This is a genomic window from Rhodococcus sp. H29-C3 (assembly GCF_030063405.1).
GTDB lineage: Bacteria > Actinomycetota > Actinomycetes > Mycobacteriales > Mycobacteriaceae > Rhodococcoides.
Genome location: NZ_JASITC010000002.1, coordinates 214,213 through 271,883 on the forward strand (window position 1 = coordinate 214,213; position 57,671 = coordinate 271,883).

Annotated in this window: 54 protein-coding genes and 3 pseudogenes (1 of these 57 running past the window's edge); 31 read left to right on the forward strand and 26 right to left on the reverse strand. The window is 60.9% G+C overall.

The window, feature by feature from the left end; translation table 11 throughout:
• Positions 1-36 precede the first annotated feature (36 nt).
• The gene (locus QMK32_RS05050; RefSeq protein WP_283473411.1) at positions 37-1,230 is read right to left on the reverse strand and encodes an MFS transporter; all 1,194 of its coding nucleotides are present in this window, start codon (positions 1,228-1,230) and stop codon (positions 37-39) included.
• Positions 1,231-1,304: 74 nt separating this feature from the next.
• Between QMK32_RS05050 and QMK32_RS05055 the strand changes: the two genes are divergently transcribed.
• The 4 genes and pseudogenes from QMK32_RS05055 to QMK32_RS05070 all read left to right on the forward strand — a co-directional run bounded on the left by QMK32_RS05055 (position 1,305) and on the right by QMK32_RS05070 (position 4,994).
• Positions 1,305-2,186: a LysR family transcriptional regulator gene (locus tag QMK32_RS05055; RefSeq protein ID WP_283473412.1), complete on the forward strand. Its 882-nt coding sequence runs from the start codon at positions 1,305-1,307 to the stop codon at positions 2,184-2,186.
• 39 nt (positions 2,187-2,225) lie between these two features.
• Complete coding sequence (locus QMK32_RS05060; protein ID WP_283473414.1) at positions 2,226-2,582, forward strand: DUF488 domain-containing protein; 357 nt, start codon at positions 2,226-2,228, stop codon at positions 2,580-2,582.
• Positions 2,583-2,746: 164 nt separating this feature from the next.
• Positions 2,747-3,115 carry an ArsR/SmtB family transcription factor gene (locus QMK32_RS05065; protein ID WP_283473416.1) on the forward strand — a complete coding sequence of 123 codons (369 nt, stop codon included), beginning with the start codon at positions 2,747-2,749 and terminating at the stop codon, positions 3,113-3,115.
• Between the two features lie 128 nt (positions 3,116-3,243).
• Positions 3,244-4,994: pseudogene (locus QMK32_RS05070) on the forward strand (SulP family inorganic anion transporter).
• Between the two features lie 177 nt (positions 4,995-5,171).
• On the opposite strand, the gene QMK32_RS05075 reads toward QMK32_RS05070, so the two are convergent.
• The 3 genes from QMK32_RS05075 to QMK32_RS05085 all read right to left on the reverse strand — a co-directional run bounded on the left by QMK32_RS05075 (position 5,172) and on the right by QMK32_RS05085 (position 8,592).
• Complete coding sequence (locus QMK32_RS05075) at positions 5,172-6,014, reverse strand: universal stress protein (RefSeq protein WP_283473418.1); 843 nt, start codon at positions 6,012-6,014, stop codon at positions 5,172-5,174.
• Positions 6,015-6,221: 207 nt separating this feature from the next.
• A complete protein-coding gene (locus QMK32_RS05080) occupies positions 6,222-7,928 on the reverse strand; it encodes a sensor histidine kinase (RefSeq protein ID WP_283473419.1) in 1,707 nt (568 codons plus the stop codon).
• Positions 7,921-8,592, reverse strand: coding sequence for a response regulator transcription factor (locus QMK32_RS05085; RefSeq protein ID WP_283473420.1), 672 nt, complete (start codon positions 8,590-8,592; stop codon positions 7,921-7,923). Before QMK32_RS05085 ends, QMK32_RS05080 begins: the two co-directional genes overlap by 8 nt.
• Before the next feature lie 194 nt (positions 8,593-8,786).
• Between QMK32_RS05085 and QMK32_RS05090 the strand changes: the two genes are divergently transcribed.
• Complete coding sequence (locus tag QMK32_RS05090; RefSeq protein WP_283473421.1) at positions 8,787-9,725, forward strand: universal stress protein; 939 nt, start codon at positions 8,787-8,789, stop codon at positions 9,723-9,725.
• A gap of 84 nt (positions 9,726-9,809) precedes the next feature.
• Here QMK32_RS05090 and QMK32_RS05095 read toward each other — a convergent pair whose 3' ends face one another.
• The 3 genes from QMK32_RS05095 to QMK32_RS05105 form a co-directional block, all read right to left on the reverse strand.
• Positions 9,810-11,468 (reverse strand): GMC oxidoreductase, encoded by a 1,659-nt coding sequence (locus QMK32_RS05095; protein ID WP_502943529.1) that lies wholly within the window; start codon positions 11,466-11,468, stop codon positions 9,810-9,812.
• A 445-nt stretch (positions 11,469-11,913) separates the two neighbouring features.
• Complete coding sequence (locus tag QMK32_RS05100) at positions 11,914-12,924, reverse strand: GGDEF domain-containing protein (RefSeq protein ID WP_283473422.1); 1,011 nt, start codon at positions 12,922-12,924, stop codon at positions 11,914-11,916.
• Positions 12,925-13,194: 270 nt separating this feature from the next.
• Complete coding sequence (locus tag QMK32_RS05105; protein ID WP_179142132.1) at positions 13,195-13,338, reverse strand: winged helix DNA-binding protein; 144 nt, start codon at positions 13,336-13,338, stop codon at positions 13,195-13,197.
• A gap of 5 nt (positions 13,339-13,343) precedes the next feature.
• Between QMK32_RS05105 and QMK32_RS05110 the strand changes: the two are divergent.
• The 8 genes and pseudogenes from QMK32_RS05110 to QMK32_RS05145 all read left to right on the forward strand — a co-directional run.
• Positions 13,344-13,591 (forward strand): annotated as a pseudogene (locus QMK32_RS05110) (hypothetical protein); the annotation flags it as partial.
• 202 nt (positions 13,592-13,793) lie between these two features.
• Complete coding sequence (locus QMK32_RS05115; RefSeq protein ID WP_283473983.1) at positions 13,794-15,083, forward strand: glycoside hydrolase family 1 protein; 1,290 nt, start codon at positions 13,794-13,796, stop codon at positions 15,081-15,083.
• Between the two features lie 321 nt (positions 15,084-15,404).
• Positions 15,405-18,203: an aconitate hydratase gene (locus QMK32_RS05120; RefSeq protein ID WP_283473424.1), complete on the forward strand. Its 2,799-nt coding sequence runs from the start codon at positions 15,405-15,407 to the stop codon at positions 18,201-18,203.
• On the forward strand, positions 18,200-18,922 hold the full coding sequence (locus QMK32_RS05125; protein ID WP_283473425.1) for a succinate dehydrogenase cytochrome b subunit: 723 nt from the start codon (positions 18,200-18,202) through the stop codon (positions 18,920-18,922). Before QMK32_RS05120 ends, QMK32_RS05125 begins: the two co-directional genes overlap by 4 nt.
• Positions 18,907-20,862, forward strand: a complete 1,956-nt coding sequence (locus QMK32_RS05130; RefSeq protein WP_283473426.1) for a fumarate reductase/succinate dehydrogenase flavoprotein subunit — start codon at positions 18,907-18,909, stop codon at positions 20,860-20,862. The genes QMK32_RS05125 and QMK32_RS05130 overlap by 16 nt, the downstream gene beginning before the upstream one ends.
• The gene (locus tag QMK32_RS05135; protein WP_283473428.1) at positions 20,859-21,611 is read left to right on the forward strand and encodes a succinate dehydrogenase/fumarate reductase iron-sulfur subunit; all 753 of its coding nucleotides are present in this window, start codon (positions 20,859-20,861) and stop codon (positions 21,609-21,611) included. The genes QMK32_RS05130 and QMK32_RS05135 overlap by 4 nt, the downstream gene beginning before the upstream one ends.
• Before the next feature lie 57 nt (positions 21,612-21,668).
• Positions 21,669-22,370, forward strand: a complete 702-nt coding sequence (gene ric / locus QMK32_RS05140) for an iron-sulfur cluster repair di-iron protein (RefSeq protein WP_283473429.1) — start codon at positions 21,669-21,671, stop codon at positions 22,368-22,370.
• Positions 22,371-22,376: 6 nt separating this feature from the next.
• Positions 22,377-22,964 (forward strand): class I SAM-dependent methyltransferase, encoded by a 588-nt coding sequence (locus tag QMK32_RS05145; protein WP_283473430.1) that lies wholly within the window; start codon positions 22,377-22,379, stop codon positions 22,962-22,964.
• A 128-nt stretch (positions 22,965-23,092) separates the two neighbouring features.
• On the opposite strand, the gene QMK32_RS05150 is transcribed toward QMK32_RS05145, so the two are convergent.
• Together QMK32_RS05150 and QMK32_RS05155 are read right to left on the reverse strand one after the other, a co-directional pair.
• Positions 23,093-23,992, reverse strand: coding sequence for a universal stress protein (locus QMK32_RS05150; protein WP_283473431.1), 900 nt, complete (start codon positions 23,990-23,992; stop codon positions 23,093-23,095).
• A 25-nt stretch (positions 23,993-24,017) separates the two neighbouring features.
• Positions 24,018-24,863 (reverse strand): universal stress protein, encoded by an 846-nt coding sequence (locus QMK32_RS05155; protein ID WP_283473432.1) that lies wholly within the window; start codon positions 24,861-24,863, stop codon positions 24,018-24,020.
• Between the two features lie 414 nt (positions 24,864-25,277).
• On the opposite strand from QMK32_RS05155, the gene QMK32_RS05160 reads away from it, so the two are divergent.
• The 9 genes from QMK32_RS05160 to QMK32_RS05200 all read left to right on the forward strand — a co-directional run bounded on the left by QMK32_RS05160 (position 25,278) and on the right by QMK32_RS05200 (position 31,501).
• On the forward strand, positions 25,278-25,799 hold the full coding sequence (locus QMK32_RS05160) for a flavodoxin domain-containing protein (RefSeq protein ID WP_283473434.1): 522 nt from the start codon (positions 25,278-25,280) through the stop codon (positions 25,797-25,799).
• 58 nt (positions 25,800-25,857) lie between these two features.
• The gene (locus tag QMK32_RS05165; protein WP_283473436.1) at positions 25,858-26,022 is read left to right on the forward strand and encodes a DUF1003 domain-containing protein; all 165 of its coding nucleotides are present in this window, start codon (positions 25,858-25,860) and stop codon (positions 26,020-26,022) included.
• Between the two features lie 326 nt (positions 26,023-26,348).
• Entirely contained in the window at positions 26,349-26,546 is a 198-nt protein-coding gene (locus QMK32_RS05170; protein WP_283473437.1) for a hypothetical protein, read from the forward strand.
• Positions 26,543-27,445 (forward strand): universal stress protein, encoded by a 903-nt coding sequence (locus QMK32_RS05175; protein WP_283473439.1) that lies wholly within the window; start codon positions 26,543-26,545, stop codon positions 27,443-27,445. The genes QMK32_RS05170 and QMK32_RS05175 overlap by 4 nt, the downstream gene beginning before the upstream one ends.
• The gene (locus tag QMK32_RS05180; protein ID WP_283473440.1) at positions 27,446-28,447 is read left to right on the forward strand and encodes a zinc-binding alcohol dehydrogenase family protein; all 1,002 of its coding nucleotides are present in this window, start codon (positions 27,446-27,448) and stop codon (positions 28,445-28,447) included.
• 138 nt (positions 28,448-28,585) lie between these two features.
• On the forward strand, positions 28,586-28,798 hold the full coding sequence (locus QMK32_RS05185) for a hypothetical protein (RefSeq protein ID WP_283473441.1): 213 nt from the start codon (positions 28,586-28,588) through the stop codon (positions 28,796-28,798).
• A 58-nt stretch (positions 28,799-28,856) separates the two neighbouring features.
• Positions 28,857-30,635, forward strand: a complete 1,779-nt coding sequence (locus QMK32_RS05190) for a SulP family inorganic anion transporter (protein WP_283473442.1) — start codon at positions 28,857-28,859, stop codon at positions 30,633-30,635.
• On the forward strand, positions 30,592-31,062 hold the full coding sequence (locus tag QMK32_RS05195) for a universal stress protein (RefSeq protein WP_283473444.1): 471 nt from the start codon (positions 30,592-30,594) through the stop codon (positions 31,060-31,062). The genes QMK32_RS05190 and QMK32_RS05195 overlap by 44 nt, the downstream gene beginning before the upstream one ends.
• Before the next feature lie 40 nt (positions 31,063-31,102).
• Positions 31,103-31,501, forward strand: coding sequence for a VOC family protein (locus tag QMK32_RS05200; protein ID WP_283473446.1), 399 nt, complete (start codon positions 31,103-31,105; stop codon positions 31,499-31,501).
• 61 nt (positions 31,502-31,562) lie between these two features.
• On the opposite strand, the gene QMK32_RS05205 is transcribed toward QMK32_RS05200, so the two are convergent.
• The 7 genes from QMK32_RS05205 to QMK32_RS05235 form a co-directional block, all read right to left on the reverse strand.
• The gene (locus QMK32_RS05205) at positions 31,563-32,162 is read right to left on the reverse strand and encodes a hypothetical protein (RefSeq protein WP_283473448.1); all 600 of its coding nucleotides are present in this window, start codon (positions 32,160-32,162) and stop codon (positions 31,563-31,565) included.
• Positions 32,163-32,338: 176 nt separating this feature from the next.
• Complete coding sequence (locus QMK32_RS05210; protein ID WP_283473449.1) at positions 32,339-33,127, reverse strand: GAF and ANTAR domain-containing protein; 789 nt, start codon at positions 33,125-33,127, stop codon at positions 32,339-32,341.
• Between the two features lie 161 nt (positions 33,128-33,288).
• A complete protein-coding gene (locus QMK32_RS05215) occupies positions 33,289-34,299 on the reverse strand; it encodes a zinc-dependent alcohol dehydrogenase (RefSeq protein ID WP_283473451.1) in 1,011 nt (336 codons plus the stop codon).
• Positions 34,300-34,578: 279 nt separating this feature from the next.
• The gene (locus tag QMK32_RS05220) at positions 34,579-35,925 is read right to left on the reverse strand and encodes an MFS transporter (protein ID WP_283473453.1); all 1,347 of its coding nucleotides are present in this window, start codon (positions 35,923-35,925) and stop codon (positions 34,579-34,581) included.
• A 105-nt stretch (positions 35,926-36,030) separates the two neighbouring features.
• Entirely contained in the window at positions 36,031-36,312 is a 282-nt protein-coding gene (locus QMK32_RS05225; RefSeq protein ID WP_283473456.1) for an MGMT family protein, read from the reverse strand.
• Positions 36,309-36,869 carry a DUF488 domain-containing protein gene (locus tag QMK32_RS05230; protein WP_283473458.1) on the reverse strand — a complete coding sequence of 187 codons (561 nt, stop codon included), beginning with the start codon at positions 36,867-36,869 and terminating at the stop codon, positions 36,309-36,311. Before QMK32_RS05230 ends, QMK32_RS05225 begins: the two co-directional genes overlap by 4 nt.
• 245 nt (positions 36,870-37,114) lie before the next feature.
• Positions 37,115-37,951, reverse strand: coding sequence for an SDR family NAD(P)-dependent oxidoreductase (locus QMK32_RS05235; protein WP_283473460.1), 837 nt, complete (start codon positions 37,949-37,951; stop codon positions 37,115-37,117).
• 177 nt (positions 37,952-38,128) lie between these two features.
• Between QMK32_RS05235 and QMK32_RS05240 the strand changes: the two genes are divergently transcribed.
• The 5 genes from QMK32_RS05240 to QMK32_RS05260 all read left to right on the forward strand — a co-directional run bounded on the left by QMK32_RS05240 (position 38,129) and on the right by QMK32_RS05260 (position 42,891).
• Complete coding sequence (locus QMK32_RS05240; RefSeq protein WP_283473462.1) at positions 38,129-38,716, forward strand: DUF6611 family protein; 588 nt, start codon at positions 38,129-38,131, stop codon at positions 38,714-38,716.
• 48 nt (positions 38,717-38,764) lie between these two features.
• A complete protein-coding gene (locus QMK32_RS05245; protein ID WP_283473464.1) occupies positions 38,765-39,364 on the forward strand; it encodes a TetR/AcrR family transcriptional regulator in 600 nt (199 codons plus the stop codon).
• A gap of 64 nt (positions 39,365-39,428) precedes the next feature.
• A complete protein-coding gene (locus QMK32_RS05250) occupies positions 39,429-40,952 on the forward strand; it encodes an acetyl-CoA acetyltransferase (RefSeq protein WP_283473466.1) in 1,524 nt (507 codons plus the stop codon).
• Positions 40,949-41,740: an enoyl-CoA hydratase-related protein gene (locus QMK32_RS05255; RefSeq protein WP_269301727.1), complete on the forward strand. Its 792-nt coding sequence runs from the start codon at positions 40,949-40,951 to the stop codon at positions 41,738-41,740. Before QMK32_RS05250 ends, QMK32_RS05255 begins: the two co-directional genes overlap by 4 nt.
• Positions 41,737-42,891, forward strand: coding sequence for an acyl-CoA dehydrogenase family protein (locus tag QMK32_RS05260; RefSeq protein WP_269301728.1), 1,155 nt, complete (start codon positions 41,737-41,739; stop codon positions 42,889-42,891). Before QMK32_RS05255 ends, QMK32_RS05260 begins: the two co-directional genes overlap by 4 nt.
• An 8-nt stretch (positions 42,892-42,899) precedes the next feature.
• Here QMK32_RS05260 and QMK32_RS05265 read toward each other — a convergent pair whose 3' ends face one another.
• The 5 genes from QMK32_RS05265 to QMK32_RS05285 form a co-directional block, all read right to left on the reverse strand.
• Positions 42,900-43,886 carry an alpha/beta fold hydrolase gene (locus QMK32_RS05265; protein WP_283473468.1) on the reverse strand — a complete coding sequence of 329 codons (987 nt, stop codon included), beginning with the start codon at positions 43,884-43,886 and terminating at the stop codon, positions 42,900-42,902.
• Positions 43,887-43,916: 30 nt separating this feature from the next.
• Positions 43,917-45,059: an acyl-CoA dehydrogenase family protein gene (locus QMK32_RS05270; protein WP_269301730.1), complete on the reverse strand. Its 1,143-nt coding sequence runs from the start codon at positions 45,057-45,059 to the stop codon at positions 43,917-43,919.
• 188 nt (positions 45,060-45,247) lie between these two features.
• A complete protein-coding gene (locus QMK32_RS05275) occupies positions 45,248-46,606 on the reverse strand; it encodes a cytochrome P450 (RefSeq protein ID WP_283473469.1) in 1,359 nt (452 codons plus the stop codon).
• A gap of 220 nt (positions 46,607-46,826) precedes the next feature.
• Entirely contained in the window at positions 46,827-47,483 is a 657-nt protein-coding gene (locus QMK32_RS05280; protein WP_269301732.1) for an SDR family NAD(P)-dependent oxidoreductase, read from the reverse strand.
• Positions 47,484-47,630: 147 nt separating this feature from the next.
• A complete protein-coding gene (locus QMK32_RS05285; protein WP_269301733.1) occupies positions 47,631-48,875 on the reverse strand; it encodes a PucR family transcriptional regulator in 1,245 nt (414 codons plus the stop codon).
• Positions 48,876-49,007: 132 nt separating this feature from the next.
• Here QMK32_RS05285 and QMK32_RS05290 point away from each other — a divergent pair, with 132 nt between their 5' ends.
• From QMK32_RS05290 to QMK32_RS05305, 4 genes are all read left to right on the forward strand, one after another.
• Entirely contained in the window at positions 49,008-50,561 is a 1,554-nt protein-coding gene (locus tag QMK32_RS05290; RefSeq protein ID WP_283473472.1) for an aldehyde dehydrogenase family protein, read from the forward strand.
• A gap of 20 nt (positions 50,562-50,581) precedes the next feature.
• Positions 50,582-51,409, forward strand: coding sequence for an SDR family oxidoreductase (locus QMK32_RS05295; protein ID WP_283473474.1), 828 nt, complete (start codon positions 50,582-50,584; stop codon positions 51,407-51,409).
• 46 nt (positions 51,410-51,455) lie between these two features.
• Positions 51,456-52,874, forward strand: coding sequence for an FAD-dependent oxidoreductase (locus QMK32_RS05300; RefSeq protein ID WP_283473476.1), 1,419 nt, complete (start codon positions 51,456-51,458; stop codon positions 52,872-52,874).
• 129 nt (positions 52,875-53,003) lie between these two features.
• Positions 53,004-54,791: an AMP-dependent synthetase/ligase gene (locus QMK32_RS05305; protein WP_283473478.1), complete on the forward strand. Its 1,788-nt coding sequence runs from the start codon at positions 53,004-53,006 to the stop codon at positions 54,789-54,791.
• A gap of 96 nt (positions 54,792-54,887) precedes the next feature.
• Here QMK32_RS05305 and QMK32_RS05310 read toward each other — a convergent pair whose 3' ends face one another.
• The 5 genes and pseudogenes from QMK32_RS05310 to QMK32_RS05330 all read right to left on the reverse strand — a co-directional run.
• Positions 54,888-55,184, reverse strand: a complete 297-nt coding sequence (locus tag QMK32_RS05310; RefSeq protein WP_269306855.1) for a lipopolysaccharide assembly protein LapA domain-containing protein — start codon at positions 55,182-55,184, stop codon at positions 54,888-54,890.
• 112 nt (positions 55,185-55,296) lie between these two features.
• On the reverse strand, positions 55,297-55,671 hold the full coding sequence (locus QMK32_RS05315) for a hypothetical protein (RefSeq protein ID WP_283473482.1): 375 nt from the start codon (positions 55,669-55,671) through the stop codon (positions 55,297-55,299).
• A gap of 48 nt (positions 55,672-55,719) precedes the next feature.
• A pseudogene (locus QMK32_RS05320) lies at positions 55,720-55,928 on the reverse strand (hypervirulence associated TUDOR domain-containing protein).
• A gap of 245 nt (positions 55,929-56,173) precedes the next feature.
• Positions 56,174-56,569 carry an Hsp20/alpha crystallin family protein gene (locus QMK32_RS05325; protein WP_283473484.1) on the reverse strand — a complete coding sequence of 132 codons (396 nt, stop codon included), beginning with the start codon at positions 56,567-56,569 and terminating at the stop codon, positions 56,174-56,176.
• 65 nt (positions 56,570-56,634) lie between these two features.
• Positions 56,635-57,671: the 3' portion of a Mur ligase family protein gene (locus QMK32_RS05330; RefSeq protein WP_283473487.1), read on the reverse strand. It continues 487 nt past the right edge of the window; 1,037 of the gene's 1,524 nt are visible here — the last part of the coding sequence; the start codon falls outside the window, past its right edge; the stop codon is at positions 56,635-56,637.

Here is a 57,671-nt window from a genome sequence, read left to right on the forward strand (position 1 = left end):
GTTTACATGATCGGGCCACGACGCATATGCAGACCATCACGAGCATCGGTTTCGATGCTTATGCTGCTCGACGAGCCACAGCGTGAAGCCGATGGCCGGGAAGCTCGCGCCGAGCACGCACACGCCCGGCCAGCCGAACTGCGTATAGGCAAGAACCGACAGCGCGCTTCCGATAGAGCCCGCCATGAAGTAGGTGGTCATATATGCGGTGTTGAGTCTGCTGCGTGCATCGGGCCGAAGAGGATAGAAGAGACTCTGATTACTGATGTGCGTGCCCTGAATGCCGAGATCGAGCAAGGCCACGCCCGCTGCCAGCAGGAACACGTTGTGTTCTCCGATTGCCAACAGCACGAAGCTGAGCGCCGTGAGCGCCACGAACCAACCCGTCTGGCGTTGCGCATATCCGCGATCGGCCAGCGTTCCTGCGAGTCGTGCAGCTAGTGCACCGGCCACCCCGACGAGGGTGAAAAGTCCGATCTGAGCATCGGACCATCCGTACCCCGGTCCGGACAGTAGAAATCCAATGGACGTCCAGAACACCCCGAACGATGCGTACGTGAGCGTTCCGTATACGATACGCCACCGGAGCACCGGTTCTTCGCGGATGAGCTCGACGACAGAAACCAACAGCGCTCGATAGGACGAGACCGCACTCGGCGGCACGACGGGCAGCGTTCGAACCAGCAGTGCGGCGACAACCATCAACATCGCTGCGACCACGAAGACCGCTCTCCAGCCCGCGACATGCGCGATCAGTCCGGCGACTACGCGTGAGAGCAGAATCCCTAGCAACAGACCGGTCATCACGTTGCCGATGACTCGGCCCCGTTCTTCTTCGGCCGCGAGAGAGGCAGCGAACGGCACCAGAACTTGACCGACGACCGATCCGACCCCCGCTGCCATCGCAGCGCACGCCAACACCTGCCACGACGGGGCTACTGCCATCAGCACGAGGGATGCGCACGTCACTGCGAGCATCCAGGTCATCAGCTTCCTGCGCTGGATCAGATCGCCGAGCGGTACGAGAAACGCCAGACCGATCGCGTACCCCACCTGGCTTGCTGTCACCACCAGCCCTACTCGCGTCGTCGAGGCGTCGAGGCCGTCGGCGATAGCGCCCACCAACGGCTGGGCGTAGTAGCTATTGGCAACCACCAACCCGGAGATCACCGCCATGATGCCGACGAGCCGCCCGTTAATCCGCGTCGTCGTGGGTAATTCAGAGTGCATGCGCCCATGTTCGACAACACCCGACATTCTGTCCAACATGTTATTCCGCACTCATTCATTGATAGACTCGCTCAATGGAGTTGCGACAGCTCGAACACTTCACCGCCGTAGCAGCCGAAGGCCATTTCACCCGAGCGGCGTCCCAGCTGCACATTTCGCAATCCGCGCTGAGTTCGTCGATCCGGGCACTGGAGAAGGAGGTCGGCACCGCGCTCTTCGAACGCACCACCCGCCGAGTGCTTCTCACCGCATCCGGGTCGGTACTACTTCGCTATGCGCGCAGAATCACCGGTGACGTCGCCGATGCACGCGATGCCCTGCGTCAGATCTCCAACGGCGAAACCGGCACTGTCGCAATCGGAACCGTCCAAACATTCACCGCGATCGACTTGCCCGCCGCACTGGGCCGATTTCACTACGCCCACTCGGGTGTAGCAGTTACCCTGCGCGAAGGAACCACCGCCGAGTTGCTCGATGCACTCGTCGGGGGGAAGCTGGATCTGGCCTTCGTCGCATTGGATGCACAGCCCCTGGAGGTCGGGATTTTCGCGCTGGCGACCTACACCGAGTCGCTGACTCTCGTCGTCGCCGAAGAACATCCTCTGGCACAACGGAAGTCAGTTTCTCTCGCCGAGCTCGCCGACTATCCCTTCATCGACTTCGAGGCCGGCCGCGGCTTACAGACCGTCGTCGACGCACTGTTCGACAATGCAGGCGTCGACCGTGACATCACATTCCGTATCAGCGACATGGAACGATTGCTGGGGTTGGTGCGTCATAGTCTCGGTGTCGCGATAATTCCGGAGCCCCTCGCACTACGAAACAACGGGCTATCGACAGTAGCAATTGATGTCCGTCCCTCTCCTACAAGAGAATTAACATTGACATGCCGCACCGAGGAGCCCACCAACTCGGCTGCACGCTCATTCGTTCGACAACTGAATTATCCGCAGTGAGTACTTGCCGGATGTGCTCGGTGCTGTCACGATCGACGCATGGGACCCATCGACCTGCAGCGTGCCTACGATGCTCGCGGAAAGGCCGCAGACACGACGACTTTTCTGGTCGACAGACTCTGGCCTCGCGGTATCGCGAAGACCGATCTCGACTACGACTCCTGGATCAAGGACGTAGCGCCCAGTTCCGAACTGAGGTCGTGGTTCGGGCACGATCCCGAGCGCTTCGCCGAGTTCCGAACCCGATATTTCGCCGAATTGAACTCCAATAAGGCAGCCCTCGAACCAATTATTGCCGCTGCGCGCAAAGGTCGGGTCGTTCTTCTCTACGCAGCCAAGGACCGCGAGCACAACCAGGCAGTGGTATTGCGGGAATGGATCACTCACCAGTCCTGACCGACACTTGCTCGGTGCAGGGTTCGAAGTAGGTGCGTGCCCACTAGTTGCTAAGATTCGCAATTGCCGCGATTCGGGGCGTTACTACGCTCGACTCGCAGCGACAACCGAGTCCCCATCGATCGATGCGCGCCGGCAGTCCTACTCGAATGACAGGAGCCCTGATGGTTGTGAACTCGCGCGAGCCCTTGTATCGGATGAAGGCTGACTTCTTCAAGACCCTCGGGCATCCTGCCCGTATCCGAATCTTGGAACTACTGAGTGAGCGCGAGCATGCAGTCTCGGAAATGCTTCCCGAAGTTGGCATCGAGCCGGCGAACTTATCTCAGCAACTCTCGATTTTGCGCCGGGCTGGTTTGGTTGTCGCCCGTCGAGAAGGGCTGTCCGTGTCCTACGCCCTGACATCTCCTCGCGTCGCCGATTTGCTGACCACTGCGCGGAGCATTCTGACGGGCATGGTCGCCTGCCAGGCGGAGATGCTGGTCGAGGACGTCCCAGAACCGTCCGTGGCGACGGCCGAAAGCGGCAACTGACTAGCGACAAGCACTCCGCCGCCGTGATTTCAGTGTCGAACCTCACGGGTCCTCTTACTTCATTACTTGCTAATCTTAGCAAGTAATGAAGTAAGAGTTCATCTCCCTCTCGCGGCACCGAGGACCCTATGACCGAGTCGCCCACACCGAAGCACGCTCCCGCAACCACCCTCCATCGAGCCGGACAGTCGATCCGTGAACTATTGCCACGCTGGAGCGAATGGAGCACTTCGCTGCGGGCACCCGGTGCGGACCTGCTGGCCGGCCTGATCGTGGCCTTGGTGGCACTTCCCTTGGCATTGGGATTTGGAATTTCGACCGGCTCGGGGCCGCTGCGGGCCTGACCAGCGCAGTCATCGCAGGTGCGGTTGCCGCGGTGTTCGGCGGTTCACGCTTTCAGGTGTCCGGCCCCACCGGCGCCATGACCGTAGTCCTGGTCCCGATCGTCCACGAGTTCGGCGGATCCGGAGTACTTGCAGTCGGTCTGATCGCCGGAATCGTGCTGTTGACCCTCTCATTCGCCGGAATCGGGCGGGCTGTGCGATTCATGCCCGCTCCCGTCATCGAAGGATTCACCGCCGGAATCGCTGTGGTGATCGCGCTCCAACAGGTTCCCGCAGCTCTCGGCATCGCCGACGCGCAGGGCGACAAGGTATGGCGTAGTGCTGCCGACGCAGTGGTCAAGTTCGTGCATCATCCGTCGATTCTCACGCCGGTAACGGCACTTGCAGTGGCCTTCGTGATACTCGTCGGCGGACGTTCCTTGCCCAAGGTTCCCATCTCACTCGTAGCGGTCGCCATCGTGACGCTTGCCGCGAAACTGTTGCATCTCGATATAGCACGCATCGGTGAGATTCCATCTGGAATCTCAGCTCCGACACTGAACTTCCTGCACCTCGAAGACCTCGCCTCCTTGTTGGCACCTGCACTCGCTGTCGCTGTGTTGGCCGCGCTCGAATCGCTACTGTCGGCAACCGCGGCAGACTCGATGGGAGTAGGCACCCGACATAATCCCGACAGGGAGTTGTTCGGACAGGGCCTGTCGAACATCGTCGCACCGCTGTTCGGAGGGGTGCCAGCCACCGGTTCCATCGCCCGCACCGCAGTCAACGTTCGATCCGGTGCTCGCAGTCGACTCGCCGCGCTGACCCACGCAGTCATTCTCGCCGCAATCGTCTACCTCGCATCGACGCTGGTCGCCGAAATACCCCTGGCTGCACTTGCCGGAGTCCTGCTCGCCACGACGGTACGCATGGTCGAGACGGCCTCGATCATTGCCATCGCCCGCGCTACCCGCGCAGATACCGCAGTCATGGGAGCAACATTTCTGGTGACGGTCGCACTCGACCTGGTCACCGCAGTCGCAGTCGGCGTCGCATTCGCTGCAATCCTGGCACTGCGCGCGATCACCAAGTCGGCCAGGATCGAACAAGTCCCCCTCGACGACGAGGAACACCAGAGCGAAGAACACGAACTGCTGCGTGAGCACATCGCCGCCTACCGCATCGACGGTGCATTGTTTTTCGCTGCAGCACACCGGTTCCTGCTCGAGCTCGCCGAAGTCTCCGACGTCCACGTGGTCATCTTGCGTATGTCCCGTGTCACCGCCATCGATGCCACCGGTGCCATCGTGCTCAAAGATGCCATCGACAAGCTCGAACGCCGTCACATCACCGTATTGATCTCGGGTCTGAAGCCGGAACACTCACGACCGCTCCATGCACTGGGAGTCTTCACCACCTCGGACAGCGAACGTAGGCACTTCTTCGAAAACACGCCTCAGGCAATCGAACACGCCCGCACACTGCTCGAACAACGGCCTCCTGGTCGCCCTACCGCCAAAGACGAAACCCAGTCGGTGAACACCACTTCGACATAATCATTCCTCGACTCGGATTCGACGCGATATCCCGGTGGAAACGGCTTTGCGAGGCAACGAGATCTGTTGCTCGGGTTACACCTTGTACCGCCATCATCAACGCCACTGCGCGATACACCGCATCGAGCTGATCCGCCAACGGAGAGATCAACAGCTCACGTGGCCCGCCGCTGGTAATCATGCGTGCGGCACCACGAGCACCGGGCATTTCGCTCGGCGAAGGACAGCGGTAAGCGTACTGCCGCAGGAGCGTCCACGCTCATGGCCGACAACAAGCAACGCAGCGGTGTCGGACAGCGCGACCAGTTCCGATCCCGAGCCGGCCTCGGCGTAGACGGTCGAGCAACGCACCGTGGGGTAATCGTCGCGGAACGACTCCAGCCGGGCATTCATAGGTGTTTCGGGAGCCGCGTTGGCATTCACTCCCCCGACGACATGCGCGACAACCTCCGAGATCGAGCGAGTATGGATAGCCAGGACATCGGCCTTCCTACTCGACGCTTCGCGAAATGCTTCTGTAACAACGACGTCGGACTCGATAACCTCCGCATCTCCCAGCGCGACCACCACCGCACCGTCGGAACCAGTACTGGACTCTCGCACGATCAATACCGGACACACCGACGATTCCACGAGTGTGAAAACCGTGGACCGCAGGACTCGTGCAGCCAAGGCATGCCCTTGGCTTATGCCGAGCACGAGCAGACACGCAGATTTCGCCTCGGCAAGAATCGCTGATTCCGGTTGACCATGCAGCACTACAGTTTCCACCAGCACACTGCTGTCGATCTCCGCCGCAGCGTGCACTGCCTCACGGAGTACCGTGCGACCGTAGTCGCCATCCACATCAGGAGCGCCGTACACGGTCTCGGGCTGGGGGTGAGGGCTGATCACATGCACCAACCGCAATGAGGAGTGCCGTTCTTGCGCCTCCGGTACTGCCAGTCGCACGGCGTCGAGCGCCGCCCTCGATCCATCGACTCCGACGACGATGGGTCCACCCGGATACGAACTGTTCATCAGTTTCCTCTCGATGTTCACCACCGCCGCCGCGCCACCCGCGAAGTGCAGCGAACAAGCAGCGCCTCCACGCGAGAACGCTACGAGTGCTTTCCTGGTCGACGCAGTGGCCAGAGGTCACCAGCGTTCGGGACGTAAGTAGGCGACTTCGTCGCACGTGCGCGAAAAGACGTCGGAAAAGGTGTATTTCCGTGCGCATGGGAGCCGTCACGGCAATGGCGCGGCCCAGACAATGTAGGCGCCGACGCCGGATGCGGGCGTGCCCACCGTCATCTCGCCGCCGCGTTCGAGCGCTCGCGCGCTCAGGTTCGCCAAACCGCTTGTAGTGGCGTTGTCGGACATTCCGACGCCGTTGTCCGACACCTCGATTCGAAGGTCGTCCCCGACCCAGATGGTCACGGTAACCGTGTCGGCCTCTGCGTGCTGGACCACGTTGCTGACTGCCTCCCTGATGACTGCAATAGCGTGATCAGCGAGCGAGTTTTCGATAACCGACAATGGTCCGGACATTCGAACGATCGCACGGATGGGTACGTGTTCGGTGAGTTCGAGGACCGCGTCGTCGATGCGTTGGCGCAGGCGAGTGGCAGAATGCGACGAACTTTGCAGATCGAAAATCGTCGAGCGAATGTCCTGCACAGTGTCTTGCAAGTCGTCGATTGTTCTCGTCAGCCGTTGGCGAATATCGTCCGACTCGGTTCGTTGCAGTGTGCTCTGCAACGACAAACCGACAGCGAATATTCGCTGGATCACGTGGTCGTGCAAGTCACGGGCGATACGATCACGGTCGGACAGGACATCAAGTTCGTGGACCCGACGAGCGTTGTCGGCCATCTGCATCGCCAGCGCAGCCTGGTCCGCAAAACTCGCGACCAGCTCGAGTTCGGCATCGCTGAACGAACCGGCACCTTCCTTCCGCAACACCACCAGCACGCCGCTGACACCGCCGGTGACACGCAACGGAGAGATCAGAGCGGGACCGAATTCCTGGTCCATCTCGATAGACTCGTCGTCGAAGTCTTCCTTCCGAAATGCCGCACGGCGCCTGAACGCGGCGCCCGAACTCGACCCTTCGATGGGGATGGTGGAGCCCAATAGCTTTTCAGCGCAATGGCCTTCGCTCACCGAGACGACAAGCTGGGCAACGAGGGCTGGGTCTGCGTCGACGCCCTCCGGGACGGCGATGAAAGCCAGGTCGGCGGTGAGGAGGTGCAACGCCTTTCGCGACACCATTTGCAACACGTCACCGATTTCGGCACCGGCCAACAGTTCGGTACCGATATCTCTCGTCGCTTCCATCCATGCTTGACGGGTGCGTGATTCCTCGTACAAGCGTGAATTTTCGATAGCAATACCTGCTGCCGACGCGAGCGCCTGTGTAACGACCTCGTCGTCATCGGTGAACGGTGTTCCATCTTTCTTTTCCGTCAAATACAGGTTGCCGTAGATTTCGCTACGAATTCGAATCGGCACTCCGAGAAAGGTTTTCATCAACGGATGGTTCGGCGGGAATCCCACCGAATCCGGATGAGACGTCAAGTCTTCCAGGCGTAGGACTTCGGGCTGATCGATCAGCAGTCCCAACACTCCACCTCCGGTGGGGAGCGGTCCGATACGGGTGCGCGTGTCGTCGTCCATCCCGAAGTTGATGAATGCGCTCAGTTCGTGACCTTCCCCGCGCACGCCAAGGGCACCATAGCGAGCATCGACGAGTTTGACGGCCGATTCAACGATCGACCGCAGAGTCACCTCGAGGTCGAGATCGGAGGTGATGACCAGCATGGCCTCTAGCAGACCGTCTGCCTGTGCTCTGGCGTCGGCGATACGACCGATGCGGTTCTGGACTTCGAGCAGAAGTTCACCGAGCCGGAGTTGCGGCAACGACGATCCGCTGTCACCGTGGCGATCATCCATCCCGGGCTCCTGGGTGGCCCTTCGACTCCGCATGCGTATCGGCAAGTTTCGAGGCATACACGGCGGCTTGGGTGCGTCGCTCCATCCCGAGCTTCGCGAGAAGTCTCGAAACGTAGTTCTTCACTGTCTTTTCCGCCAGAAACATTCTGGTCGCAATCTGCCTGTTGGTCAGACCTCCACCGAGGAGGTCGAGCAAGGTGCGTTCCTGCCCGGTGAGATGGTCTATCGGTCCTGGCGCCGCGGTACCCGCTCGCAGCTTGTCCATCAGCACGGCCGCGGCTCGATTGTCGAGCAACGATTTCCCCGAGCCGACGTCCTTGATCGCGCGGGTCAACTCCATTCCGGTGATGTCCTTGACGACGTATCCACTCGCGCCGGCAAGGATGGCGTCGAGCATCGCCTGATCCTCGGTGAAAGAAGTCAGCATCATGGTTTTCAAGTCTGGCAACCGATCGAGAAGTTCGCGGCACAACTCGATGCCGTTGCCGTCGGGAAGCCGCACGTCGAGGACAGCGACATCGGGCTTCAATGCCGGGATGCGGGCGAGGGCTTGGGCGCAACTGCCGGCCTCACCGATGACTTCGAGATCGGGATCGGAATCGATGAGGTCGATCAATCCGCGCCGCACTATCTCGTGATCATCGACCAGAAACACTGTGACCACGCCAACGCTCCCTTACCCGCGTCCCCAATGGGCGCCTCGAGTCCAACCATACCTACCTACGCCGCATCCAAACCGACCATCGGTCACCGAAATCGGCGACGAAAGTCCCTCACATCGGTGTAGTTGTCCTGCCGTGCCACTTGCTGAGTTCAGGGTCTGATGGAGGTCCGGCACCACGATGAAGGAGACTCGCGATGGGTTTACTCCCGACCGTCGTCGGAGTCGACGGGTCATCCGCGTCACTGGACGCAGTTCGATGGGCAGTGCTCGATGCCGAACTACACAATTCCGGTCTCATAGTGGTGTCTTCGGTCCCCTGGCCGAGCGGATTGACCGGCATCCGGATCTTGCCCGAACCCGCGACTGCGCAATGGAGGGGCGAGACGAGACGAATTCTGGACGAGGCGCTCACGGCGGCCGAGCGAGCCATGACTGGTGCGCGAACGATCGGCGTCGACGCATGCCTATCGGATCGACCTGCGGTGAGCACGCTACTGGAGTTGTCTGCAACGTCCAGGATGATCGTCATCGGCACCAGCGGTCTCGGGGGAACCGATCGCCGAACGCTCGGGTCGATCAGTTACGCGCTCAGCACCCACGCCCACTGTCCTGTCACCGTCGTGCGCGCCTGGCCCGACGATGATCGGGTGCAGGCTGCGGACGCCGTAGTCGTCGGGGTCGACGGAACGATGGCGAGCGATGCTGCAGTGGCGCTGGCGTTCGAGGAGGCTGCTGTGCGAAGAGCCCCACTCACCGCAGTCCACGCGTGGTCCGATGCGGATTTATCGATAGGAATTCCGGTTCACGGGCTCGAGTGGCCGCTGAACAAGGCCCCTACCGAGGATGCTTTGACGCGGATTCTGGACGAATACTCGCACCAATACCCGTCGGTGTCCGTCCGACGTGTGGTGGTCAGGGACCGACCAGTGCATGCCCTTCTCGATCATGCGCAGGGGGCGCAACTATTGGTGGTAGGCAGCCATGGTCGCGGCGGATTCAGCGGAATGATGCTCGGTTCGGCGAGCCGATCAGTGCTCGGACGCGCTAACTGTCCTGTTGTGATCGTTCCATCGTCCGGTCGATTCATAGCAAGAGAGGACTCACAGGTCGCCTCCGCTCCATCGAGTCGGTAAAAAAGCTGAATCCTTGAATAGACGAACACGCGGCGAACACGCCAGGACAGAAAGATGCCCTGGTGCGCTCGCCGCGTATGTTGGTTAGTTCATATCGTTTGCGATGATGTTCTCGATGTTCCGTTCCGCCAGTGCAGTAATGGTGACGAACGGATTGACGCCGACATTGCCGGGAACCAGGGAACCGTCCATGACATAGAGCCCCGAATACTCAGGGAGCCGACCGTAGTTGTCGGTTGCCTTGCCCAGGACACAGCCACCGAGCGGGTGATACGTCAGCTGATCGCCCCACGTCTGCACGGGTCCGAAGAGATCGGTCCGGTAGATGGTGCCTTCCTTTCGGTTGATCTTGTCGAACAACTTTTTCGTCATATCGATCGACGGTTGATTCTGGGAGCGTTGCCAATCGAGCCCGACCTTGCCGGTTGCCGAGTTGTATTGAAACTGTGCGCGTTCGGGGTTCTTGGCAATCGCGAGGTACAGACTCACCCACAGTTCGGCGCCGGCGGGGAACGGTGCGATCTCGGCGAACACCGGTGCGGTGGTATCGGCCCAGTTGTCGATACCGAGAACCGGTATCGAGGATTGCTTGGCCCCTGTTCCGTCCCAGATGTGGTTGGCACGGCCCACCATCACGTTGCCGTTGTGGCCCCATTCCTGACCGACAGCTCCAGGCAAATTCGCCAGTTGCCCTTGCGCTTTCATTGCCACCAGAATCTTGCTCGTTCCGACACTGCCCGCTGCGAAGAAGACCTTGTCCGCTGTCACGGTCTTGGTGCCGATGACATTGCCCTGCTCGTCGATCTGGTTCATCACCACCTGATACCCACCGCCCGTGGTGGCCGGTTTCACCTCGGTGACGACGTGCAGCGTGGTGATGGTGAGTTTGCCGGTCGCTGAGGCTTGGGCGAGGTAAGTCTTGTCGAGGGACTTCTTGCCGGCGTTGTTTCCATAGATGACTTCCGATGCCAATGCCGATTTGGTCATCTGACCGGCGGCTTCCTGTTTCATGTATTCAAAGTCGTACACATTGGGACCGAATGTTGTTGTGTAACCGGATCTCTGCGCGGTTTTGCGTCCTGTTCTGGCAAATTTGTAATACTCGGTCGATTCGAACCACGCTGGGTCGACGTTGTTCACCCCCAGCGCGGCGTTTGCCTTGGGGAAGTAGGTCGAGTACATCGCATTGGAGTCGACGTTCGGCAGAATTTCCTCGAAGTAGTTGCGCTTCGGCGTCACAGCCATTCCGCCGTTGACGAGCGATCCACCACCGACTCCGCGACCCTGGTAGACCTTGATTCCACCGAAGTCTTCTATATCGAGAACGCCGACGTATTTACTGATGTTCTTGTCGACCGAACCACCGGAGAAGTGCGAAACCGGTTGCATTGTGCGAGTTCGGAGCCAGGTCGACCGACCGTCCGGTGACAGCATCGGGCAGAAGATCTTTCCGTCGGATCCCGGCGTGGTCCAGGCCTTGCCCATCTCGACCATGTGCGTATCGATCCCGGCTTGCGTCAATCGGAGCGCGGCTACGGCGCCACCATAACCACTCCCGATGACGAGCGCGGCAACCCGATCGCCGTCACCCAAAGCCCGGCGCGGTGCCGCCGCGGCAGTTGTCCACGAAGACGAGAGGGCCGCTGCACCGATAGCCAATCCTGTTGCGGCAAGAAAGTTTCTGCGCGAGAACCCTGAAGTGGCACCCGAAGATCTATCTTTGGATCCAACGCGAATATTCAAGTAAATCCCTCTCGTTCGGTAACCCCCTCGCAGAGATATACCGTCCGAGAGATGACCACGTGGGCAGTACCGGCCAGTAATGTAACGTGGACGTAAAGTTTCCACAAAAATAGCCGGTGAACGCGAGGATCACCGGCTATTTTAGGATCCCGATCACGTTGAAGCGACACCACATTGGTCAAAGTCTCAATCTTTTCGACCGTTCGCCTGCCCATCAGATTGGTCGCCTTCACTTGAGCAGCGGCGGGCTGGTCGAAGCTCGCGCGGATCTGACTTCAGGTCGAATCCGCAGAACAGGACAAACAATTACCTGCCCGTTCAGTGACGTACCGGCGTTGGATCCGAGAACGAGTGCAACTCGAGCGCTGTCGTGTAAATGAAAATTCAAGGCCTCAGAATATCTTCCGGATACTTTGCATTTCCTAGAAATAGCATTAGCCGTTGCTCAGTCGAGCGCAGTGCCGTCTGCCGGAATCGCCCTACCATCGGGGGTGTGCGCGCCGCCGTCGAAGCAGTGGAGGTTGTCGCCGCCCGCACGTTTGGCCGCATACATCGCGATATCGGCCCTGGTGTAGACGCTGTCGAACGCGGCGCCGAGAGTAGCCGCATCGGCATGCGCAACCCCGATGCTCACTGTCACTCCCACTCCCGACTCCGGGCTGAAGTGGCCCTGTAGTGCGTAGGCCTTCTCGATGGCCTCCACCGGATCGAGGTGAGTGACAACCGCAAATTCCTCCCCCCCGGTTCGAGCAGTGACAGCAGGAGCATCGAACGCCGCATGAATGGCATTCGCAGCGGCACGCAACACGAGGTCGCCGTGGGCATGGCCGTGCCGATCGTTGACGGCTTTGAAAGCATCGAGATCGATCACCATCACCGTCACCACTCCTACCCGATCACCGAGCTCGGCGATCGCGGCGGCGAGCCCTCGGCGGTTGCGCAACCCGGTCAAAGGATCGAAGAACGCCTGCGATGCATCACGGCGCAGGACAAGCATCAGGACATAGGACAGCACGGGAGCGGAGAACAACACCAAGATCAACAAAACCAGATACGCGCAGGCGAGCACCACATCAGCACCAGGCTCGATCACCGCACGCACGAACAAGACACCGACAATCACTCCAGCCCACAGCTGGTGAACGACGATCATCCTCGGACTGTGGAAAGCCGCGATATAACCACCGTTCACAGCGAAACCCACAGCGCACGGCAACGCAACGAACGGGTCGGCGAGCACCAGCAACCCTGCCGCGGTGAACAGTTCCAGATAGACAACGAACAGACGTGAAAAGTTTTCCGTCGGCCACGGCCCGCGGACCCACACGAGACCGATCACAGATCCGACGCCGGCAAGACCGAACGCAAGATACTGCCCGAGACCACCGGGCACCCCTACCGGGGTGAAGGTCGCCAAGACAGCCAACACCGCGGACAGCCAGCACCAGGTACCCAAAGCGATCCGAACAGGACTCGGCAGCGCAGTGGATCGCTGGTAGGGCGCGGTCCATACGGTGTCAGCGGAGCAAGAACACCATCGAGCGAGCAGAAACATACTCGGGCGGGGCCCTTCCGTGCGAGATGTCGCGTCACTACAGCCCGATGTGATGTACGGGCCGACCCCACGTCCGTAGCGACGTATCCAGTGTGACAGAAAACGAACTGTCCGGTTCGGCAATGCAATCGAAACCGATCTCGCAACGACCGCTTACTACTTCGATTCCGTTCACTGTGTGAATAAAATAGTGGAGAGTCTTATGAGTTCGCCTCGCTCCTTCTCGTTCAGCACCGAGAATGTGTCCTCCTCGACTCGGTCGAGGACACGGTCGCTTTCGGCGAGTAGTCCGCGTCCAGCGTCGGTGATCGTCACGATCTGGCGCCGATCTGTCGCAAGTCGATGTCAATGGCGGCGCCATCGCGCTCGGACATCCCCTCGGCGCGACCCGCGCACGCCTGATGACCACTCTTCTGCACGAATTGGAACGGACCGGCGGGTGCGCTTCGGGCTCCAGACCATGCGCAAGGTCGGCGGCCAAGTCAACGTGACAATCATCGAACGACTGCAAATTGGGCGATACGACGTCCAGACAAACGGTGAACTCTCAGCGTCACAGTCGAACTGAACTGCGATCCTGAGAAACCGGTCGGCAATGGAGATGCAGAACTATTCTGATTGGGTATTCGAATACACCGCATTGTGGACGGTATGACCAATCGGTCTGGCCGGATTCGAATGCCAACCAAAACGGTCCCACTCCACTGACCGCGTACTACTCTGCGCCCATGCGTATTTCGATACGGCTTTTCACCGCAACAGCACTGATCATGGCTTGGTTGTTGGTACCCGGCGCCTGGCTATCGACCACGCTTGCACCGTCCGCCACCGCCACACCCCCGCCATTGTCGGTCGGTGAGGACTTTCTGTGGGGCGTGTCCACCGCCGGCTTCCAGGCCGAGGGGTCCTCCCCGGACAGCAACTGGTCTCGATATTCAGCTTCCGAAAATGCCGACGACAAGGTCGGCACCTCAGTCGACTTCCGTCATCGCTATCCGGAGGACATCGAGAACGCGTCGAAACTTGGTGTCTCCGTGTTCCGTTTCAGTGTCGAATGGGCGCGCGTGCAGCCTGTCTCCGGAACCTGGGACGAAGAAGAACTCGCGTACTACGACGACGTCATAGCGCAGACCCGTGCACATGGAATGCGTCCGATGATTACTCTCGACCACTGGGTGTACCCCGGTTGGGTGGCCGATCAGGACGGTTGGACCAACCCCAAAACAGTCGATGACTGGTTGGCCAACGCTTCACATGTGATCGACAGGTATGCCGGCAACGACGCTCAGTGGATCACCATCAACGAACCGACCGCGTACATCATCAAAGAACTCACCTTCGGCGGCATCACGCTCGCCCAGGCACCGCAGATGATGGACCGCCTCGTCCAGGTGCACCGGGCGGCGTTCGACATGATCCACACCAAAGATCCTGGCGCACCGGTCAGCAGCAATCTCTCTTTCATCCCTACGGTCGCTGGACTTTTCGACTCCACCTTCGTCGACCGCGTCCGCGACAAAATGGACTTTCTCGGCCTCGATTACTACTACGGGCTCTCCGTTGACAACATCACCGCCGCCTACGCCCTCTTCGACCAGCTGTACAAGATCAGAACGCAGCCCGAAGGCATCTACCACGCACTGATGTACTACAAGGACAAGTTCCCCGACCTGCCGATCTACATCGTCGAAAACGGCATGCCTACCGATAATGCTCAGCCGCAGACGGATGGCTACACCCGATCCGACCATCTCAGCGATCACATCTACTGGCTCGAACGAGCCCGCCAAGACGGTGCCAACGTGATCGGCTACAACTACTGGTCCATTACCGACAACTACGAATGGGGTTCTTACCGTCCACGTTTCGGCCTGTACACCGTTGATGTAAAGACCGACCCGTCACTGGCCCGTCAGCCCACCGACGCAGTGGAGACCTACCGTCGGATCATCACCGACAAGGGTGTCCCCGCGAACTACACCCCGGTCCGGCGACCAGGTTTCTGTTCGCTGGTGACCTTTCCGCAAAGTTGCCTCGAGCCGCCTTCTGTTCCCCGCTGAGCTATCTGAAGCCGAACAACACGAAGGCAGCGAAAGCGTTGATCTGGCAACTTACGGGTCGGTTGGTAATTGGCCGATTACGGGCTTCCGCTTCCGCTGCCGACCCCGGCATCGACTGCGGGACACTGGCCCGAGTTCGAAACATTGTGACGGTTGCGTCAGTTCCCAGTACGAGCCGAGGTTCTATGCGTAGGTTTGGGCTGTATACAGCATCAGCCGTCATAGCAGTCCGGGGTCAGTCCGATGACGGCTGAAGCCTTTTGCGCGGCTCGAGAGCTGGGGCGATCTGCAGCGGACTGATCCTTCGCGTGAGGGAGCGTCATGACAAGCAATAGTTTCGGTGCCCGCGGCCAGCTGAGCGTGGATGACAAAACCTACGCGATCCACCGGATCGACCAGATCGACGGGGCCGGGCGCCTGCCCTACAGCCTCAAGATCCTCCTGGAGAATCTCCTGCGGAACGAGGATGGACGTCTGGTCACCGCCGAACACATCACGGCCCTTGCCGGATGGGACGCCGGTTCCGACACCAATTCGGAGATTCAGTACACCCCCGCGCGGGTGCTCATGCAGGATTTCACCGGGGTGCCGTGCGTGGTGGACCTGGTAGCCATGCGCGACGCGATGACCGAACTCGGCGGCGATCCACGAAAGATCAACCCACAGATACCTGCTGAACTCGTGATCGACCACTCGGTGATCGCCGACGTGTTTGCGCGCCCGGATGCCTTCGGAGTGAACGCCGAACTGGAATTCGAACGCAACCAGGAGCGGTACCAGCTGCTTCGCTGGGGACAACAGGCGCTCGATGACTTCCTCGTGGTCCCCCCTGACACGGGCATCTGCCACCAGGTGAACCTCGAATACTTGGCTCGGGTGGTTTTCACCCGTGAGGGACCTCGCGGACTCCAGGCGTATCCAGATACGCTGGTCGGCACGGATTCCCATACCCCCATGGTCAACGGTCTCGGTGTCCTCGGCTGGGGCGTCGGAGGGATCGAAGCCGAGGCAGCCATGCTGGGCCAGCCCATGAGCATGCTGATCCCCCAGGTGGTCGGACTCAAACTCACCGGCGACCTCCCCGAGGGCACCACCGCCACCGACCTGGTGCTCACCGTTGCCGAACTATTACGGAAAATCCGCGTGGTGGGGAAGTTCGTCGACTTCTTCGGCCCCGGCGTCGGCAACGTCCCCTTGGCTACTCGGGCCACCCTGGGCAACATGAGCCCGGAGTACGGCTCGACTGCATCCATCTTCCCGATCGACGACGAAACTCTGAACTACCTGCGACTGACCGGCCGTGAGGAACACCAGATTCAGCTGGTCGAGGCTTATGCCCGCGAGCAAGGCCTGTGGCACGATCCCGATCACGTACCCGAATACAGCCAGATAGTGGAACTAGATCTGTCGACGGTCACCCCGTCGATCGCGGGCCCGAAAAGGCCACAGGACCGTATCCCCTTGGCCGTGGCATCCCAGGTCATTCACCGCCTACTGGCCGGTCTGTCGCAAGACGACGCCGTCGCCGGCGGGCTCGACTCCGCCGGGGAAGAATCGTTTCCCGCCAGCGACCCGGTGGCCATCAGCACTCGTATCCCCCGCGACGACCCGCCGCGAATCCACGACCACGACGACGATCCCGATCTCGACGATTGGCCGTCGAACCCCGCCGAGTTGATCGTCGGCGGACAACAGGCCAGCATCGACAACGGCGCCGTGGTCATCGCCGCCATCACCTCCTGCACCAACACCTCCAATCCATCGGTGATGATCGGGGCGGCACTGTTGGCGAAGAAGGCCGTCGAACGCGGTCTCTCGAGCAAGCCGTGGGTGAAGACCACCTTGGCTCCCGGGTCCCGCGTCGTCACCGACTACTACGAACGTTCCGGACTGACTCCGTATTTGGAGAAACTAGGTTTCAATCTGGTCGGCTACGGCTGCACCACCTGCATCGGCAACTCGGGGCCACTGATCCCAGAAGTCAGCAGTGCGGTCGCGCACAACAACCTCACGGTGGCTTCGGTCCTATCAGGCAACCGTAACTTCGAGGGCCGCATCCATGCCGAGGTCCAGATGAACTTCCTGGCCTCACCGCCCTTGGTCATTGCCTATGCACTCGCCGGAACCATGCATACCGACATGCTCAACGACCCGCTCGGACACGACCCCCAGGGGCAGCCGGTCTTCCTGCGCGACATTTGGCCGACCACCGCCGAAATCAAGGAAGTGGTCGACGCGAACCTCGAAGCGTCGATGTTCACCAAGGGGTATGCCGACGTTTACCACGGCGACGAAAACTGGCGCGGCATGTCCATTCCCGACGGGGATCAGTTCGCGTGGAAATCAGAATCCACCTACATTCAGCGTCCGCCCTACTTCGACGACATGCCGGTTCGTCCGGCACCGCTGACGGACATTTCGGGAGCCCGTGTACTCGCCTACCTCGGGGATTCGGTGACGACCGACCACATCTCCCCGGCCGGAGCCATCAGGGCGGATTCCCCTGCGGGCCAATATCTTCAAGGGCTAGGCGTCGCCCCCGCCGACTTCAATTCCTACGGTTCGCGCCGCGGCAACCACCACGTCATGATCCGCGGGACCTTCGCCAATATCCGGCTACGCAACCAACTCGTCCCTGGGGTCGAAGGCGGAGTCACCCGGCACCTGCCCGACGGGACACGCCAAACTATTTTCGACGCGGCTTCCGCCTACGCCGCCGAAGGAGTACCGCTGATTGTGCTGGCGGGATCCGATTACGGCTCAGGTTCCTCCCGCGACTGGGCCGCGAAGGGGACCACGCTGCTAGGCGTCAAGGCTGTCCTGGCCGTCTCCTACGAGCGGATTCACCGATCCAACCTCATCGGTATGGGCGTGCTGCCGCTCCAGTTCCTCGACGGAGAAAGCGCAGAATCTCATGGGCTGACCGGCGAGGAAAGCTATTCGATTGTTGGCATCGCGGGGGCTGATCCGCTCCCTCGGGAGGTCACCGTCAGCGTCGACGACGGCGAACACAGCCGAAAAATTTCCGCGCTGGTTCGCATCGATACACCCGCAGAGGAGGCCTACTTCATCCACGGCGGCATCCTGCCTTACGTTCTGCGTCAGCTGCTTTCGTCATGATCGCGCACGGCCTGGAACAGGGACGCGCCCGGACACTGCGCTCCTCCGTCGTCCTGCATGCGGTCATGGCCGTCGGCGGGCTGATCATGGTGCTCTTTTTGATTGCCCATATGTACGGCAACCTGAAGGTTTTCGCCGGCCAAGAGGCCTTCGACGGCTATTCGGCGTATCTGCGCACGATCCTCGAACCCCTGCTGCCTTACTCGGGAGCCCTATGGATCCTCCGCGTGATCCTGCTGATCAGCGTCGGTTCGCATATCTACGCTGCGTTCGTACTGTGGCACCGATCCCGTAAGGCCACGGCCGGGGGCGGCGGTTGGAGATACGAGACCACGCAGAACAGGCGGGGTGTGCAACGCACGTATTCGTCGTTCACCATGCGGTGGGGCGGGGTGACGATCGCGCTATTCATCATCTACCACCTGTTGCATCTGACGGCGAACTACATCCACCCCGGCGGGGCGTCCGCCAGCCCCTACGAGCGCATGATCAATGGCTTTTCGATCTGGTGGGTGGTGCTCTCCTATGCCATCGCCCTCATCGCGCTGGGTTTTCATCTCAGGCACGGCATCTGGAGCGCTTTTGCCTCGTTGGGCGCCAACACCAGCGTCACCAGGCGTCGCCACCTCAATCAGCTGGCGTATCTGATCAGCACGGTGATCATCGGCGGATTCCTGGTGCCGCCGTTCAGTATTTTATTCGGATGGGTGGGACCGTGAACGAGTACTTTGTCGAAGGCGACGCGCTGCATGACACCAAGGCCCCGGACGGTCCGCTCAGGGAACGCTGGGATAAACGCCGCTTCGAAGCCAAACTGGTCAGCCCATCCAACCGGCGCAAACTTTCCGTACTGATTATCGGGACAGGGTTGGCCGGAGGATCCGCCGCGGCAACCCTCGGCGAGGCCGGCTACAACGTCAAGGTCTTCTGCTATCAGGACAGCGCCCGTCGGGCCCACAGCATCGCCGCCCAAGGCGGAATCAACGCCGCAAAGGACTACCGCAACGACGGCGACAGCATCCAACGACTGTTCTACGACACCGTCAAGGGCGGGGACTACCGCTCACGCGAATCCAACGTTTACAGGCTCGCGCAGGTCAGTGCAGCGATCATCGACCAGGCCGTGGCCCAGGGCGTCCCGTTTGCCCGGGATTACGGCGGGTTGCTGGACACCCGGTCTTTCTGGGGCGTGCAGGTATCCCGGACGTTCTATGCGCGCGGACAAACCGGCCAACAACTGCTGCTGGGCGCCTACCAGGCGCTGGAGCGCCAAATCGGTGCGGGCACCGTAGAACTCAACACCCGGCACGAGATGCTGGACCTTATCGTCATCGACGGCAAGGCCCGCGGCGTGGTGGTGCGCGACATGGTCACCGGAGAGTTCGAGACGCATCTCGCGGACGCCGTCGTGCTGGCCAGCGGCGGCTACGGCAATGTCTACTATCTCTCCACCAATGCAATGGGCTGCAACGTGACCGCCAGTTGGCGCGCCCACCGCAGGGGAGCCTATTTCGCGAACCCCTGCTACACGCAGATCCATCCCACCTGCATCCCGGTCAGCGGCGAACACCAGTCCAAGCTCACCCTGATGAGCGAATCCCTGCGCAACGACGGCCGGATCTGGGTGCCGGACGCGGCCGGGGACGACCGAGCGCCGGCGGACATTCCCGAGTCGGAACGGGATTACTACCTGGAGCGCGCCTACCCGGCGTTCGGCAACCTCGTGCCTCGCGACGTGGCATCCCGAGCCGCCAAGAATCAATGCGACCAAGGGCGGGGTGTGGGGCCGAACGGGCTCGGGGTCTACCTCGACTTCGCGGACGCCATCGGGCGCCTGGGCAAGGCCGCCATCGAAGAAAAGTACGGGAACCTCTTCGATATGTACGCGAAGATCACCGACGAGGACCCGTACGAGGTGCCGATGCGCATCTATCCGGCTATCCATTACACGATGGGCGGGTTATGGGTGGACTACGACCTGCAGAGCTCGATCCCCGGCCTCTTCGTTATCGGAGAGGCAAACTTCTCTGACCACGGCGCCAACCGGCTGGGCGCCAGCGCCCTGATGCAGGGCCTCGCCGACGGCTATTTCGTCCTACCCGGCACCATCAACGATTACCTCGCCCGCAACCCGCTACCCGAAGACGTGGATGCCTCGCACCCCTCCGTCGTCGAAGCCGTCCGAGCGGTGCGCGACCGTACGGCGAGGTTGCTGGCTGTCAACGGACACCGCTCGGTCGATTCTTTTCATCGCGAACTCGGCGGCATCGTGTGGGAATACTGCGGGATGGAACGCAATGCCGAAGGACTCACCCGCGCCATCGGGGAGATCCGCACACTGCACGATTCCTTCTGGTCCGATGTAAAGGTCACGGGAGTCAACGAGGAGCTGAACCAGGCTCTGGAGCGCGCGGGCCGAGTCGCGGATTTCTTCGAACTCGCCGAACTGATGTGCATCGACGCACTGCACCGCGAGGAATCCTGCGGGGCGCATTTCCGCACCGAAAGCCAAACGGACGAAGGAGAAGCGCTCCGACGGGATGAGGAGTTCTCCTACGTCGCCGCGTGGGAATTCGGCGGGGACGATGCTCCTCCGGTGCTACATCGCGAGCACCTCGAATTCGAAAACATCAAGGTCCAGCAGAGGAGCTACACATGAACATCACGCTGCGCGTGTGGCGCCAAAAGAATCGCGACGATGCCGGCGGCATGGTGGCGTACAAGGTGGCCGACATCTCCGCCGACATGTCGTTCCTCGAGATGCTCGACGTCCTGAACGAAGATCTCACGCGGGACGGCGGCGAACCGGTTGCCTTCGATCACGACTGCCGGGAGGGCATCTGCGGCACGTGCTCGCTGGTGATCAACGGACTCGCCCACGGCCCCGAGGCGCTGACGACCACCTGCCAGCTCTACATGCGCCACTTCGACGACGGCCAGGTGATCGACGTCGAGCCCTGGCGCTCGACGTCTTTCCCCATCCTCCGGGATCTCATCGTGGACCGTAGTGCGCTGGACCGCATCATCGAAGCGGGCGGCTATATCAGCGCCCCGACGGGTTCCGCACCCGATGCGAACGCGACGTCGGTATCGCGGAAGGACGCCGAGCGCGCCTTCGACGCTGCAGCCTGCATCGGTTGCGGGGCCTGCGTGGCCGCCTGTCCCAACGGTTCGGCCTCACTGTTCCTCGGTGCCAAGTTGACCCACCTCGGCTCGTTGCCCCAGGGACAGCCTGAGCGGGACAGCCGCGCGCTGGCGATGGTGCGCCAGCACGACGCCGAGGGCTTCGGCGGGTGCACGCAGATCGGCGAGTGCACTGCAGTGTGCCCGGCAGGCATCCCGTTGGACATGATTTCCCAACTCAATCACGATGTCCTAGCCGGGATCTCCCACAACAAGCACCGATAAGAGCGCACCACTCACTTTCGCAGCCCACGTTGTCCGGGACGGGTTAGGGTAAGTCGCATGGCTATTGAGGCGTCGAATACGTTGGCTGACCTGGTTGTCGAGGACAGTCGCCGCGCGCGGGTTTTGGAGGGATTCGGCCTCGACTACTGCTGCGATGGCCACCGATCCCTCTCCGATGCAACAGTCGAGGCCGGACTCGACTTGGAGAAAGTGCGGAAGGCCCTCGACCTTCCTGAGGCCGGCGCCCAGAAGACGCCGATGTCGCGGGAGTCGGCTGATCTCGCCCACGACATCGTCGACACCCACCACGCGTACATGTGGGAGGAGATGCCGCGGTTGCAGGCGTTAGTAGAAAAGGTGCATCGGGTCCACGGCGACCGGCACCCCGAGTTGGCCCGGGTGAACGAGCTTTACCTCCAAGCGGTTACCGAGCTCGATCCACACATGACCAGGGAAGAGCGCTCTGTTTTTCCCGCGATAGCCCGAATGGAAAAGACAGGGATCCCCGGCGTCTCCGGGGCACTCGCAGCCGACATCGAGACACTGGTGCAGGAGCACATGGTGGTCGGCGACCTGTTCAAGGAAATCAACGCCGTGACCGGGGCCTACGCAATGCCGGAAGACGGCTGCGGCTCGTACCGGGCGATGCTTGACGGGCTCCAGGAGATGGAGCTCGATCTGCACGAGCACATTCACAAGGAGAACTACATCCTCTTCCCGAATGCGCTCGAATTCGAGCGAACCGTCACCGGAAATTGATTCGTCATGTCGACGGATGAAGTCAGGGACGCGTATGACGCGAACGCAGAAGACGTGTTGGAAATGCTTGGTTCGGAGGTATCCACTGCAGACCCGGACCGGGCCGTCATCGAGCCGTGGGCCGACACGGTCAGAGGCCGGATTCTGGACGTGGGTTCCGGCACCGGTCGCTGGACTGGCCACCTGGCGGGTCTCGGCCACGATATCGACGGGCTCGAGCCCGTCGAGCGACTTGTACATATCGCCCGAACAGCCCATCCCGCAGTCACGTTCCAGCTCGGTGCAATTGACGACCTCGCCGGCTCGGATGACCGGTGGGCGGGCATCCTTGCCTGGTACTCGCTGATCCATCTGGGGCCCGACCACCTGCCGAACGCACTCGCAACCCTGCGCTCGGTGCTCGAAGACGACGGCACGATGCTCATGTCGTTCTTCTCGGGCCTGCGCCTCGAACCGTTCGAACACCCGGTGACAACCGCATATCGATGGCCGTTGTCGGATATGACCCGCGCCCTGAACCAAGCAGGGTTCGTGGTGACAAGCGAACGCTGGGACGGGCCGGCACCCCACGCAAGCATGCTGGTACGCGCTTAGTTTCGGTCGTCGATGGCAGTGGCTCCGCCTCACCGCTGCCGGAGAGGAAAGTCAGGATCTGGTCCGTGTTCGGGTGAACCTCGTTCCCGATCTCCCCGCCTGTAATTCCCCGGCTCGATCCGATCGCCTCATTCGTGCTTCGGTTCCCGCGCGATGATCAACGGGCATTCGACGCGGTGCGACAGCGACCGGCTGGTCGATCCCAACAACAGGCCACTGAAACCGCCTCTTCCTCTGGATCCGACGACGACGGTCTGCGCACTTTTGGAGAGTTCGAAAATTTTGCTCACGGCACTGCCACGCTCCACTACTCGATCTACCTGCACGTCCGGGAATTGCTCCTGCCATCCTGCGAGACTTTCCGACATGACGACCCGTCCCGCTGCATCCTGTGCGGAGGACAGTGCCTCTTTGTCGCTGTCCGAGTGAATTTTCCACAACGCGACGTCCTCGGCCCAGGTGTGCACGGCGACCAGGCTGGTGCCACGAAGTGATGCCTCTTCGAAGGCAACACCCACAGCCCTACTACTGGCACTCGATCCGTCGACACCGAGGACAACGGGTCCTTCGCGCTCTCCGGATGACGGAATTCCGCTGATGATGGCGACGGGGCATTCCGCTCGCTCGGACACAGCAGCACTGACCGAGCCGAGCAATTCTGCGAAATACTCACCGTTTCCCCGCGTACCTACCACTATCATTCGCGCCGAAGCAGATCGCTCGAGCAGAGTCGGAATCGCCGCGCCTACAACAACTTCGATCACTATCGACAAAGCGTCGGCATCATTGGCTGCGGCCTTGGCGATGGCCGACGCCGACTCCAGATCCTTGTTCACTTCCAGTCTCATCGGTGGACCGAGCTGAGGTGGCATAGCAGCGAAAGTCGTGTAGACGTCGGTGATCTGATATGTAGAAACCAGGGTCAACGATGCGCCACGCAGTTCTGCCGCGCGCGTTGCCCAACGGACGGCATCGAACGAAGCATTCGAGCCGTCGACACCTACGACAATGGGGCCGTTCTTATCCATACTTACTCCTCTATCAACGATCGATCTACGGAACTACGAGTACCGGACATTGCGCTCTGTGGATCAGACTCTGGCTGACGGAACCGAGAATTGCCGATGACAAGCGCCCTCGTCCGCGACTACCGACCGCGATGAGCTGGGCAGCTGCGGACATCGTGCCGAGCTCGCGTGCCACCGAAGCGCCTACTGCTCGAACCTCCACCGCCACACTCGGATACTCGCTCGTGTACGGATCTACGATGTCGTGCAACCACTTTCGTTCGGCGTCTCGTTGGTGCGGCCGATCCACCGAAGTCCCGTAGTCGAGCTCGTCTGCATCCTCGACAGCCCCCACGTGCACTGCGACGAGGTCGGCGCCGAAGGTGCGTGCCAGATCGAAAGCTGCTGCCAATGCACGTCGGGACGGCTGCGACCCATCGATCCCTACCACGATCGGTCGAGTCGGGTCCGCGCTCTCTTCGCGACTTTTACGCCACACCAACACTGGGCACACTGCCGCGTTGACCAGTTCGATGATGGAATGTCCGAAAATCAGGTCACGGAGTGGGCCTGTTCGACTGCCGCCGAGGATCAGCAATCTGGAGTTGGCCGAAACGGTCTCGATCAGGTCGGTCGCAGCACCACCGGTGATGGAACACTCGACCTCGATTTCCGCGTCGAGGTCGCGGACGATCAGAGCCGCATCGTCGAGAATTTTCTTTCCTACCCGACGCAGTTCCGATTCGAGCCGATCACCTGCGATGAGCACTGCCGCGTCGAACCACTTGCTCACGTCAGGAAGTGCATGAACGAGTCGGATCGAAATATGCACGTGCTGAGCAAGTCTCACTGCCCATTCGACGGCGCTACGATCGTCGTCCGACCCATCCACGCATACAACGATGCTGCCATCGTGGGCAGACGGTAATTCTTCGGTCTTCAAGGCTCTCCGTTTGTCGAATCCAGTGCTATCGACGAGTCTCGACCGTTTCTTCTGGCAAGAACAGAGGACAAGGTCCTTACTGCACTGGGTACCTCGTCACCCACCGTTGCTCGTGGGCTACAGACGACGAGCCTCATGGCCCGATTTCCGCTGCACCAGAGCACAATATCCCTTCGCGAGGCGCGTTCGGCCTTCTGCCGATCAGGTGTGTGTTACGCGGGTTGCCGTCGACGAACTACTCATCGTTCGAGGACCGAAGTCCCTATTCGCGGCAACGACATACGTTCACAGTGATGCCTATGTACATGAGACTCTAGACGCAACAGCGTCGAAGTCCAGGTCTCGAGGAGAAGGAACACCGTGATGCGCGTCCTGATTGCAACTTCGAGCCGGCACGGTTCGACACGTGAAATCGGACAGTGGCTTTCGTCCTCGCTGACCGATGCCCTACAGAATTCCGGTGTTTCGGCGACCGTGGAGGTTCGCGACGCAGCTGACGTGGACAGCATCGCCGAATATGATGCGGTGATCATCGGCAGCGCCGTATACATGGGCCGTTGGTTGCGAGGTGCTCGATCTCTCGTCGCGCGCCAACAGCCCGAATTCGAAACACGCCCGGTGTGGTTGTTCTCCAGCGGACCCATCGGCGCCGCCGGTAAGCCCTCGGCACCATCAGCCATGGACAAGGCATCGTGGGCGGTCGAGCACCGCGTCTTCGGAGGAAAGTTCGACCTGTCGACGCTTTCCTGGTTCGAGAGACTCGTAGTGCGGCTCATTCGAGCCGATGAGGGAGACGACCGATCACGCGAAGAGATCGATGGGTGGGCGCGCTCGATCGGCGCGACACTGGCCGAGTCGGAGCCGACGGTTCCGACACACCCTTGACAACACGGCTGCTTCGACGGGCAAGCAGGTACTCAGTGGAATTCGAGGTGGTTGTGGGATGAACCCATGGAGAAGGCATCCGGGTGTGCGTACGGGCGCCGAATTGACTACTGGTGAGCGAACTGCCGACTACGTTCGGAACGGCATGGGCTCGTGGCCATTCGTCTTTGTTTTCCTTGCCACGATGGCCGTATGGGCCGCGTACAACGGCAGCGGCGGGTAGTGAAGTCGCCGTGCACACGTTGGCGAACACCGCAAGGCTGCAGGACTTGATCGAAGCCAACACCGCACTGACCGGGACCGTTGCGCAATTGGCCTCGGAGATGCATGAACACATCTGTCGCCCGCGCCCGGTGCAGGGAAGTGCTCGACGTCGGACCGAAGCCGCCCCACAGAATCTGCCTGGAACCGATACATCACCACCGTAGAGGCCGGATCGACGGACCAACGTCACTTGTACCGGGGACGTTGGTTGGCATCGCACCGAGGCCTCGGGTACTACGTTCGAAGTAGACGGTCGAAGCCGCCGATAAGAGACCCGGAGACATCATGGTTGTACTCGATACACCAAGCCCGATAGTCACGGCCGTCGTGAATACCACCTATGCACGGTTCGAATCGACCGCACGAATTCGGGCACATTTGATTCCGCTCACCATTTACCGCGCCGGTGCGCTACTCGAAACCAAGAATGCCGAGCACGGGATCTGCGACATCTCGGTAAGCACAGGCGCGAGAATCTGGTGAACGCGGCGCACAAGCCCCCCTCGACGACGGTCTGGACGAACACGGTGTTGACCGAAATCGTCGTCGGCGTCGATGGGTCGGAATCCTCCCGAGGCGCACTGGTGTGGGCGGCCGGGTTGGCACACGACGTCAAGGCAAGAATTCGGATCGTTCACGCACTGCCACAGCGAGAATCGGCGAACAGGGTGACGCGAGAACTGCGCGCATCCAAACCACGACTCCTCGGCAAACGCCTTCTCCGGTCATCCCGCAACGAAGTCGATCGTATCGATCCCGACATCGCAGTCGACACAGTCCTGACCGACGATCCCATCGCATCGTTCCTGGGCGCGCTGTCGCACACCGCAGATTTGATCGTGATCGGAGGAAATCCTTCGAGTCCTGTTCGAGATGTCGTCTTCGGCCACCATGCAACTCGCATAGTCACCGACTCCCAATGCCCGGTCGTCGTGTGGCGGCCGCACGCCGTCGCCCCCGCTGTGACCTCCCAACCAGTCGTCGTCGGTGTCGACAACTCCGACTCTTCGCACGGCGCAATCCTCGGCGCATTCTGGTTCGCCGACACCTTGCAGGCTCCGCTCATGGCCGTCCACATGGTTTCATCAGGGGGCCATAGACCTGCGACAACGGTGGATGCAGACGCACAGGGACCGAAAGAGGGATCTCTTGCTTGGCTGGGGTCTCGTGTGACCGCGACCTCCGAGCGTCATCCCTCGGTCGAGCTTCACCTGCATTGTCTCGAGGCATCGGCAGACCACGAGTTACGCAGGGCGTCCGAAACAGCGCGTCTCGTCGTCGTCGGGAGCCGAGGACTCGGTCCATTGGTGGGCCCGATCCGCGGCTCGGTCGGACAATCGCTCGTACACAGCTCGCACTGTCCGATTCTGGTGGTGCGCTGAGTGAAGGCCTGGAGAGTCGCCGAACAGGGCAGTGTCGACGGCAGTCCCCTGCAGTTGGTCGATGAGCACATGCCTCGACCGACGTCCGGAGAGTTACTGATCTCTGTCCAAGCGTGCGGCGTGTGCCGGACCGACCTCCACGTCGTCGAAGGCGACCTTCCAATTCATCGGCCGCACGTAGTGCCCGGCCACGAAATCGTAGGCACGGTAACAGAAGTCGGAGACAACACCGAGACCGGCTTCAGCGTGGGTGACATCGTCGGAATTCCATGGCTGCGTCACACCTGTGGAAACTGTCGATTTTGTGTGAGTGGTCGCGAAAACCTGTGCAAGGCATCGCTGTACACCGGATGGGATCACAACGGCGGGTTCGCAGAGCACGCAGTGGTGCCGGCCGACTACACCTTGGCACTACCGACCGGGTACAGCACCGTAGAACTGGCACCGTTGCTGTGTGCGGGGATCATCGGATACAGCGCCCTGCGTAGAGCCGAACTCCCGCCGTCAGGGAAGCTCGGTCTGTACGGTTTCGGCGCGAGCGCACACATAGTCGCTCAGCTGGCGCAGGCCGACGGCGCTACCGTGCACGTCATGACTCGGGACCTCGGTGCCCGACAGCTCGCACTGAGGATGGGGCTCGCGTCGGCACAGGACACCTTCGATTCACCACCGGAGAAGCTCGACGCCGCCATTGTTTTCGCGCCTATCGGTGAGGCGGTTCCGACGGCATTGGAAGCCGTCGATTCCGGGGGAACCGTCGTGCTGGCCGGCATTCACATGACCGACATTCCGCGACTGAACTACGACCGGCATCTGTTCCACGAAAAGCGACTGCTGAGCGTCGAAGCGAATACGCGGGCCGATGCTCGACAATTCCTCGAACGCTGCCAGAGAACGCACCTGACGATCGAAACTACGGTCTACCCTTTCGACCGCGCGCTATGCGCCTTGCGGGATCTCCGCCACGGCCGTTTTGCCGGCGCTGCAGTCATCACATTCTGACGCCGTCGTTTGTAGTGCACCACGGCCTGAACACCTTCGGCCGCGCACTTGGGCACAAAGTCCCTTCTCCTGGTCCGTGAGGCTGAGTCAAAATGATGATCAGAAGTCGACACCCGGTCACCGAGAAGGACAAAAATCATGACGCTCGCCCTCGTAGTCACCCTTGTCGTGGCAGCTGCTCTCGGGACTGTGCGGCTCGGCTTCCGCTCCCCTGTCATCCGAACCGCGACGCACCTCGACGGGCCCGGCACGTTGGAGGAGCTGTTCGCTGCACGCTATGCGCGCGGCGATATCGATCTCCTCCAGTATCGAACTCTCCTCGACCAGGTAGCAATGCAACTCCGCTGCTGACTCCAATCCGGCTCGGGCTGTTCATGTGCAGAGTTGACGGCGATGCAAGGAGGCATCGATGCATCCGAAGTCGGCGTTGACACGTCGGGTGCGTTGTGCACGGCCGGTATTGTTTTCATCGTTGCAGGGTTATCGGTGGTCCTGGCTACTCGGCGATCTGCTCGCGGGACTTACACTTTTGTCGATCGCGGTGCCCGAGCAATTGGCCACGGCACGGCTGGCAGGTATGCCGCCGATCACGGGCTTCTACGCGTTCGTTGCAGGCACACTCCTGTTCGCGTTGCTCGGATCGAACCGGCAGATGTCGATCGGGGCCGATTCGACGATCGCCCCACTCTTCGCCGTCGGAATCGCCACTGCGGTATCGACCGCCCCCGGTGATTATGTAGCGTCGGTGGGAATCCTCGCGGTGATGGTGGGTGTGATCGTGGCCCTGGTGGGCCTACTTCGACTCGGATGGATTGCAGAGTTCCTGTCGACGCCGATCATCGCTGGGTTCCTCGGTGGAGTCGCGATCATCATTGTTGTGCATCAGCTGCCCGACCTGCTCGGCCTGCCAGCCGTCAGCGGTGGGACGTTGAACCGAATCCGACTTATCGTCAGCGATTCGGCCATGGTCAACGGCTGGACGTTGGGTATCGGGGCCGGGGTTTTCGCTGTCGTGTTTCTCGCCGATCAGGTAGATCGACGGATTCCGGGGGCCTTGATCGCACTGGTGGGATCGACGATCCTCGTCGGCGCGTTGAATCTGACTTCGCACGGGGTAGCAGCGTTGGGTTCGCTCGCACACGGCGCTCCCCATCTCGGACTGCACGGGGTGTCGTGGTCGGCGCTGAGCACACTTGCGCCCATCGCCGGTGTCATCGCACTGGTGATCGTCAGCCAGAGTGCGGCGACCACGCGCGCTTTCGCCGACAAGGGCGTTTATGACGTGGATGTCAATCGCGACTTCCTCGGCATCGGAGCCGGCAATGTCGCCGCAGGCCTGGTGGGTGCGTTTCCGGTGAATGCGAGCCCGCCACGAACTGCAGCAGTGGTGTCGGCGTCGGGACGGACCCAGGTAGCCGGCATCGCTGCTGCCGGCGCGCTCGTGTTGCTGATCCCCGCTCTGGCGCTCCTCGAGAACCTGCCGGTGGCAACCCTGGCTGCGATTCTGATCTTCATCGCCACCCGTATCGTGCACGTGCGCGAGCTGATCGACATCGCCCGCTACGATCGTTTCGAGTTCGCTCTCGCCGTGGTCACTCTCCTGACAGTCGCCCTCGTTGGTGTCGAGTACGGCATCGGCGTGGCGGTAGCGTTGGCAATTCTGGACCGCACCCGCCTCAGCGCCCGTCCCCACCTGCACGTATTGGGACACATCCCATCGACTACCAGTTGGGTGCCCCTGAGCTACGCCGAACAAGCGAGGAAGGTTCCAGGGGTGCTCGTCGTGCAGTTCGCGACACCTCTGTGGTACGCCAACGCAACCGAATTTCGAACCGAGATAACCGCCACAATCGACGCCGCGGATCATCCCCTGCACCTCGTCGTGCTCGACACGATGGGGATGACCGATATCGACTACACGGGAGCGCACTCATTGCGGCAGTTGATCGATCAACTCCGATCGAGGGGAATCACCTTCGCAATGGCAAGAACCAGCAAGACGGCGCGCAGAGGCTTGGCGCGGAGTGGACTGCTTGCGCAAATTGGCCAGGAACACATGTTCAGCTCCGTCGGCGAGGCAATCGGAGCCGATATCGGGCCTAAAGACCCTGACGAAATCAAGGCCCAGCGCGCAGTATCAACAGATGAGTACAACACCGACCAGCGAGACCCAGACGGATCCTTCTGAATCCACAGGCCGCATAGTCGTGGGCGTCGACGGTTCACCTTCCTCGATCCTGGCACTGCAGCAAGCGCGACGGATATCGGAAGCATTGGGAATCGACATAGATGTCATGGCTGCGTGGCAGTATCCGACATACATGGGTGAGGGCTTCGCCAACGACATTCACCCCGATGAGGACGCCAAGCAAATTATGGCCGAATCGATCGTTGCCGCATTCGGTGACGATGCACCGACCGGCATCGGGCAGATTGCGGTACAAGGTGTTCCAGCGCAGGTACTACTCGACGCCAGTCGAGTGGCAGACATGCTCGTCGTAGGAAGCCGCGGTCGTGGCGGGTTCGTCGGCCTGCTGTTGGGATCGGTCAGTGCACAGTGCGCCGAGCATGCTCGATGCCCGGTGCTCGTCGTTCATTCGAGGGATCATCACTAGCGCGGGCAACGCCGGGTCCGGGCCACCTAATGTTCCTTCGGTGGCCGTCTCGTCGATGCTGATGGGAGTACTCGAGCTCGAAATCTCGACCAAGTTCTACTGCGAGGTCTTCGAATGCACCGTCGCGTTACGGGAGTCGGATGCGGCACTGTTGTTGGCACCGGACGGATTTCAGATCTATCTGTACGCGAACCGATCATTGGCGCAACGGCCCATCGACGCCCTCGGAGTGAAAGAGGTGATGTGGTCCACCGCGACCGAAGAAGAGCTTGAACAGGTCGGTGAACGATTGCGACAACACTATCCGTCCACGTACATTCACAGCGCCGGCGGAGTGAAATTCCTCGACGGACGGGACCCAGATGGAAACCGAATTCTCGTTGCCTATCCGAGTCCGCTCCAACTTCCGCGCCACATCATCGCCGATCGGTTCAAGTGACAGCGGCTATCTTTTCGATCCTCTAGTGCTGCATTGATTTTCAAGCATCAGGGTCGATCCGCTAGCATCGGGGCGGATGCCAGCCGAGGGCATCACGTAGGATCCGTCGGGCAATCTCGATAGCCGGTGAGCCCGATTGCAGCGCAAGACGATGCAATTCCGCGCGTCCCTCGCAGGGTGTTCGGCCGCTCTCGATGAGCACTCCCACTGCTTGATTGATTACGCTGACCGCAGAGAGCGTCCGCTGAACAACTGTTGCAGTCAACTCACTTTTGTCGGTGTGTCGAATACGGTCGTCGAGGACGATCGCGGCGCCGGCCAGCCCGAGTGAATAGGTCACGTCCGCAGCGAGATTGACGAAAGCACCGGCTGTCCCGGAGAGAATCACTAGTTGTGCGACGGCGGACGTCTTCGGTAAACCCGGCAGAGTGATCCGTAGAGACGAGGCAGCACCGCACGCGTTCCCATCCTCCGTCGACGCCGCAACCTCGAACTGTCCACCATCGATCGTGATGATGAGAGAAACGGAGACGACGGACGACACGGCATCGTCGATGTCGGACACCAGCCGGAGCGCCAGATGTGCGAGATCGACTGTGTCACTGTCGAGCGCTTCGGTAAGTAGGAAGAGGTCGGCTATCAACCGACGTTGTAGTTCCATCGAGAATCCGGTGCGGCCCGATCGCCTGTTCGATACTTCCAGGACCCTACGGAGTCAAATTTCCGTTAGGGAGATGCACGTGAGAGACCAAAGTCGGACTCCGAGTCTCGGGTTCACCTGCGCCGTCGACGCTACCCTCTTTTGGTGGGCGATGCTCGCAGCACCCTGCGACGGACTTACTTCCGTCGAAGACGCGAACGGGCAGTCCTCATCGCCTCGGCGACTACCGTATCGGCCACCACGGCGAGCTTCTTGTGTTCGTTCTGGCTGAGCGTTCGAAGTTTTTCGTACCCTTCAGTGCCGCTGCATCCGCTTCTGCTGATCAGAATACCGATTGCCTGATCGATCACCGCTCGGCTGCTGAGAGCCTTTTCGAGCTGCTCGGTGAGTTGCACGGCGCTGGCCAACGCACGTGCGTTCTGAACCGAGACCGCGGCAGGGACTGCAAAGAGTTCGCCGAGTTCTACGGAGCGGTCATCGAACCCGTCCGGCTGATGGGCGTAGACATTCATCGCTCCGAGCACACCGGCTCGAGTGATCAACGGTAGCGACAGCACACTATGGACTCCCAGATGACCGACCTGGGGCCCGAACTCTGGCCATTGAGGATCTGCGTCGAGCGAACCGGACCGGACTGTGATGCCCTTCGAGGCTGCCGTGATGCACGGGCCTTGCCCCAGCCCGTACTGAATGCCGTCGACCACTCGGACGAAGTCCGCGCTGGCGACGATCGTCGGAGGCTTGTCCGAATGAAGAAGCGTCAGCCCTGCCCCATCGGCGCCGGGGATGGCCCGCACCGCGAACTCTGCCACGTGGGACAGCGTCTCCGACAAGGTCAACGTGCTCATCGCGAGCTTACCCAGGTCTGCCAGACTCGCTCTGAAATCGTCGTCGAGCTCGTCAGGGTATGTGTGCCCTGCGCGAACAGCTATCGGCTCCGGACCATCGATGTCCTCTGCGTTCATCACGCTGCTCGATTCGTCGTGGCCACACGCAGTTTCTGCACGTGCTTGCCCTCCCGAACCCTACGGCGTCTGCACTCCCGTTATGACCTCGGCCGATGTTCTGCGGGGCGAGAAGCGCTTCGGTATTGTCCGCGTACTTGTCGAGATGGCGTCGGCCACAATCAGAACTCGAAGACCGCTCGTGCAGCCAAACGGCCGGCGAGCAGGTCGTCGAAACACTCGTTGACTTCGTCGAGCTTGCGAGACACCGCGGAGACCTTCGTCCGACCGGCCTCGTGCAAGGCGAATACTTCACGTAGATCTTTCCTGGTGCCGACGATCGAGCCGAGCACCGAGATACCACCGACCACAGTCTCGAAGATTGGCACCGGGAACACTCCATGAGCAGGCATCGACACACACACCAACCGCCCACCGCGACGGAGTGATCGGAAAGCTTGGTCGAATACCTCGGGAATCACTGCCAATACGATCGCGACATCGGCACCGCCGAGCGCTCGGATCGCTTCGACCGGGTCCGTCGATGACGAGTTGACGGTGTGGTCGGCCCCGAGTTCGGTCGCCAGTTCCAACTTCTCGTCTTCGATGTCGACCGCGGTGACGAAGCCTCCGGCAATCTTGGCATATTGCACAGCCATGTGACCAAGGCCGCCGACACCGAAGATCGCAACACGCTGAGCCGGCAAAACCCCGCCGACTTTGACCGCTTTGTAGGTCGTTACCCCCGCGCAGGTCAAGGGAGCAGCGTCGAAGGACGAGATTCCATCTGGCACGCGAGTGACGTAACGGGCGTCTGCCACTGCGTATTCGGCGTACGCCCCATCGATCGAGTAGCCGCTGTTCTGCTGTTTCTCACACAGGGTCTCCCACCCGGATACGCAGTAATCGCACTCACCGCACGCCGAACCCAGCCACGCGATGGCGACGCGCTCGCCGATTCGATCCTCGGACACTTGTGATCCCACGGCCTCGATGAGGCCGATACCCTCGTGCCCAGGGACGAAGGGCACGGTCGGCTTGGCAGGCCAGTCACCTTTCGCAGCGTGAATATCGGTGTGGCACACCCCGCAGGTTTGAATTTTCACAAGCACCTGCTGGGGTCCCGGGATGGGAACAGGAATGTCCTGGACGACGAGGGGCGCACCGAACTCGGCAACGACAGCAGCTTTCATTCTGGGTTCCTCCGTAAATCACAAAGCAATGCCGTTCTCGACGGTCGAGAGATGCACGCTATCGATCCTCGCTGCCTCGACAACCATGCGTGCAGGGCCAGAAGTCACCACCGTCCAGGGACAATTATCGGTGCAGCAAAAGGTGCCGATCCACGAAAGAAAGCCCTCTGAACTGCGCATTTCGCAGTTCAGGGGACCGCTCGAGTTTGTTTCTTACCAAAGACTGGACGGCCGTGGCCCGGTGCATCAACGGTCAGCGTTGCCTAGCCCTATCGCAGGTCAGGTCATGCTCACTTCCTTGGTCTCGGAGAGCGCTTTGGTGCAGGCAAGGCTGAGTACCGATAAGAGCGCCAGCATGACTCCGATAGAAATACTTCCGAATTGTGCCGCGAGAGGGGCGGCGAGCAACGGCGGGATTGCGCCGCCGAGAACACCGGCGAGGTTGTATCCCAGTCCGGCACCTGTGTAGCGGAATCGAGTCTGGAACAGTTCTGGGAGAAGGGCACCGGTTGGTCCATAGGCGATACCGAAGATCGTCAGCGTCACACACATGGCCACGACATACGCAACCGGGCTTCCCGTGTCGAGCAAGGGAAATAGAACAAGCGACCAAGGAATTGCCGCTGCACAAGAGGTCATGATCACTCTGCGGCGTCCGACTCGGTCGGAATACGTTGCAGATAGTGCGATCGCGATTCCGAAGACCACGGCGCCTACAAGGCCTGTCCACAACACGAAGGGTCGATCGAAGCCGAGGGTCTTTGTGCCGTAACTGGTCAGATATGCAGTGCCCATGTAGAAGAGCGAGAACAGTGAAGCCAGCGCTCCGGCGGCAAGCAGAATCTCCCTCTTCTGTACGTGCCAGGCTTCGAGGATCGGAAGGGTGGTAGCACGATCAGGAGTTCGAACTTCTGCTTCTTGGTTCGCACGAAAAACCGGTGTTTCTTCGATGGCCAGTCTCATGTACAACCCGATCAGCACGAGAACTGCACTGAGAAGGAACGGTATACGCCAACCGAAGTCGAGGAAGACTGCGTTGGTGTCACCGAACACAGCACCCGTTACGAGGAAGGTCGCGCTCGAAAGAATGAATGCCGCTGACGGGCCCAACTGTGGGAACATGGCGTAGAAGCCGCGCTTTTTCGGTGGTGCATATTCGGCAGTGAGAAGAGTTGCGCCCGCCCATTCTCCACCGACAGCGAATCCCTGCCCGAATCGCAACAGAACGAGGATAATCGGAGCCGCTAACCCGATGGTGTCAGCGCTGGGTAGCAACCCGATTACAAAAGTGGATATGCCCATCAGAAGCAGCGTCGAGATCAGCGTCTTCTTTCGGCCGATGCGGTCGCCGAAGTGCCCGAAGACCACAGCTCCGACAGGCCTCGCGATGAAAGCGACCGCAAAGGTGGCGAAAGATGCGACGGTCCCCGCAGTGGCACCCAGTGCTGGGAAGAACACTGTCGGAAATACGAGTGCGGCAGCAGTTCCATAAATGAAGAAGTCATAGAACTCGATTGTGGTTCCTATGCCACTGGCGATCGCCACCTTTCGAACACTTGTGGTGGGTGCGGCTGAGCGGGTCGTCGGCCTGCGGTCGACCGCATCATCCGGTGTAATTGAGGGCATTCATTCTCCAGAGGCATCGTCAGGAAGTGTGATGTGAATCTGAAGGAAAAGGTTATGTGACCCGCGTCATAGGTACCCACCCCCGAAAAGGGGTAGAAGATCTGCCTACTTCGCTCCGACCTTGGCCATGTCGACGCGGTTGCCACGGAAGGGAACACCTTCCGCTTCGAGCAATGCGCGCGCTGCTCCGCCATGGCACGTCGCAGGTGCACCGTCGGCGTGAACCACCCGCCACCACGGCACACCGTCGTCGAGCAGTCCGACGGCCCGGCCCACTTGCCGGGGACCTATGCCCAGTGCGCGACCGATCTCACCGTAGGCGGCGACGTGACCCGCCGGAATCCTCACCACCATGGCTCGAACTTCCGACACGACGTCGATGGTCATGCCTCTGCTGACTCTGGATAAGTGATTGTTTCGCCTTGTACGTGCGCGAACTCTGTAATTGTCGCGAGGCGGGTCGATGAAATCGACATAATGTCGAAAACCTCCGCCCCTGCGACGATGAGCGCGTCCGTTATCAGCCGTCGATGACAACGCCATGGCACAGCCTCGCTGCACATGATCGCCGGGACCGACTCGTGTGCGACCCGTAGCAGCTCAGCGAGCCCGGAACGGAATTCCGTGGTCTCCATGTAGTCCGCGTAGTCGCGGAATGCCTTGACCCGCCACCCTCCGTTCGGGCTCGACACATCAACCGGTGTATATCTACGACCGCCGATATCCCGGATCCACCGGTACCCGATATCGGCCGGCAGCGCATCCTTGATCGCGTCCTGGTTCCACTGCGGATACTTTCGCGACCCTGGAAACGAACGCACATCGACCAGCTCGGTCACCTCGTTCGCACGCAACATCTCGAACACTTCATCAGCAGTGCGAGTGGAGTGGCCGATCGTGAAAACCCGAGGCACGGCGCGTTTGCTTTCCAGGCCCCTCGTCATCGAATAAAGATTACTCGATCGACTCCAGGCCACTCATCTCATGCGTCTGGACCATTTCGTCACCCCGGGCTTCGAGATTTGGGGGGTAGACCCCGGTCCGATTCTGGTTGCTCTCGACGGCCACGCCAACGGTCATACGTTCAGCAGAAGACAGAGGCATAAGACTCTCTGGCACCCGCTCGACCTGAAAACACACGAGTCCCGTTGTGACTGAGCAGTATCCGCAGTCCAAAAGATCGGTCAGGCTACATGCGGCGGTCCTCGGCAATTGCGTGGTGGCTGGTCATGCCGCCGTCGACTACAAGAGTCTGTCCGGTGATGTAACGGGACTCGTCCGAGGCCAGGAACAACATGGCGGCAGCAATGTCCTCAGGTTCGCCGATGAACGGCAGCGCGTTGTGTGAGCGGATCTTGTCGATGGCCTCAACGGAAAGATTGTTCTGCAGCGCTGGGGTCATCACCGCCCCGGGGGCGACCGCATTGCAGCGCACTTTTTGTGCTCCGTACTGGGTGGCGACGTACTGGGTCATGCGAATGACCGCAGCTTTGGCAGTGCCATAGGCCACTTGCACGTAGTCCCCAGCCAAGCCCCCGACGGAGGCGGTGTTGATGATCGAACCGCCGCCGGCATCGATCAGGTGAGGCAGAGCCAGTCGGCAGCCGAGGAGCGCACTACGCACGTTCAACTGCATAGTGCGGTCGAACTCCTCCAAGTCCAGACGGAGCACATCCAGATCCTTGCGCGGATTGCTGCCGCCCACGTGATTGCACATGACGTCCAGGCGACCGAACTCTTGTACCGAGGCATTTACCAGGGCAGCGAGGGAATCCTCGTCCATCACGTCGACGGCGATGCCGATCGCGCGCCCGCCGGCTTCCTGTATCCGAGCAGCAGCATCGCTGGCCTGCTGCTGGTCCAGATCAGCGATTGCGACGGACGCGCCCTCGGCCGCGAACATTTGCGCGGCCGCCATACCGATGCCACTTGCCCCGCCGGTAATTATGGCTGCCTTGCCCTGGAGTCTTCCCATAACGCTGCCTACTTTCGACTGATTTCCGAAGGCCAACTGTCTCTGCAGCATACGACCGTCCGGTTACCTCCCGGGGCTGATAGAGCAGTCTTCTCTGGCTTGATGCCGACAACATACGGACCTGCCACCTGCACTGCGTGTCAAAGGATCATCAAGGTCTTCAGCATCGGCATACAAGTCTCGTATCTTTCCGCCCGACGGCCCCGGCGGTGTCGTAGACCTGACCCAATGGATGAAGAACCCGTCACGCGAGGTTCGGCAGCGGGTAACCCTCACCGCCACCCCGATGCGACACAGTCGGCAACACCCAGCGCCACCGGTCGCCTCTGGCGCCATCTTCTCGACGGCGAAAGAGCCTGGGGTTCGGTCGACACCTGGCACGCCCGCCACGGCATGACTCGCCACCGGCTCGTCGTTTTTCCTCCGGGCACCAACCTTGCCGAGCGTAGACGTCTGCGCCTATGGCGAGGGTGGCCACTGTGGGGCGCGATGTTGTGGATCGTCAGCGAGGTAGTGCTGAGCAATCAATTCGCTGCGATCCCGGCCGTCGCCGCGTCGACGACTGTCTACCTGCTCAGCGGGTACTGCGCATTCGTGGTGGCAGGCACCCCGCGAACACAGATTCGGATAGAGGTAGCAATCACGATGAACGGTCCGACCGACCTCGACTCCCAGGCCCGCCGCGAGAACATCGGCGGACACGCGAAACTCCTCACCGACGCCGACAACCGGTTGGCAACACAGCACATCACCGCTGCCGAGCACGAAATGATCTGGAGGGCGGTCTACCGGCAACTGCCGGCAGGCAAGTACTGAACGTTCGATGCGAGCGAAACGATCGTCCGCAGGTGCGACAATTGGCGAATGTCTCAGGAGCGTCAGCGCGGGCCCGGTAGACCTCGGGATGCGGACATGGAAGTTCGTGTCTACGACGCCGTACTCGAGGTGTATTGGGAAACCAGTTGGCGCGGATTCACTTTCGACGCGGTTGCACGCAAGGCGAAGGTTGGTCGGGCCGCATTGTATCGGCGCTGGGACAGCAAGGAAGACCTGTTGGTACAGGCACTCGAGGCCCGATCTCCATTGTCGACGCCGATCGATACCGGCACTGTTCGCGGTGACCTCATCGAACTGTCCGAGCAACTCACTCACGGTTACGCCGAACTGTCCGGACTGGTATCGCTACGGGTGACTCTCGATGCGATGGTCAACCCCGACCTTCTGTCGCATCTCACCGACACGCTCAACCAGAGCCGCTTCGTCACCACGAGGCAGATCGTTCAGCGCGCAGTGATGCGAGGGGAGTTGCCCAGCTCGACTTCGACGACGCTACTGCTCGAACTCGTGACCGGCGCGGTGCTTACACGCGCACTGTTCGCACAGGCACGTGCGGATGCGGGAATGCCGGATTCGCTTCGACATTCGACACTGATCGTCGATACCGTGCTGCGCTCGCTGATCTAGCCAAGGTTCCTGCTCGACCCACCCAGCATTGCGGACAATTATTGTCTGTATTAGCGTGGCGTCTATGACAGACCCCACGACAGTGCCGGTGATCATCGGCGTTGCCGATATTCGCTCGGGACGGGCCGGAGCACCCGCTTCGCCGCGGGATCCCCTGGATCTCATCTCCCAAGCAACGATCGCCGCCCTTGCCGACACCGGAATCGAGACCATCGGCTCCCGCGTGGACACGATCTACGCGGTGAAAACCGCGAGCTGGTCCTACGACGACCTACCGGATCTGCTCGCGAAACGTATCGGCGCCGACAGCCCACGCACCTGGACCAGTTCGATCGGCGGCCACTGGCCGACGGCTCTACTCGACCGCATCGGCTCCGAGATCGCCGACCGGTCCTCGTCGGTGACGCTCCTGGTGGGCGGTGAAGCCCAAGCATCGCTGAACGCGTTGACGAAGCTCGGCGTCGATCCGACCACTCGGGACTGGCTTGCTGCACCAGGGGGGCCACCCACCTTTACCTCGGACGACCTCGGCAGCCCCGAGATGCAGCGCGCCGGGATACTCGCGCCGACCCGCGTATACCCACTGTTCGAGAACCGGTTCAGCTACGACATCGGTGACAGCCCCCAGCAGTCTCGTGAGTATTCGGCTCGGATGTATGCACAGTTCTCCGAACTTGCTGCCGCACACCCGTGCGCGTGGATGCCCACCGCGCGAACACCGGAGGACATCGCCACCAGCGGACCCAAGAACCGGTTGGTCAGCGACGCGTACCCACTGACGATGAATGCGATGCCGTTCGTCGATCAAGCTGCCGCAATCGTCGTATGTTCACTCGCCGCTGCCATCGAATTCGGTGTCGCGAAGGACCGCATCGTCTATCTGTGGGGCGGCGCTGGTGCAACCGAATTTGCGGACGTGCTTGCGCGCAAAGACTTCGGTCGATCGGCAGCACTGAAATCCGCCGTCGACCGCACCTTGAAGCAGGCCGAGGTGACAGGTGGCGACCTAGGAATCGTCGACGCCTACAGTTGCTTCCCCGTGGTGCCGAAGCTGCTGATCCAGGCTCTGGGTCTTCCGCACTCGACCGTGCCCAGCGTCCTGGGCGGTCACTCCTTTTTCGGTGGACCGCTCAACAGCTACACACTCCACGCGATCGCCGAGGTCACCCGACTGTTGCGCAGCACCGACGTCGACGTACCGGCGCTCGTCCATGCGAACGGTGGCTATCTCACCCATCAGCACACCGTGCTGTTGTCACGCAATCCTCATCGCAACGGGTACGTCGGCGATCCGAATCCTCACGAGATACCTGAAACCGGTCCACCCATGCTGCACGGCTACGTTGGTGATGCCGATATCGTCACCGCAACAATAGATTTCGAGCGGGACGAAAGCCCCAAATCTGCATTGATCATCACGGTGACCGACGATGGATCACGGGTCGCAGGCCACACCGACTCGAACGACGCGGCAGCACTGCTTCGCTACACGCAAGGCGGCGCTCGCTCGCTCGTCGGCGCGCGAATATCCATCACCGACCACGACGGCCGGGTTGCGGTCTCATTGAAAGAAGAGGTACAGCTATGACCGAAGTCGTACTCACCGAAACACGTGGGCACACACTGCTCGTGACCATCAACCGACCGGCAGCCGCCAACAGTATCAATGCCGATGTGCACCGTGGTCTCGGTGAAGCGTGGGAACTGGCACAAGCCACCGATGAGATCCGAGTGGTGGTGCTGACCGGGGCTGGAGAGGCAACGTTCTGCGCCGGCGCAGATCTCAAGGCCCTCGGCACCTCCGGACCGGATGGGGTGACGCCGCCCGACACAGCACACTGGGGTTTCGCTGGAGTTGTCAAACACCACATCACGAAACCGATCATCGCGGCAGTCAACGGCAATGCACTCGGCGGCGGAACAGAACTCGCGCTCGCAAGCGATCTCGTTGTGGCAGCGGACACGTCGACCTTCGGGCTTCCGGAAGTCAAGCGCGGTTTGATCGCCGGTGCCGGCGGAGTGTTTCGACTCGTCACCGCGATCCCACGCGCGGTCGCGCTGGAACTGTTGCTCACCGGTAACGCACTGAGCGCCGAAGATGCGCTGCGTTGGGGCTTGGTCAATCGGGTGGTCCCGCAGGCCGAGGTGCTTGCCACCGCTCTTGCACTCGCCGAGACCATTGCCGGCGGTGCGCCATTGGCGGTGCAAGCCAGCAAGACCGTTGCCCGCGGAATCGTCGATGGGGCAGTCCCCAGTGAGGCAGAAGGCTGGGCCCTCACCGAGCAGGCCTTGGCACAGTTGAGTTCTTCGGCCGACACGATGGAAGGCATCATGGCATTCCTGGAGAAGCGTGACCCGATCTGGAGTGGAAAATGACTGCTGCACTCGGGAATTCGTGGGACACCGACGACCGTAGGGCATTGCGCGATCTCACCCGACAGTTCACCACCAAGCACGTCCTTCCCGACCTCGCCACTTGGGAGCGCAATGGCGAGGTTCCCCGCGAGCTGCATCACACTGCGGCCACGCTGGGCCTTCTCGGGGCATCGACACCCGAAAGTGTCGGCGGGTCGGGCGGTAATGCCCTCGACATGCTGGCAATCCTCGAGGAGATCATACTGTCCGGGGGCTCCTCGGGCCTGATATCGGCGCTGTTCAGTCACGGAATCGCGACCCCGCATATCGTGTCCTCGGGCAACGACGATCTCATCGACCGATTCGCGCGGCCCGCCCTGGAAGGACGGATGATCGGGGCGCTCGCGATCACCGAACCGGGCGGCGGATCCGACGTCGCGAACATCTCCACCACTGCCACCCGCGATGGCGACTCCTACGTCATCAACGGCTCCAAGCTCTACATCACCTCCGGTACGCGTGCAGACTTCGTCACCACCGCTGTGCGGACCGGAGATCGTGGACACGCCGGCATCTCCCTCATTGTAGTCCCCACCACCACAACGGGATTCACCGTGTCCCGGCGCCTGGAGAAGATGGGGTGGCTGTGTTCGGACACCGCCGAACTGTTCTACGACAACGTGCGCGTCCCGGCCCAGAACCTCATCGGCGAAGAGGGATCGGGTTTCGGACAGATCGCCCAACAGTTCCAGGGTGAGCGACTGTCATTGGCATTTCAGGCCGTCGCAACCGCCCGTCGATGCCTGAACCTGGCCACGGAATGGGTGCGCTCACGCGAAACCTTCGGACGACCACTGTCCACCCGCCAGGTCGTGCGACATCGCATCGCCGAGTTGGCGACCGAAATTACTGCCGCCGAGGAGTTCTGCCGATCGGTAGCAGTGCGTTGGGTCGACAACGGAGGCATGCTCGCCGAAACAGCCATGGCCAAGAACAACGCGGTCAAAGTCTGCGACCACGCTGTCTACGAAGCCGTCCAATTATTCGGCGGACTCGGTTGCATGCGCGAGTCAGAGGTCGAACGGCACTACCGCGATGCCCGGGTCCTGGGCATCGGTGGTGGAACTACCGAAATCATGAACGAGATCATCTGCAAGATGCTCGGACTCTGAGTCACTGATCAGTCGTTCGCAGTGGTGCGGGGTCGGGTCATTTCGAGCAATTCGATAACTTCTGCGTCGAATTCCGCAGAAGCCTGAATGTTCGAGCAATGGCCGATCCCGACCATTTCGACGAATTTGGGTATTCCGCCGTGCGAGCGCAGGATCGCGACGATCTGTCGGGCGGCCATCGGCGGGGTGAGGCGATCCACAGAGCCCACAAGCACAGTGCAGGGAACCGTGAGATGCTCGAGGCCACCGCGAACATCGAGATCGAACAATCCCGAACCCCACAGGACCCGAGTTCTGACCGCCACTCCCGCCACCATGACGCGCAAAAAGTCCGCTTGTTTCAATGTGGCTTGCGGTGACATTGCGATGCTACGAACTGCGCGAGTGATCGGTGCACGTTCGGGCAACCACGCCCGGCTGCGCATGATCGCACTCAGCAGTGGACCCCGAACGAAGCCGTAGCGACCAGCAAACGGCATGATGGCCGTGTTTGCTCTGAATCGATCTGCGATCGTATTGGCAAGCAGCACAGCTGAAGCGTGGCTGCGCACCTGCTCCGGATGGCTTTGTGCCCACGCCATGACGGTGATGCCACCGAAACTGTGGCCGGTGATCACCGCCGGTCTACCTGGCGAGACCATCGCATCGAGCACGGCCGCGAGATCGTCACCGAGCACGTCCGGCCGTACACCAGCACTTCCCATCGTGCTACGCCCGAGCCCGCGCTGGTCGTAGGCAATGACTCGGTAGCGCCTGCTCAGGCTGTTGATCTGTGGGTTCCAATACTCGAGCCTGCATGCGAATCCGTGAACGAACACCACGGCAGGTGCGTTCTTCGGTCCGTATGCGCGGACGTGGATCTTCGCGCCGTCAGTGGTGCCGACCGTGACAACCTCGTACGGCCCCGGCGGGTTCCGTAGAGATTCTTCGGCCGTGTAACCCGCGCGGAAGTCGGCACCAGCGTCCATGACAACTTCAAGTTCGTCGAACTCCATGCCGAGTCGTCATCCTTTTCGTAAATGCGATCAAAGGTTCAAGGACCGTCCGATGATTTCTTTCATTATCTCGGTTGTGCCGCCGTAGATGGTCTGAACGCGAGAATCCATGAATGCCTTGGCTACTGGGTATTCTTTCATGTAACCGTAGCCACCGTGAAGTTGCAGACAGCGGTCGATCAGCTTGACCTGCGCCTCGGTTGTCCACCATTTGGCCATGGCTGCCTCTTGTACGGTCAGCTTCTCGTTGTTGAGTTGTTCGATGAACTTGTCCACGAGGATGCGGACGGCTGTGGCCATCGTGGCCTCCTCCGCCAACACGAATCGTGTGTTCTGAAACTTGCCGATCGACTTACCGAAAGCCTTACGGTCGCGGCAGTACTGGATGGTGCTCTCCAGGACGGATTCCATGACCGCAGCAGCTACGACGGCGATGGACAACCGCTCCTGCGGAAGGTTTTTCATCAGGTAGAGGAAGCCCTGTCCTTCGTCGCCCAGCATATTGGCTGCGGGAATTCGGACGTCGGTGAAGCTCAGTTCTGCGGTGTCCTGTGCCTTCAACCCGATCTTGTCGAGGTTGCGGCCACGTTCGAAACCTGGCATTCCTCGTTCCACGACGAAGAGGCTGAAACCCTGTGCTCCCTTGTCAGGATCAGTGCATGCCACGACGATCACGATGTCTGCGTTGATGCCGTTGGTAATGAAAGTCTTGGAGCCGTTGAGAATCCAATCATCACCGTCGCGAACTGCTTTGGTCTTGATCCCCTGCAGATCGCTACCAGTTCCGGGTTCCGTCATGGCGATCGCAGAGATCAGTTCTCCCGAGGTGAATCCCGGGAGCCATCTCTGCTTCTGTTCGTCGTCGCACAGGTCGATCAGATAGGGCGCAACGACATCGTTGTGCAGCATGAAACCGATACCACTGTAACCGCCCTTGGTGGCTTCCTCCGTGATGACGACGTTGTATCGGAAGTCCTTGACTCCTCCGCCACCGAATTCTTCGGGAACATCCATCCCGAGGAATCCTTGCTTGCCGGCTTCCACCCAGACATCGCGGTCGACGATGTTCTGCTCTTCCCACTTTTCATGAAAGGGCGCGACGTGCTGCGCCAAGAACTTCTTGAAGGATTCCCGAAAGAGTTCGTGCTCGGGTTCGAAAATAGTACGTTCCATGCCATCTCCCACTAGGTGGATGCACCGCGTGTCAGCTGAACTCCGTTGCACCCATTGAATTGTCGTACCAACGATAGAATTCTTCAGAGCCGGGGTCGATGACCCGGACGATCAGGATCGATGACCGCATCCGTCAGCGTCGGCCGTCGCGATACGCTTCGATCGGTCTCACTCGGCAAAACAGGAGGTCATACCTCGCGTCGACGCAGATCGATCGGTTGGCCGTCCGAGGGGAACGGCAACGAGGTGAAGTCGAGTGGTGCAACGTAATCCGCGTCGACGTGCCAGTCGTATCGGAGCAGCAGGTGATGCATGATCGTTTTGATCTCGGCACCAGCGAACGACATGCCGAGGCACTTGTGTACACCGCCGCCGAACGGCTCCCAGGCGTATCGGTGCACCTTGTCTTCACGTCTATCGTCCGCGAAGCGCTCGGGATCGAACCGTTCGGGTTCGGGCCAGTACTGCGCCATGTGATGGGTGAAGTGTGGGACCACCGCTGCGTAGCTTCCCGCGGGGACGAAATGCCCCTGTATTTCGGTGTCGTGCACTGCTCGGCGCGCCATCACCGGCACCGGCGAGACAAGCCGGAGGCATTCCTTCATGACCAGATCGAGGCTGCTCAGTTCATCGAGATCGCCATAGCTGGGCGCCGACGTTCCCAACGCGAGCGACTCCGTCCGGCATCTTTCCTGCCACTGTGGGTGCTGACCCAGGTACTGCATCATCGTGGAAATGGTGATCGTGGAGGTGTCGTGGGCGGCCATCAGAAGGAAGATCATGTGATCGATGACCTCGTCGTCGCTGAAGCGTTGACCGTCCTCAGATTCGATGTGACAGAGCACGGAGAACAGATCGTCCGTTTCGCTGGCTCGACGTGCCGGTAGGTAGTGCCGGAAGAAGTCCTCGAGCACCTGACGGCCATCGAGCCCCCGCTTCCACCTCGTACCCGGAACCGGGTAGCGGACCACCGAGGTAGCCGCCTGCACACAATCGACGAAAGCTTCTTTCACCAAGGCGATTTCGCTGGCGGTGGAGTCTTCCGCGCCGCCCATGAAGATTTCGGTCGCGAGATCGAGAGTGAGGGTTTTGAGGGCAGTGTAGGCGCGGAATCCGGTTACCGGAGCCCACGCGTCGAGCGCCGAGTCCAGCGCCGGATTGAGCACGTCCACAGTTTTCTCGAGCCGTGATCGGGTGAACGCCTGCTGCATGATGCGTCGATGCCGCAGATGTTCCTTGGAATCGAGCAGCATCAGGCCACCGTGAAAGAAGGGGCCGATCAACACCGACCAACCGTCGCCATTGGCGAATGCCCGATCCTTGTTCTGCAGCACTTCCTGGCACGCATCCGGCCCCAGAACTGCAACCCAACGCCTCCCGACCATCGAGAACCACGACACCTCGCCGTAGCTGTCCCATTGTTTTTGCATCAACGCCAGCGGATCACGGATGTATTCGAACGAGTGCCCGACGCCGGGGATCCCGGATCGCCCCGAGATCGGGCGCAGGTTCGAGCCAGCGGGTGGGGCGGCCAGGACTTTGGACATCACGAAACCTCGACTTCGTTCCTATCTGACAGCGCGTCCTGTCAGATGATCGTAGTCTGCGTCACAGTGATCACATCTGTCAATATGCCGTTCCATGACCCCTCGTACCCGGAGTGAGCGGCGAACAGCGCGCAGAACTGCGGTGCACGAGATTGCTGGTGGCCGGACTGGCCGAGTTTCGGACAAACTGCGGGACGCTCGAGCAGCGCAGTAGCCTCGACTACGTTTGCGTGTAGAGAATTTCCTTCGGATGGCCGTTGGTGAACAGTTCCCAGTACGACTCGGCAATCAAATCCGGATCGAAGAAGGTGCCTGGCTGGACTACACCGCCGATGGTCACGATACCCACAGTGATGCCATGCGGTGCCAGTTCCTCGGCCAGGGTGAACGACAGATTTCGCAATCCGGCTTTACCTATCGAGGCAGACGCTCGCGAAGGGACGGGGTTCAACGCAAGCATGCCGCCGGTGAACAGGATGGTTCCGGACTTTCGTTCGATCATCCCGGGGATGACCTGTTGCGCGGACGTCAGACCGCCCATGACATTGACTGTGAAGTCGCTCAGTAGCGCCTTTTGCTCCAAGGTCGACGGTTCGCTGATCGTGTTGGATCCCGCGTTGTAGACCAAGACGTCCGGTGTCCCGAATTCTGATGTGATGCGGCCGAACGCGGAGATCAAGGTATCCGATACCGAGGCGTCGGCAGCGATCCCATGGGCTTCGATATTTTCCTTCTGGAGTTTTGACACCTGCAACTGCAGTGATTCTGCATTTCTGGCAAGGAGGATAACCGTGAATCCTTTATTGCCGAACTTCCGGGCAATGCTTGCACTTACGCCGGAGCCTGCCCCAACGATTACCACAGTGGACTTGCTCATCCTGATGACCTCCTGAATAGACCGGGTTCGATGCGCACAGTCTTCACCGTGTGCGCTCGGTCGGCGCGCTGTACGAACTCAACGTCGGCATCTACGAAAGCGCCGGGCCGGCGATGAGGGGGTGCGCTCGCGGGCGGAGGTGCTTCGTCACTCGTTCAGGACTACCGGCCCGTAGGTGTCGGCGTACTCGAGCGCGAGTTCCAGCTTCAGCCTGTTCGGTCCGATTGGACGGCCGAGCAACTCCTCGGCGCGCTGAATGCGGTAGCGCACGGTGTTCTTGTGGACGCCGAGGGACCGCGCGGCCGCGTCCGGACTGCGATTCGCCGCCAAATAGCTGCGCAACGTACGACGGAGCATCTCCGAGGATGCATCGCTACCGTCGAGGCCGCGGAGTTCACGGGACACCATTGCCCTGGCCGCGCCAGTATTACCTTCGAGCAAGTGAAGAATCTCGATGTCCGCATAGTGAATCAGATGGGATCGACCAGGATGAGACTCCGAAACATGCTGAGCAGCAATAGCTTCCGTATGACTCTGACGAAATCCATGCATTCCCACGCCTGGACTACCGATTGCCACCCGAATGCCGATCGGAACGTCCTCGCCGATAGCCAGCGCCGTGAGATCTGGTTCGCAATCCGCGGTCATCCATGCCCATAGACCCCGCGATCCTGAAGGCACCGTCAGCAGTTGCCGAGCCCCGATTGTTGCGGCGAGCGAACGGGCGACGGAATCCAAGAGGCCGATACCGTCCTCGGAAGGCTCCGGCTGCGAGTCTTCGAACCACAGCACAAGGGCAGTGTTATACCGGAGCAACGGGTAGTCCAACCGATTCGACGCCGTCCCGACATCCGAGATCTCACCTCGTATAATCGCCTCCACGGTTTCCGCCCGCCGGGCGAACGCGCCGCTCAATCCCCGTTCCCTCTCTTGCCCGTAGGTGTCGGCGAGCACCTCCAGTGAGACGTTGAGCCAATGACTTGCCCGCTCCAGCAATCGAATCAGAACTTTCGGTTCCAGCACCGGGTCCGTGATGCGCTCACTCGCAGTCTCCGCCGCGAATTTGAGCAGCGCCTTCTGTCCGACGCGGTAGATCTGCATCAGCACCCTCAGATGCATACCCCGGCGAGCGATTGTTCGTGCAAGATCATGCGCCGCCGGCGGGGGTTCCACCTCCGAGGAATCACCGGTGAGCCAAACAAGCAATGCGCGTCCCTGCTCGCGAGTGCTGACGCCTAAATCTCTTCGAAGCTCTCGGTCCGCGGCAACCTCGGGGACCTCGGCCGCGATCGCGGCGGCGAAGCGCACGACGAGGCCGTCCAGCGTTTCCGGCACCAGCGCCTCCGCTGCGAAGTCCCGGAGCCAAACAAAGACCATGTCATCGGAGGACACGCCGACGCCCCTTTCATCTTGGACTTCGAACACAGATTTCAACGGATCTTTTAGCCAAATTGGCCAAGAATCGGTGTGACAATTGTGCAATCGTAATAGTCAATGTCTTACATCACAGAAGGCGGGTCTCGCATGACATCGGAGAGCACGGTGCACACGAACCACAAGAACATCGACGTGCACTGCCCCGCTGACGGCCGGTTCGTCGCATCCGTCCCGGACGAGGGTGCCGCGACGGTAACCGAGACGGTCAGAGGCTTGCGCACCCACCAATCCGAGTGGGAGGCGCTGGGGCCAGAAGGACGAGCCATGTGGCTCCGGAAGCTGCGGGACTGGCTCCTCGACAATGAGCACCGCATCATCGACGTGCTCCAGTCCGAGACCGGCAAGCCACGCGCCGAAGCAGCCATCGAACCTGCACTCGCGTGCGATTTGATCAACTATTTCGCAGACAACGCCGGTAAGTTTCTCGCCGATGAGCGGGTAAAGCCGCACGGCCCTCTGTCGATGAGCAAACGACTGATCAAAACCTTCCGCCCGTATCAAGTGGTGGGTGTGATCACACCATGGAATTTCCCGCTCGCGATGCCGGCGATGGACATCATTCCAGCTTTGCTTGCTGGTGCAGCTGTGCTGCTCAAGCCATCCGAGGTCACGCCACTGGCAGCCGTAGAACTGGCGCGGGGATGGTCGGAAATCGGCGCTCCCCCTGTCTTTTCGGTACTCACCGGCCGCGGTGACACCGGTGCATCGGTCGTGGATTCAGTGGACTTCGTGCAGTTCACCGGTTCCACTGCAACCGGTCGAGCGATAGCGATACGGGCTGCCGAGCGACTGGTGCCTTGCAGCCTCGAACTCGGTGGCAAAGATCCTGCCATCGTGCTGGCGGATGCGGATCTGGACCGTGCAGTCGCCGGAATCGCCTGGGGTGGATTGTTCAACGCCGGACAGGTGTGTGTGTCGATCGAACGCGTCTACGTCGAAGCGCCGGTGTACGACGACTTCGTCGCGCGACTCGCGAAGCTCGTAGGCTCGCTGCGTCAAGGAGCCGACGACGATGGATACGGAATCGACATCGGCGCCCTGGCGACCCCGGCCCAGCGCGACCTTGTCGCGCGGCACGTAGCCGACGCTGTGGAGGGCGGCGCCACTGCGCTGACCGGCGGCAAAGCCGGCAGCACCGGCACGTTCTTCGAGCCGACAGTCCTCGTCGACGTCGATCAATCGATGGCCTGCATCCGAGAGGAGACCTTCGGGCCGACAATCCCGGTCGTGAAGGTTGCCGATGCCGATGAAGCCGTGCGCTTGGCCAACGATTCCGAGTACGGACTGTCCGCAACCGTGTGGTGCGGGGACCGAGCCCGCGGCGAGGAGATCGCCCGCCGACTCGAAGCCGGCGCGGTGAACATCAACGACGCCTTCTCCAACCTGTTCGCGCTGGGACTACCACATGGAGGCTGGAAGCAATCCGGCCTCGGCGCACGATTCGGTGGCGAGTACGGAATTCGGAAATACACTCGGCAGCAAGCGATCACAGTACCGCGCGGACCCAAATTGAAGCGCGAGTTGCTGTGGTACCCGTACTCGCCGATCCGCGGTCGACTCGTCGGCCGCGTCCTGAGAGCCCTCGTCGCGCGTGACCCACGCCGTCGCTTGTCCGTGACAAGCCGCTCGAAGACCCTGTAACGACCATAGAAGGACGGAACATGACCAATTCTCTGCGTGGTCGCGTCATCGCGATCACCGGCGGTGCCCGAGGAATCGGATTCGCTACTGCCACGGCCCTGACCCAACTCGGCGCAAAAGTAGCGATCGGGGACATCGACGACGTCAAACTGAAAGAGTCCGCGACCGAACTCGACCTGCTCAGCTACAGCAAGCTCGACGTAACGGACACCGAATCGTTCGAGGCCTTCCTCGACGACGTGGAAGCAAAGCTCGGACCTATCGACGTGCTCATCAACAATGCCGGCATCATGCCCACCGGTCGGATCGTGGACGAGCCTCATGCGGTCACCCGCCGCATCCTCGACATCAACATCCTCGGAGTCATCACCGGTTCCAAACTTGCTGTTCAGCGAATGTTGCCGCGCGGCCGTGGCCACGTGATCAACATCGCCTCACTTGCAGGCGAGATTTACACACCGGGTCTGGCTACCTACTGCGCCAGCAAATATGCCGTCGTCGGCTTCACGGACGCAGCGCGCGTAGAACACCGCGGCACCGGAATCGAGTTCTCCATGGTCCTCCCCTCTTTCGTCAACACCGAGCTGACTGCAGGCACCAAGGGAATCCCCGGACTCAAGAACGCGGAACCCGAGACCATCGCGCGAGCCATCGTGGCTTTGATCGAAAAACCCAAGCCGAAGGTACGGGTGACGAAGCTCGTCGGTGCTCTGGCCGCGAGTCAGAAGTTCCTCCCACGGAGCGTCGGTGAAGCGCTCACTCGTGCCCTTCACACCGACAAAGTCTTCCTCGAAGACGTCGACAGCGCTGCCCGGCGGGACTACGAGGAGCGGGCCCGTCACAGCTGAGAGTCCGCACGATCGCAGCCACCGATAGAAAGTACCGAGCCTTGCCATGACCAGTGAAAATGTAAGTGCAACAACGGCTGGACCGTCCGAAGAGCATGACCTGCGTCCACTTCGCGTCGCCATCGTCGGCGCCGGACCGGCAGGCATCTACGCCGCCGACGCACTCATGAAGTCCGACTACAACATCGCCGGCAACGGCGTCAGCGTCGATCTGTTCGAACGCATGCCCGCCCCCTTCGGACTCATCCGCTACGGCGTCGCACCAGATCACCCCCGCATCAAAGGCATCATCACCGCCCTCCACAAAGTCCTCGACAAACCACAAGTCCGCCTCCTCGGCAACATCGACTACGGCACCGACATCACCTTGGACGACATGCGCCGCTTCTACGACGCCGTCATCTTCTCCACCGGCGCCAACGCCGACCGCAACCTCAACATCCCCGGCATCGACCTCGACGGCAGCTACGGCGCCGCCGACTTCGTCTCCTGGTACGACGGCCACCCCGACGTCCCCCGCACCTGGCCCCTGAACGCAGAAAAAGTCGCCGTACTCGGCGTCGGCAACGTCGCACTCGACGTCGCACGCGTCCTCGCCAAAACCGGCGACGAACTCCTCCCCACCGAAATCCCCGCCAACGTCTACGAAGGCCTCAAAACCAACAAAGCCACCGAAGTCCACGTCTTCGGACGCCGCGGACCCGCACAAGCCAAATTCACCCCCCTCGAACTCCGCGAACTCGACCACTCCACCAACATCGAAGTCATCGTCGCCCCCGAGGACATCGACTACGACGAAGGCTCCGAAGCAGCACGCCGCGGCTCCAAACAGGTCGACATGGTCGCCAACACCCTCCAAGACTGGGCCATCCGCGACGTCGGCAACCGCCCCCACAAACTGTTCCTCCACTTCTTCGAATCCCCCACCGAAATCCTCGGCGAAAACGGCAAAGTCACCGGCCTACGCACCGAACGCACCGAACTCGACGGCACCGGCAACGTCAAAGGCACCGGCAAATACAACGACTGGGACGTCCAAGCTGTCTACCGCGCCGTCGGATACCTCTCCAAAAACATCGCCCAACTCCCCTTCGACGACCAAGCCGGCACCATCCCCAACGAGGCAGGCCGCGTACTCGAATCGGCAAATTCGCACACCACGGTACCGGCGACCTACGTCACCGGCTGGATCAAACGCGGACCCGTCGGCCTCATCGGCCACACCAAAGGCGACGCCAACGAAACCGTCGCCAACCTCCTCGAAGACGCACCGAACTTCACCGCCGCACCAGAACCCACCGAACAGGCCGTCACCGACTTCCTCGAAAGCAAGAAAGTCCCCTTCACCACCTGGGACGGCTGGTACCGCCTCGACGCCCACGAACGCAGCCTCGGCGAAACCGAAGGCCGCGAACGCATCAAAGTCGTCGAACGTGACCAGATGGTGGAAGCGTCGCAAGAGTAACGACAGCGTGACGTTCAACTATGAAAAATCTTCGAATAGCATTGCCTTTCTTGGATATTCAATGCACCCAAGCTCAGCGACACCCCTCTTACCGAATCAGCCGACAGTGCCGTCATTGGAGAGTCAATAGTGCGTGAGTTCTCAGTTCCTCAGTCGTTCTCGATTCCGGCCGACGTGTCGATGGCCGACTCCGTGTTCCGCCATGCTCAGGACGACCCCACATTCGTGCCGTTCAAGCGGCGGTCGAACGGTGGATGGATCGACGTCACCGCAGCTCAATTCGCGAAGCAAGTGTCTGCAGTCGCAAAGGGTCTGATTGCGTCGGGGCTGAAGCTCGGCGACCGCGTCGCCATCCTCTCTTCGACCCGCTACGAGTGGGTCGTTTTCGACTATGCCATCTGGACTGCCGGCGGATGCACAGTCTCGATTTACGAGACATCTTCGCCCGATCAGGCGCAGTGGATCCTCGAGGATTCCGCGACGACGCTTCTCGTGGTCGAAACGACCAAGCATGCGGAGATCCACCAGGAAGTCACCGACGGCGCCGACGCCCTCCGCGAGGTTCTGGTCATCGAATCGGGTGCGATCGACGAGCTCGCCAACCGCGGCTCCACAATCACCGACGAAGAACTGCACTCTCGTCGTCACCAGGTCACTGCAGCCTCACCCGCGACCCTGATCTATACCTCCGGCACAACAGGACGCCCCAAGGGGGTCCAGCTGACGCATGCCAACTTCTATGCGCAAGCGGCCGTTTGCCAGCTGGCACTACCGGATTCGATGATCCCGGGCAAAAAGACTCTGATGTTTCTGCCGCTCGCCCATGCGTTCGCGCGAGCAATCTCATTCGGCGCGTTCGAGTCGAAAGTAACCGTTGCCCACACCTCGGATTTGACGACGCTCCTCGACCAGTTCGCCGATTTCAAGCCCACCTTCATCCTCTCGGTGCCCCGCGTATTCGAGAAGGTCTACAACTCGGCGCGCCAAAAGGCCGTGGACAACGGCAAGGCCGGTGTCTTCGACAGAGCAACAGCAACGGCAATCGAATACAGTGAATCCCTCGAAAAGGGCGGCCCAGGAATAGCACTCAGGCTCAAGCACGCCATATTCGACAAGCTCGTCTATTCGAAGCTGCGTTCAGCTCTCGGTGGCGAGTGCAAGCAAGCATTCTCCGGTGGCGCCGCGCTCGGCGCACGCCTGGGTCACTACTTTCGCGGCGTCGGCATCCCGATCTATGAGGGATACGGACTCACCGAATCGAGCGCCGCCTTCAGCATCAACACTTCCAATGCGCAGCGCATCGGCACGGTAGGCAAACCGGTCGACGGCCACACCGCGCGTATCGCCGACGATGGCGAACTTCTCCTTCGCGGTCCGGTCGTATTTGCCGGCTACTGGAAGAACGAGAAGGCAACTGCCGAATCGATCATCGACGGTTGGTTCCACACCGGTGACCTCGGCTCGATCGACAATGAGGGATTCGTCTCGATCACCGGTCGTAAGAAGGAAATCATCGTCACCGCGGGTGGCAAGAACGTCGCACCGGCGGGCCTGGAAGATTCGATGCGCGCACACCCACTGATCAGCCAGTGCATCGTGGTCGGTGACGCCCAGCCGTTCATCGGCGCACTGATCACACTCGACCCGGAGACCTTGCCCGCTTGGGTCGAGCGGAACGGCCTTCCTCCCACCACGACAACCTCCGACCTGGTGACCAATGCCGATTTGATCGCTGAAATCGACTCAGCCGTGGCGGAGGCGAACAAGAAAGTGTCCAACCCCGAAAAGATCAAGAAGTACACGATCCTCGAACGCGACTTCACCCAGGAGAGCGGCGAACTGACGCCGACACTCAAGCTCAAGCGCAACATAATCCACGAAGTTCACCGAGCCGACATCAGCGACCTGTATTCCTGACCCGTCGAGTCTGCCCAGTCGAATCCGAATCGCACCTGCGGCCTTCTGTCAGGTCGCCATCCTTGCGTGCCTCACTGCTTCCTAGCTGCTGCCTATTCAGTGACGGTTGTGCACCCGGCGTCGTAGGCGCATAACACCACTACCGAGGACTGCGATCAGAAAGCCTACGATCGCGGCTAGAAGTAGTGAAACGCCCTGGGCGACATCGAGGTTCAACCCGAGAAATTCGACGTGCGCCTTTTCTGTGTTTTGCAACACGAATATCACCAACGCGATCGCCAAAAATACAGCGGCAACTCCGGTGAGGATTCGCGTTGCGCTATGAGAGGAACGCGCCGCAGGTTGCGTAGAAGTTGTTGTGGTGGTCTCGGGCTGCTGAGGCCGTTCGTTCATCGTGGCTCCTTGTCGAGGTGTCGATAGGTAGCTACCCGGCGGATGTAGAGGCGAAACCGACGCCTTTCACTTGAATGCGTTTCGGTGGACCGCTTCGATTCGGCGTCGAGCGTTATCGACTCAACACGCTCAACGACATCGACATGTAGATGACCATGGAGACCAACAAGGCCCACCCGGCTCCCTGCCAAATCGGCCAAGTGCCACCTTTGCGCCACACCCGATACGTCTGTACGAACGCGAACAACCCGCCGACCAGCAACAGAGCGGACGGAACAACGAGAAGAATCGTTCGCTCGGGCTCGGCGCACACCGCAAACGCCGCGTCGCGACAGTGACCCGAGTGCGGTCCCCAGACCGCCCACATGATGCATCCGACCATCACCACCAGCGCACTGACGATGACCGAGACGGTGAACAGGGCGGCACGGCGGACACCGCCAGACCCCCCAGGGTCATGCCATCGCTTTTCCACATCATCGGTCATACTTCCCAACCTAATCTCCCTGCTCGGTGGCGAGGTCGGGTTCGTGGATCAGATCTTCGTCAACGCGCTGCCCTTGTGCATCGCAACGTGGTCGGTCTTGTCGCTCTTGATTTCGTACTGGGGTTCGTCCGGCTGCAGCGGCGGGTATGTCCCTTGTAATCGACGTCTTCGGTGTGGACCCGCGTGATCGTGCCTTGCACGTACCCGGCTTCGGAGTTCCAACGCACGTGGTCGCCTACCGAGAACGTGGTTGCCATAAACTCTCCCCCTCTTCAATGGGCGGGCGAGCGCGCAACGGATCTCGGCTCGTCGCGCGCGGATATTCGTCGTCGTCGAGTGGTTCGTCTCGATGTTGTTCGATCACATCGGTTGTCAAGCACTCCGGTGCCCCCGAGCCGAGGACCGAAAGCCACCACTCGTCACGATCCGGATTGCCCGGCCACAGCGCTGTTTCCATCACAGATCACCTCGTTTCCGTAAACGGCGCGGTGCCGAATGTCCTTCAGGTGGAGTGAGTTTCGATCGATCGCTGCGATTCACCGCAGGCGATGTCGATCTTACGGGGCTTTGCGCGTTCGGCGAGAGGAATCATCACCGACAGGACGCCGTTATCGTAGGTTGCCGAGATATTTTCAACATCGATTCCCTCACCCAGGGAAACCTGACGGCGGAACGTACCGGCAAACCTGTCGGAGGAAATCCATTGCACACCATCGGTTTCCGGCACAGTGCGATGCGCGGTGAGAGTAAGCGTGCCGCGGTCCACATCGACGTCGATCGAGCCAGGATCGACACCGGGTAGGTCAGCGCTCAGAATGTAGCGATCGTCGACCTTGTACAGGTCCATGGGCATGAACCGTGGAACACGGCCCGAGCCGCTCGATGCTCCGAGCAACATGCTGTACGACAGCGCAGCCGAGAGTTCAGCGCGAGTAGTCCACCGAAGACAACGAACCCGAGAATCTACGACCGCATGACTCCCGTCGAGCAGGATTGCAGTGCAGCCAGCAGTTCTTCGCGGTCGTCGAACGGCAGGACAGTGTCGCCGAATACTTGTTCGGTATCGCATCCACGCCCGGCCACGACAATCACGTCACCGGGCTGCGCGTTGGCTACGGCCAGATCGAAAGCGCGTCGACGGTCGGGTTCGACGACGACCATGGCGGACTGCGCTGCGACGGCGCCGGCGGCGACCTCGTTACGAATGCCTGCTGCGTCTTCGGAGTAGGAGCTTTCGTCACTGACGATCACCAGGTCGGCCAGCTCAGCGGCAGTTGCGCCGAGTGGGAACCGTTTGCTTGGGTCTCGGTCACCGGTGGCGCCGACGACCACGATCACGCGTCCGGTGGTCAGGGTTCGCAAATACGGTAGTAGCTGGCGTTGACCTGCCGTGTTGTGCATGTAGTCGACCAGAGCGAGGAACGGTTGCCCGGCATCGATGCGTTCGAGCCGGCCCGGCACCGACGACACCCGTTCGAAACCGAGGACTGCCGACCCGAGATCTTTACCGTTCGCCGCGAGCAAAGACATGGCTGCCAGCGCGTTGTGAACCTGATGCGGACCGAGCAGGGGAAGACGAATGTCGAAGCTACCGTGAGGCGTTCGTGCGGTGAACGAAGTCCCCGATACCGTGCACTCGATGGCGTCGCCGAAGATCTCGGCTCGAGTATCGGTGGCGGACCAAGTCCAGCAGGGTATTTCGATGGTGTCTGCAAGTCGACGGCCGTAGTCGTCATCGATCCCGATCGCCGCCGCCGCCGCTCGCTGCGGTGTGAACAGTTCCGATTTCACCGCAAAGTACTTCTCCATGGAACCGTGAAAATCAAGGTGGTCGGAAGACAGATTGGTAAAGCCCACAGCAGCGAATCGGGTGCCGTCGATCCGCCGATGCGCAACAGCGTGCGAGGACACTTCCATCACTGCGGCAGTTGCGCCTTCGTCACGAAAACGTGCCAGCGCTTTCTGCAGAGGAGCGGCCTCCGGGGTGGTCCGGGTCGCCG

What these genes read in the sequence shown, in the direction of transcription:
- QMK32_RS05050 (WP_283473411.1), bottom strand. Translation starts at nt 1,230, where the DNA reads ATGCACTCTGAATTACCCACGACGACGCGGATTAACGGGCGGCTCGTC.
- QMK32_RS05055 (WP_283473412.1), top strand. Translation starts at nt 1,305, where the DNA reads ATGGAGTTGCGACAGCTCGAACACTTCACCGCCGTAGCAGCCGAAGGC.
- QMK32_RS05060 (WP_283473414.1), top strand. Translation starts at nt 2,226, where the DNA reads ATGGGACCCATCGACCTGCAGCGTGCCTACGATGCTCGCGGAAAGGCC.
- QMK32_RS05065 (WP_283473416.1), top strand. Translation starts at nt 2,747, where the DNA reads ATGGTTGTGAACTCGCGCGAGCCCTTGTATCGGATGAAGGCTGACTTC.
- QMK32_RS05075 (WP_283473418.1), bottom strand. Translation starts at nt 6,014, where the DNA reads ATGAACAGTTCGTATCCGGGTGGACCCATCGTCGTCGGAGTCGATGGA.
- QMK32_RS05080 (WP_283473419.1), bottom strand. Translation starts at nt 7,928, where the DNA reads ATGGATGATCGCCACGGTGACAGCGGATCGTCGTTGCCGCAACTCCGG.
- QMK32_RS05090 (WP_283473421.1), top strand. Translation starts at nt 8,787, where the DNA reads ATGGGTTTACTCCCGACCGTCGTCGGAGTCGACGGGTCATCCGCGTCA.
- QMK32_RS05115 (WP_283473983.1), top strand. Translation starts at nt 13,794, where the DNA reads ATGGCTTGGTTGTTGGTACCCGGCGCCTGGCTATCGACCACGCTTGCA.
- QMK32_RS05120 (WP_283473424.1), top strand. Translation starts at nt 15,405, where the DNA reads ATGACAAGCAATAGTTTCGGTGCCCGCGGCCAGCTGAGCGTGGATGAC.
- QMK32_RS05125 (WP_283473425.1), top strand. Translation starts at nt 18,200, where the DNA reads ATGATCGCGCACGGCCTGGAACAGGGACGCGCCCGGACACTGCGCTCC.
- QMK32_RS05130 (WP_283473426.1), top strand. Translation starts at nt 18,907, where the DNA reads ATGGGTGGGACCGTGAACGAGTACTTTGTCGAAGGCGACGCGCTGCAT.
- QMK32_RS05135 (WP_283473428.1), top strand. Translation starts at nt 20,859, where the DNA reads ATGAACATCACGCTGCGCGTGTGGCGCCAAAAGAATCGCGACGATGCC.
- ric (WP_283473429.1), top strand. Translation starts at nt 21,669, where the DNA reads ATGGCTATTGAGGCGTCGAATACGTTGGCTGACCTGGTTGTCGAGGAC.
- QMK32_RS05145 (WP_283473430.1), top strand. Translation starts at nt 22,377, where the DNA reads ATGTCGACGGATGAAGTCAGGGACGCGTATGACGCGAACGCAGAAGAC.
- QMK32_RS05150 (WP_283473431.1), bottom strand. Translation starts at nt 23,992, where the DNA reads ATGGATAAGAACGGCCCCATTGTCGTAGGTGTCGACGGCTCGAATGCT.
- QMK32_RS05160 (WP_283473434.1), top strand. Translation starts at nt 25,278, where the DNA reads ATGCGCGTCCTGATTGCAACTTCGAGCCGGCACGGTTCGACACGTGAA.
- QMK32_RS05165 (WP_283473436.1), top strand. Translation starts at nt 25,858, where the DNA reads ATGAACCCATGGAGAAGGCATCCGGGTGTGCGTACGGGCGCCGAATTG.
- QMK32_RS05170 (WP_283473437.1), top strand. Translation starts at nt 26,349, where the DNA reads ATGGTTGTACTCGATACACCAAGCCCGATAGTCACGGCCGTCGTGAAT.
- QMK32_RS05185 (WP_283473441.1), top strand. Translation starts at nt 28,586, where the DNA reads ATGACGCTCGCCCTCGTAGTCACCCTTGTCGTGGCAGCTGCTCTCGGG.
- QMK32_RS05190 (WP_283473442.1), top strand. Translation starts at nt 28,857, where the DNA reads ATGCATCCGAAGTCGGCGTTGACACGTCGGGTGCGTTGTGCACGGCCG.
- QMK32_RS05195 (WP_283473444.1), top strand. Translation starts at nt 30,592, where the DNA reads ATGAGTACAACACCGACCAGCGAGACCCAGACGGATCCTTCTGAATCC.
- QMK32_RS05205 (WP_283473448.1), bottom strand. Translation starts at nt 32,162, where the DNA reads ATGGAACTACAACGTCGGTTGATAGCCGACCTCTTCCTACTTACCGAA.
- QMK32_RS05210 (WP_283473449.1), bottom strand. Translation starts at nt 33,127, where the DNA reads ATGAACGCAGAGGACATCGATGGTCCGGAGCCGATAGCTGTTCGCGCA.
- QMK32_RS05215 (WP_283473451.1), bottom strand. Translation starts at nt 34,299, where the DNA reads ATGAAAGCTGCTGTCGTTGCCGAGTTCGGTGCGCCCCTCGTCGTCCAG.
- QMK32_RS05220 (WP_283473453.1), bottom strand. Translation starts at nt 35,925, where the DNA reads ATGCCCTCAATTACACCGGATGATGCGGTCGACCGCAGGCCGACGACC.
- QMK32_RS05225 (WP_283473456.1), bottom strand. Translation starts at nt 36,312, where the DNA reads ATGACCATCGACGTCGTGTCGGAAGTTCGAGCCATGGTGGTGAGGATT.
- QMK32_RS05230 (WP_283473458.1), bottom strand. Translation starts at nt 36,869, where the DNA reads ATGACGAGGGGCCTGGAAAGCAAACGCGCCGTGCCTCGGGTTTTCACG.
- QMK32_RS05235 (WP_283473460.1), bottom strand. Translation starts at nt 37,951, where the DNA reads ATGCTGCAGAGACAGTTGGCCTTCGGAAATCAGTCGAAAGTAGGCAGC.
- QMK32_RS05240 (WP_283473462.1), top strand. Translation starts at nt 38,129, where the DNA reads ATGGATGAAGAACCCGTCACGCGAGGTTCGGCAGCGGGTAACCCTCAC.
- QMK32_RS05245 (WP_283473464.1), top strand. Translation starts at nt 38,765, where the DNA reads ATGTCTCAGGAGCGTCAGCGCGGGCCCGGTAGACCTCGGGATGCGGAC.
- QMK32_RS05250 (WP_283473466.1), top strand. Translation starts at nt 39,429, where the DNA reads ATGACAGACCCCACGACAGTGCCGGTGATCATCGGCGTTGCCGATATT.
- QMK32_RS05255 (WP_269301727.1), top strand. Translation starts at nt 40,949, where the DNA reads ATGACCGAAGTCGTACTCACCGAAACACGTGGGCACACACTGCTCGTG.
- QMK32_RS05260 (WP_269301728.1), top strand. Translation starts at nt 41,737, where the DNA reads ATGACTGCTGCACTCGGGAATTCGTGGGACACCGACGACCGTAGGGCA.
- QMK32_RS05265 (WP_283473468.1), bottom strand. Translation starts at nt 43,886, where the DNA reads ATGGAGTTCGACGAACTTGAAGTTGTCATGGACGCTGGTGCCGACTTC.
- QMK32_RS05270 (WP_269301730.1), bottom strand. Translation starts at nt 45,059, where the DNA reads ATGGAACGTACTATTTTCGAACCCGAGCACGAACTCTTTCGGGAATCC.
- QMK32_RS05275 (WP_283473469.1), bottom strand. Translation starts at nt 46,606, where the DNA reads ATGTCCAAAGTCCTGGCCGCCCCACCCGCTGGCTCGAACCTGCGCCCG.
- QMK32_RS05280 (WP_269301732.1), bottom strand. Translation starts at nt 47,483, where the DNA reads ATGAGCAAGTCCACTGTGGTAATCGTTGGGGCAGGCTCCGGCGTAAGT.
- QMK32_RS05290 (WP_283473472.1), top strand. Translation starts at nt 49,008, where the DNA reads ATGACATCGGAGAGCACGGTGCACACGAACCACAAGAACATCGACGTG.
- QMK32_RS05295 (WP_283473474.1), top strand. Translation starts at nt 50,582, where the DNA reads ATGACCAATTCTCTGCGTGGTCGCGTCATCGCGATCACCGGCGGTGCC.
- QMK32_RS05300 (WP_283473476.1), top strand. Translation starts at nt 51,456, where the DNA reads ATGACCAGTGAAAATGTAAGTGCAACAACGGCTGGACCGTCCGAAGAG.
- QMK32_RS05310 (WP_269306855.1), bottom strand. Translation starts at nt 55,184, where the DNA reads ATGAACGAACGGCCTCAGCAGCCCGAGACCACCACAACAACTTCTACG.
- QMK32_RS05315 (WP_283473482.1), bottom strand. Translation starts at nt 55,671, where the DNA reads ATGACCGATGATGTGGAAAAGCGATGGCATGACCCTGGGGGGTCTGGC.
- QMK32_RS05325 (WP_283473484.1), bottom strand. Translation starts at nt 56,569, where the DNA reads ATGTTGCTCGGAGCATCGAGCGGCTCGGGCCGTGTTCCACGGTTCATG.